Source organism: Cellulomonas marina (assembly GCF_900111925.1).
GTDB classification, from domain to species: Bacteria; Actinomycetota; Actinomycetes; order Actinomycetales; family Cellulomonadaceae; genus Cellulomonas; species Cellulomonas marina.
This window is the reverse complement of sequence record NZ_FOKA01000006.1, coordinates 57,672-114,290: the sequence shown is the minus strand read 5'-3', so window position 1 is coordinate 114,290 and position 56,619 is coordinate 57,672. Positions and strand designations below refer to the sequence as shown.

Sequence of the window (56,619 nt, the reverse complement as noted above, 5' to 3'; positions counted from 1 at the left end):
CCCAGTCACCCTCGGGGGCGTCGCGCAGGAGCAGCCCCGCGTCGTCGCTGTCACCCGTGAGGTCCTTCGCCTCGGTGGGCCAGACCAGGGAGCCGTCCTCCACCCGGACCTGCGGGTCGCGCACGGCGGTCCAGCCGGAGGCCAGGGTGTCGCCGTCGAACTCGTCCCCGAGCGCCGGGTCCCAGGGGCCGGGAGCGGGCGGCTCGACGACGTCGGTCACCGGGACCGCGGCCGGCAGGACGCTCACGTCGTCGACGTGTGCACCGGGCCCGTCGACGAGGACACCGGCGGCGCCGTGCGTCCGGGTGCCGCGCGGCAGGTCGAGGACGACCTCCGCGAGCGGGTCGCCGAGGCGGGCGTGGCTGAGCTCGGCGCGCGCCTGCCCGTCACGCACCTCGAGGACCAGCGCGTGCCAGGCGTCGGACTGGAAGCCGTGGGGCAGCGGAGCGCTCTGCGTAGCCGTCACGGCGGTGCGGCCGCGGACCGTGGCCGTCGTCTCGACGACGAGCGCGTCGTCCTCGAGCCGCGCCCGGATGTTCGCGGCCTGCAGGGTCGTCCCGCGACCGCCGACCGCCGCGGCCAGGGTGGTGCTGGCCGTCGAACCCGCGGCACGCCGGACGTCGGCCTCGACGCGGACGTCGGTCAGGCCGCCGCCGCGGGTCAGCAGGGTCGCGGCGCCGGTCGAGGCGGCGTACGGGCCGGCGGCGACGTCGGTCGCCGTCGCCCAGGCGCCCTCGGCGCGCAGCGCGGTGGTCCCGCGGCCGTCGGGCAGGCCCGCGTCGAAGCCGGTCACCGCGCGACCGCCGGTGACGGGGCCGGGCTGCGCGTCGTCGGAGCCGCCGAGGCCGCCCCGGACGACCGGCCAGCCGTCGACCCAGTCCAGCCGGTCGATGAGCATGGGCCGCTCGTTGATGCCGTCCGTGCCGTCGAGGTACGGGTCGGCGCGGTCGATGGCGTGGTAGACGATCCAGTCCTGGCCGGCGAGGTCGGTCGTGATCGCGTTGTGCCCCGTCCCGACGAAGGCGTTGCCGTTCGGGAACAGCACGGGCGTGCCGCCGGCGCGGCTCTGGTCGAGCGGGACGCCCTCGCGGTCGACGTAGGGGCCGGTCAGGTCCCGCGACCGGCCGACCTGCACGCTGTAGCCCGTCGTCGGGCCGGCGCAGCAGTTGGCGGTGGAGGCGAACAGGTACCACCAGCCGTCGCGCTGCACGACGTAGGCGCCCTCGAACTTGTTGTCGATGGCCACGCGGGTGGGCGTGCCGACCGCGCGGGTGCCGTCGTCGGACAGCTCGGTGACGAAGATGCCCCCGTAGTAGGAGCCGTAGAAGAGGTGCTCCTCGCCGTCCGGCGTCGCGACGTGGTGCGGGTCGAACGTCCAGAGGAAGTCGCCGGGTCCGCCCGCCCCGCGCCGCGGGCCGACCACCGGGCCGCCCGCGGCGGTCCAGGGGCCGGTCGGCGTGGGCGCGGTGGCGACCCCGATGGCGCCGTCGCCCCGCTCGCCGGTCACCGTGGTGTCGGTGACGACGTAGTAGAGGCGGTACTCGCCGTCGACGTACCGGATGTCCGGCGCCCAGAGCGCGGTGCCGCCGGCGGTGTCCGCCCAGGACGGCAGCGTCGTCTCGGTGAACGCGTCGCCGACGTACTCCCAGTCGACGAGGTCCTGCGAGCGCGACATCGGCAGCAGGTGCCGCGTCCCCTCCCCCTCGCGCAGCGGGTCGGTGGTGCCGTAGGCGTACCACCAGCCGTCCTGGCCGCGGATGACGGCGGGGTCGGCGTAGGTGTCGGCGAACGTGTCGCTGACCGGGTTGGTGTACGTCGTCGCGGTCGGCGCCAGCGGCCCGTCGCCGACGACCGTCGGACCGGGGGCCGCCGCGGCGGTCGGGGCCACCAGGGCGGCACCCAGCGCGACGGCGGCGGTGAGCAGGGCGGGGCGTGCGGGTCGTCTCATCGTCGAGCTCCCAGGCAGGTCGGGACGGCCCACCCGGCGCTGGGTAAACCTTGGACCACCTAGTCCTACCCGCTGATCGGCGGCCGTGTCCAGAGCAGGGGCCGCCCGGTCCTCGCCTCGCGGTCGACCGTCACCGGCTGGGCCACGACCACGCCGGCACGTCGAACGGCCCCTCCTGCCCCCGCACCCGCGTCGCGCCGAGCTCCTTCACCAGCTCCACCTCGGCCAGGTCCTCGGCGTCCGCGAGCACACGACGCAGCGCGGCGGAGTGCGTGACGACGACGACCTGCGTGCGCCGCGCGGCGGCCGCCACGAGCCCGCCGAGCCCGGGCAGCAGGTCGGGGTGCAGGCTCGTCTCCGGCTCGTTGAGCACGAGGAGCCGCGGCGGCCGCGGGCTCAGCAGCGCGGCGGCCCACAGGAGGTAGCGCAGCGTCCCGTCGGACAGCTCCGCGCCCCGCAGCGGCCGCAGCAGCCCGTGCTGGTGCAGCTCGAGGCCCAGGAGGCCGCCCCGTTCGACGACAGCGACCCGCGCGTCGCCGAACGCCGCGGTGACGGCCTCGTCGAGCAGGTCCCCCCACCCGGCGTCGACGATCGTCGCCACCGCCGCCGCGAGGTCGCCGCCGTCGGCGGCCAGCACCGGCGTCCGGGTGCCGACGCGCTCCTGGCGCGCCGGCGCGTCCGGGTCGGCGCGGAACCCGTCGTAGAAGCGCCAGGACCGCAGCGTGCGGCGCACGGCCGACAGCTCGGGCGCGCCCGCCGGGTCGACCACCTCGCTCAGCAGGCTGTCCCCGGTCGCCAGCTGCTCGGGCATCCGCCGCCACCCGCCCTCGTCGTCCCGCAGCCGCGCGGTCGGCCCGTGCCGCTCGGCGACGAGGGACCCCGCCCGCAGCACCTCGCCCGTCCACACCGCCTCGACCTTGATCTCCGGGTCTCGGGCGAAGACCCCGCCCTCCTGCGGCAGCCCGAGGTCGGCGGCGTAGCCGTGCCCGTCGGCGACCACCCCGAGCCGCAACGCCACGGGCCGCCGCCGCCGGGTCCCCTGCACCGGGGCGCGGCCCTGGCGCACCTCCAGCCCCGTCCCCTCCGGGCCGGCCCACAGCGTCGAGTCGAGACCGCCCTCGCGCGCCAGCGCCCCGACGGCGCCGCCGAGCGCGATCCCGGACAGCAGCCGCAGCGCCCGGTACAGGTTCGTCTTCCCCGACCCGTTCCCACCCGTCACCACGGTCAGCTGCCCCAGCGGCAGCACGAGCTCGCGCAACGACCGGTACCCCTCGACCGCCACCGTCGTGATCACCCGGCCAGCGTGCCGCACGGGTCCGACAGCGAGGCGGCACGTCCGGCAGGCACCGGCGGCGGCAGCACGACGGCGGGCACCCGTCCGGGTACCCGCCGTCGTCGCCGCCGCGTGCGGTGACCGTCGCCGCGACCTGCGCTCAGCGCAGGAGGTCGACCTCCAGGTCCGCCCAGACGAGGCGGTGGTCGGACGTCGGGAACGGGAAGGTGCCTGTCAGCTCCGAGCCCGGCTGCCCCGCGGCCGGCCAGAACACCCCGGCGTCGGCGACGCCGAGCGTGGTGGACGGCAGGACGTAGTCGACCCGCAGGTTGCCCGGCGCGGTGTCGGCGAAGTCCGCCGTGTCGAGCGCCGGGTCACCGGTGTGGGCGGCGTTCGCCCCGCCCTGCGCGGCCGCAGCCTCCGGCCCGCCGGCCGAGGTCGGCGCCGGGTCCTGCAGCAGGTCCAGGCTCAGGAGCTGGCCGATCGCCGTGTCGTAGGAGTCCCCGTCCGCCGGGTCGGCGTTGAGGTCCCCGACGATGACGAACCGCTCGCCGCGGGCGAGGCCGCCGTGGACGCCCTCGTCGTCGTACACGTAGTCCGCGCCCTGGACGTAGTCCGCCCAGAACCGGATCTCGTCGTGGTTGCGGCGGCCGTTGCGGTCCTCGGCGCCGTCGAACGACGGCGGCGTCGGGTGCGCGGCCAGGACGTGGACGGTGCGGCCGTCGACGACCACGGGCACGTCCCAGTGCGACTTGGAGGACAGCGGGAAGCTCTCCAGCTCCTCCGACGAGTACCAGTCGGCCGGGATGACGTTGCCGGGCATGTCCTGCCACCGGAAGCCCTGGAACGTCCGCACCGCGTCGGTGTCGATCGGGTACCGCGACAGGACGAGCATCCCGTACTGGCCCGGGAAGGCGCCGAAGCCCCAGGCGTCGTCGGGGCCGCCCACGGACCCGTCGTTGTTGAGGTCGAACCCGGACGGCACGCCGGTGTTCACCGGTGCCCAGAAGGCGTACGGGTACGTCACCGGCGCCCCGTCGCCCTGCGGCACCTCGAGGTAGTTCTCCCGGAACAGCCGGGCGCTGACCCCCTCGGCGTCGTGGTCGAACTCGTTGAGCAGCACGACGTCGGGGGCGGCGGTCTGGATGACCTCGGCGACGGCCTTCGCCTGCGCGTTGTCGCCCGTGGCGAGGTCCGCGGCCAGGCCGCCCTCGGTCGCCCGGTTGAGGGACAGGTTGTAGGTGGCCACCCGCAGGTCGTCCGTCACCGCGACGGCCGGGTCGTCGGTGAAGGCGTTGTCCATGCCGGCCTGCACGAAGGCCCGGATCTCGCCGACGAGGTCGCCAGGGGCGTTCGGGTCGTCGCCGATGCGGAACTCCGCCGGCAGGAACTGGTTCTCCTTGCGGAAGGTCCAGCCTGTGACCTCCAGGCCGAGGCGGTGGGCCTGCTCGATGACGCCGGTCGGCTCGCCGAGCGTGCCGTCCTCCTCGCGCGGGATCATGACGTTCTTCTGCAGCCCGACGACGTCGGCGTACTCCGCGACGTCGTGCAGGCCCTCGCGCGTGACCATGTCCGCGTAGGTGAGCGGGTCGCCGGCGGCGACCTTGTCGGCCGGTGCGCCCGCGGCGTCGATGAGCTGGGCCAGGCGGACCGTCGTCATCCCGTTCAGCTCCTGGAGGTTGCCCACCTCGAAGGACTGGATCTGCACGGGGTAGCCGCGGCTGTTCCAGCCCGCGGCGTCGATGCCGGCGACGACGGCCTCCTCCATCGAGAGGCCGATGGAGTCGAAGTACGTGCCGTGCTTGATCTCGGGGATCACGCCGACGGGGCGGCCGTCGCAGGAGACCGAGCGCCGCGCCAGGTCGATGACCTCGTCGAACGTCGGGATCTCGTACAGGCCGTCGAAGGCGGTGTTGCCCGGGCGGACCTCGGGCAGGCGCTCCACCGCGCGCAGGGTGCGGAGCTCGGCGAGCGTGAAGTCCTCGGTGAACCAGCCGGTGTAGGCCGTGCCGTCGACGGTCTTCGTCGTGCGGCGGTCCGCGAACTCCGGCCGCGTCGCGACGTCCGTCGTGCCGCTGATCTCGTTCTCGTGCCGCGAGACCAGGACGCCGTCCTTCGTCATGACGAGGTCCGGCTCGATGTAGTCGGCACAGGCGAGGATGGCCCGCTCGTACGCGGCCAGCGTGTGCTCGGGCCGCTCGCCCGAGGCGCCGCGGTGGGCGATGACCGTGGTCTCGGAGGGCGCCGCGGCGGGGACGCGCCGCAGGTCGACGACCGCGAGCTCCGTGGCGTCCGGCGTCCCCGGCACGCGCGCGGCGTTGCCCGGGTAGTTGTTGTCGTTGGCGATGAGCAGGCGCCCGTCGCGCAGGCGCACGACCGTCTCGAAGGACTGCACCGGCAGGGAGTACGGGTCGCCCGTGCCGTAGCCGTCGCCCGCCCCGATGCCGTCGGGGTTGGCGATCTTCAGCGCGTCGAGGACGAGCGTCTTGCGCAGGTAGCCGTCGGGCTCGACCTGCTTCAGGTCCACCTCGTAGACGCGCTTGGTGACGGACGCGGCGCCGTCGAAGTCGTCCCGCTCGACGACGAGCATCCGGTGGTTGCCGACCATGAACGCGTCGCCGATGACGTTGGGCTCGCGGTCCGCCTCGTAGTCCCAGGTCCGGCCGGTGTACTGCCCGGTGGCCGTGTCGACCTCGTGGACCGTGCGCCGGCGCTGCTGCGGGTCGTCGACGTAGGCGCCCTCGGTGATCGGGTAGAGGAACTTGCCGTTGGCCGAGACCGCGAGCGACTCGAAGCCCTTGGAGGCCTTGACGCGCGGGCTCTCGTCGGGCGCGAGGAAGGGGTTCTGCGGGGAGCGACCGCCCGGGAACGGCACGGGCGCCTGCAGCAGCTTGCCCGTGGCGTCGACGTGCAGGAGGAACGGCCCGAACTCCTCGCCGATCCAGAACGTGCCGTCGCGGAGCTGCACGAGGGACTCGACGTCGAAGTCGCCGCCCGTCAGCAGCCGCTCGGCCGTGCCCTCGTTGACGATGGGGAAGCCGGCGAGGCCGTCGGGGTCGCGCAGGCTGATGAAGCCGTCGAGCGCGAGCTCCCCCGAGCCGCCCTCGGCCGTCTCCCAGTCGGGCGCGAGCGTGTAGATCCGCAGGAGGAAGTCCGCCGAGTTGCCCTTCGTGCCGAACCCGTTGTCCGGCATGCCGTACAGGGTGCCGTCGCGCCCCTCGACGACCGCCGAGAAGCCGGGGACGACCTGCCCGGCGAACGGGCCCTGGCGGCCGTTGGCGGGCGTGGCCAGTGCACCCGACGGCGGGCCCTCGACGAGGGTGTCGGCGTCGAGCGTCGCGCGGGCGACGAGCGTCGGCTCCGTGAGCGGGCTGATGCGGGTGCGGCCGGTCTGCGCGTCGGCGGCGGAGCCGGCAGCGGAGTCAGCAGCGGTGTCGGCGGGGGCCGCGAGCGCGGCGGTCGGGGTGAGCAGGCAGGCGACGAGCCCTGTGACCAGGACCGTCCGAGTCCTCAGACGTCTCATGGCCCCAGCACAGTGCCGCCGGGCGACGGTGGCGGGACCGGCGGACGAGGGCCGGGTGACGGCTCGGTGAACCCTGGCCCCCGGGGCTCAGGACGGGACGTGCCCGTGCCGACGGTCCCGGCGCTCCCCCGCGACGAGCACGACCGACGGCCCGACGACGACGGCGACCGCCGCCACCAGCACCGACGCGCCGCGCACCTCGTCGGACGGCACGAGCGCGAGCACCGCCCCCACCAGCACGAGCACGCCCAGCACCACCGCCGCGGACCGCCAGCCCGTCGCGAGCCGCCGCCCGGCCGGCAGGTACCGCACGTGCGCGACGACGAGCACGACGAGCCACACCACCGACGCCACCACGGCCACCACGAGCATCCCGACGAGCACGCCGACGAGGTCCTGGAACCCGCCGGACCCCGCGCCGGCGGCGGCCAGCGCCCCGGCCGCCAGCCCCAGCAGCCCCGCCACCACCACCGCCGCGACCAGTCCGAGGGCGAGGAACCCCGGCAGCGGCAGGCGACGCCTCCCGGGGGTCGTGCCGTGCGTCGTCATGGCGGCCATCCTGCCCGTCACCCGGTCGCGCGGTCCCGTGTCCGCGTCCCGAGCCGCTCGCCCTGCTCCGCCTCCTGCCACCCGGGACCTCGGTCCCCGTCCCACGTCAACCCGCGACCGCGCCCGTACGCCTTCATCGCTTCTTCATCGAGCGCGGCTCGGGTCACCCGCCTCGGCTGGCGATGGTGAGGGGGTAGCCGCCGGGAGCCTCCGGCGGTCCGTCCGTCCGAGAGGAGACCGTCGTGGTCGCCCTGTCCCCCGCCGTCGCCGACCCGGGCGCCGCTCCCGCGCCGGCCGCCCGTGCTACCCGGACCGCCGCCCTGGTCGCGCTCCTCGTCGCCGTCGCGGGCGTCGCGCTCACCCTGCCCGCCTGGCCCGCGGGCGGCGACATGGGCGGCACGCACTACATGGAGCTGCTCGCGGCGAACCAGCCGTGGAACCTGCTGCTGTTCATGGCGGTGCCCGTCGTGCTCGCGGAGACCGTCGCCGTCACCGAGCTCGTCCTGCTGCTGCGCCGGGACGCGGCGCCGGCGTGGGTGGCCCGGCTGTCGCGGTGGGCCGGCATCGTCGGCGGCGTGTACTTCGTCGGGGTCACCGCGTACCTGCTGCGGCACGCCGTCGTGCCGCTGACGCTCACCGGCGGGTGGCGCGGCCCGGCCGACGTCGTCGCGGTCGGCGGGTACCTGCTGGGGATCGTGCCGCTGCTGGGCCTGGCGCTCGTCGAGCTGCGGGCCGTGGGCGCCGGGTGGACGCCGCGGCGACGGCTGGCCGTGCACGCCGGGCTCGTCGGGCTGTTCCTCGTCGTCGCCCACGTCGCGATGATCGCCGGGATGCTCGACCCGGCCGTGCTCGGGTGGGAGGCGGGCCACGTGATGCCCGACGGCAGCAGCATGCACGAGAGCACGCACGGGAGCGTGCACGGGAGCGTGCACGGCTGAGCCCACCCAGGACCGCGCGAGCCCGTCCCCACGAGGTGGGGACGGGCTCGTCGGGGGCGGAGACGGTGGGATTTGAACCCACGGAGGAGGTTGCCCCCCTCACGGCCTTAGCAGGGCCGCGCACTAGACCGGGCTATGCGACGTCTCCCAGACGCCGGTCAGGGTAACCGCATGTGCGGGCTGCGACCAAAGCGGGCACCTGCCCCTCAGTGCTCGAACGCCCACTCCCGGTCGGTGAGCATCCGTGCGACGGCCAGGCCGATGGCCAGCGCGGCGACGACGAGCACCGCCTGCACGCCGGACGCCAGCGCCTGCGTCGTGTCCCCCTCCGACAGCGCGAACACCGCCCGGTAGGCCGTCACCCCCGGGACCATGATGACCACGGCCGGCACGGACACGGTGATGCGCGGGACGCGCAGGCGCGGGGCGACGAGCGCCGCCAGCAGCCCGACGAGCAGCGCGGCCCCCGCGGCCGCCGCCTGCGGCAGCACCCCGGCGTCGACGAGCCCGAGCCGCAGGACGTTGGGCACCACCGCGACGGCCGCCGCCGCGGCGGCCATGGGGAGCGTCGAGTTGAACAGCAGCGCGAAACCCAGCACCCCGAGGAACGAGAACAGGCAGCGCAGCGCGACGAGCACGCCCGGCGCCAGCCGCGTGTCGGGCGCGAGGTCCGGCGACAGCCCGACGAGGGCCGACACGCCCCACACCGCCAGCGCGGCGGACATGAGCAGCGTCAGGGCGTAGGTCAGGCGGGCCACGCCGGCCGAGAAGTCCAGCTTCGCCAGGTCCAGCGCACCCGTCACCAGCGGGAAGCCGGGCACGAGGAACAGCACCGCGGACACGTACCCCGCCTCGTGGCGGGTGGCTGTCGCCCCGGAGCCGTGCAGCGCCGTGACGAAGGCCAGGTAGGTCAGGCACGCCAGCGCCGCCGCGACCATCGTCACGCCGAACTGGTTGAGCCCCCGGTGCAGCATCGCCCGCCGCGCGCCCTGCCCCAGCGCCGCCGCGACGAACACCGCCGCCATCTCGACGGGCCCGCCGCGGTTGAGGAACGAGAACGCCGCGCACGCCAGGCCGGCCCACAGGGCGTTGAGCAGCGCGCCCCACAGCGGGCCGCGCGCCTCGATCTCGTCGAGCGCGCGGGTGACGTCCTCCACCGTGGCCGGGCGCCGGCCGGCGTCGAGGTCGCCCGCCAGCCGCTCGAGCAGCGTGAGCCGGTGCGCGTCGATGCCGACCCGGCGCACCTCCGTCACCTCGGTGCGGAAGCTGCGACCGCGGTGCGAGGTCGTCGTGATCTCGGTGAGGGTGACGTGCGCCTGGTGCCGCTCCACCCCCAGGGCGTGCGCGACCCGGGCCATCGACGCCTTGACGCGGTAGGAGCCGGTGCCGGCACCGAGGCTCAGGCGGCCCATGCGCAGGGCGACGCCCGAGCGGCGGATGAGCTGCAGCTCGTCGTCGTCGGGCTGGGTGGGCACGGGGACGGGCACGGACGCCATCATGGCCGACGTCCGTGCCCGCCCACCTGCCGGGCCGGGTGCGAGCGGTGCGTGCGGGAGTGCCCGCGGACTAGGCCGTCGGGACGGGCGCCGCCTCCGCGTGCCAGATGCGGTCGAGGTAGTCGCGCATGGAGCGGTCGGAGGAGAAGAAGCCCGACCGTGCCACGTTGAGCACGGCCGACCGCGCCCAGGCGTCCGGGTCGGCGTACGCCCGCTCGACGACGAGCTGCGCGTCGAGGTAGGCCTGGAAGTCCGCCAGGACGAGGAAGCGGTCCTCGTACAGCAGGTTCGAGACGATGGGCTCGAACGTGCGGCGGTCGCCGTCGGAGAACGCGCCCGAGGCGATGAGGTCCAGCGCGTGCCGCAGGGTCGCGTTCGACTCGTAGAAGCTGGTCGGGCGGTAGCCCTTCTCGACGATTTCGGCGACCTCCGGCTCGGTGAGGCCGAAGAGGAAGAAGTTCTCGTCGCCGACGAGCTGGCGGAGCTCGACGTTCGCGCCGTCGTCCGTGCCGATGGTCAGCGCGCCGTTGAGCGCGAACTTCATGTTGCCCGTGCCCGACGCCTCCTTGCCGGCCAGCGAGATCTGCTCCGACAGGTCGGCCGCGGGGATGAGCCGCTCGGCCAGCGTGACGTTGTAGTTGGCCGGGAAGGCGATGCGCAGCCGGCCCTCGAGCACCGGGTCGGCGTTGATGGTCCGGCCGACGGCGTTGATGAGGCCGATGGTCTGCTTGGCCATCTTGTAGCCGGGCGCGGCCTTGGCCCCGAACGTCACCGTCCGCGGCGTGATGTCCGACGCCGCCAGGTCGCCGCGGCGCACCTGGTCGTACAGGGACACCACGTGCAGGAGCTTGAGCGTCTGGCGCTTGTACTCGTGCAGGCGCTTGACCATGACGTCCAGCATCGAGTCGGGGCTGACCTCGATGCCGTCGCGGACCTTGAGCAGGTCCACCAGGCGGGTCTTGTTCGCGGCCTTGACCTCGCGGAAGCGGCGGCGGAACTCCGCGTCCTCGGCCAGGGGCTCCAGCTCGCGCAGGCGGTCGAGGTCCGTGACCCAGCCGTCACCGATCGCCTCGGTGATGAGCGACGACAGCCGCGGGTTGGCCAGACGGACGAAGCGGCGGGGCGTCACGCCGTTGGTGACGTTGGTGAACTTCTCCGGCATGTACTCCGAGAAGTCCTGCAGCACCTTGTCCCGCAGGAGCTGGGAGTGCAGCTCGGCGACGCCGTTGACCTTCGTGCCGGCGACGGTGGCGAGGTAGGCCATCCGGACCGCCCGCTCGGGGTGCTCGGCGATGATCGACATCCGGCGCACGCGCAGCTCGTCGTCGGGGTAGGCGGTGTGCACCTCGGCGAGGAAGTCCTCGTTGATGCGGTAGATGATCTCGAGGTGGCGCGGCAGCAGCCGGCCCAGCAGCTCGACCGACCAGACCTCGAGCGCCTCGGGCAGCAGCGTGTGGCAGGTGTAGGCGAAGCAGCGCTGCGTGAGCGCCCACGCCTCGTCCCAGTCCCAGCCCTTCTCGTCGAGCAGGATCCGCATGAGCTCGGGGATCGCGATGACGGGGTGGGTGTCGTTGAGCTGGAAGACGATGCGCTCGTCGAGCCGGTGCAGGTCGAAGCCCTCGGGCAGGACGTTGTCGAGGAAGTCCTTGAGCGACGCGGCGGCGAAGAAGTACTGCTGCTGCAGGCGCAGCTCCTTGCCCTGCGGCGTGGAATCCTCGGGGTAGAGCACCTTCGAGATGTTCTCGGCGGCGGTCTGCGCGCGGACGGCGGCCGAGTAGTCACCGGCGTTGAAGATCGACAGGTCGAAGGACTCCGTCGCCGCCGCCGACCACAGGCGCAGCGTGTTGACGCGGCCGTTATGGTAGCCCGGGACCATGTAGTTGTAGGGCACGGCCTGGACCTGCCAGTCCGGGATCCACCGCGTGACCAGGCGGCCGTCGACCGTCGAGGCCTCCGTGCGGCCGCCGAAGCCGATCGTCACCGCGGCCTCGGGGTGCGGGAACTCCCACGGCGAGCCCTGCGCCAGCCACGCGTCGGGCTTCTCCACCTGCCAGCCGTCGACGAAGGTCTGCCGGAAGATGCCGTACTCGTAGCGGATGCCGTACCCGATGCAGGGGATGTTCATCGTCGCGAGGGAGTCGATGAAGCACGCGGCCAGCCGCCCGAGGCCGCCGTTGCCGAGCCCCGGCTCCTTCTCCATCGACCGCAGGCGCTGCAGGTCGATGCCGAGGGACGCCAGCCCCTCCTCGACGATCTCCTCGAGGTCGGTGGCCAGCAGCGCGTTGCCGAGCTGCCGGCCGAGGAGGAACTCCGCCGACAGGTACGCCACGGACTTGGCCTGCACGTCGCGCTGGTGGTCCAGCGTGCGCAGCCAGCGCGACATGAGGTGCGTGCGCACCGTCCGCGCGAGGGCGAGGTACTGGTCGTTCGTCGACGCCCGGGACATCGACATCCCCTGGCCGAACTGGAGCTCGCGCAGGAAGTCCTGCACGAAGCCCTCGACCGAGTGCTGCGGGGTGGTGATCTGGTCAGCGGTCTGGGTCACCCGGCCACGCTAGCGGGACGCGCCCCGTCCCGTCACGTGCTTGCACGACCTGCAAACGGTTTTCAGCCGTCGTCGCGGGGACGGCGCAGGGCGATCCACGCCGCGGCGACGATCCCCGCGAGGACCGCGGTCCCGGCGCCGATCCAGATGCCGGCACCGAGGCCGTCGTCGCTGCCGTCCTCGCCGGCCGCCGTGGGCGTCGCGTCGGGCGACGGGCCGGTGGTCGTCTCGCTGGTCGGCTCGCTGGTCGTCTCGCTGGTCGGCTCGCCCGTCGGGCCCGTGGTCGGCCCGCCGGTCGCGGCCGTCGTCGGGTCCGTCGCGTCCGCCGACGACGAGGGCGTCGGCGCGGCCGTGGTCGGCGCGGGGGCGGCGGCGTCGGACAGGCTGAAGTCGAACGTGCCCTCGATCGGGTGGCCGTCGCCCGACACGACGCGCCACAGCACCGTGTAGGCACCCGCGCCCAGCTCCTCGGGCAGCGGCACGGTCAGCTGCGGCCCGGCCACGACCGGGGCCAGGCCCGGCAGGTCGGTCCCGTCCGGGGCGGTGACCCGGACCTCCTGGGACAGGTCCAGCAGGTCGCCGGAGAACGTGAGGACGAGCTGCGTGGGCGCGGCGTCGAGGACGGCCCCGGCGGCCGGGTCGCTGCCGACGAGCGCGTCGTGCGCCGCGGCCGGACGGGCGGCGAGCGTGCCGCCGGCGAGCGCCAGGAGCAGCCCCAGGACGAGCGCGAGCGCGCCGGGACGGGCACCCGGACGAGCAGCAGGACGAGTGGCAGGGCGGGCACCAGGACGAGCAGCAGGACGGGAGACGACGAGCGCGCGGGTCACCCCGGCAGGCTACGCGTCGGTCCTGGGACGACCCGCGCGGGGGCCGACGTCCCGGCGACCGTCCGGGCGCCGGCCGTCCAGCCGGCGGGCCTCGTCCAGGGCGGCCGTCACCTCGTCGCCGCGCTCGAGGGCCAGCGCCTCCGCCGCGCCGATCAGCCCGGCCACCGCCGCCCGCGAGCGGCTGCGGTGCAGGGCCGCCGCCTCCTCCGCGGTGGCGTCGAGCAGGCCCGTCCACGCGCGGCGCACCTGCGGGCCGTCGCTGACCTGGTGGGGCGCCCGCCGGGCGGCGACGTGCAGCGGCAGCCCCTCGGCGAGCAGCTCGAGCCGGACGGCCAGCACGCCGAGGTCCTGCTCGTCGAGCGGCACCTGGCGCAGGTAGACGCGCACGTCCTTCACCAGCCGCCGCACGACGAGGTGCTCCCGCGGCCCGGCGCGACGACCCAGGCGGCGCAGCGTCTCGAGCGAACGCAGCACCCGCGTCCGCGTGCGGGCCTGCTCGCGGCGCACCCGGCCGGCTCCGCCGGGCAGCAGGCCGCGGGCGCCGCCGCGTCGGTGCACGACCGCGCTGGCCCAGACGGCGGACGGCGCGGCGGCGACGGCCGTCGCCACGGCGACCACCGTCATCAGCTCCTCCACGCGGCCCCTCCCTGCCGGTCCCCACGCCACGGGCGGGGGCTCCCACTCTGCCCTGCCGGGACCGCCCGCCGCCAGGCCGTCCGCCGCCAGGCCGTCCGGGTGGTCCGCCTCAGGTCTCAGGCGCCGACGGGCTGCGGCTCCCGGCCCGCGACGGCCCTGTCGGACCCGGCCGCCGACCCGTCTTCCGACCCGGCCTGCCGCCCGTCCTCCAGGCGCGGCACCGTGCCCAGCGCGGCGGCCAGGAGGCGCAGCGTCTCCTCGCGGTGCGGGGAGCGACGCGGGTCGGTGCCGCGCACCTCGCCCGTGACCGGCTGGACCATGACCTCGTCGGCGCCGATCCGGTCCGCCAGGCGCACGAGCTCGGCGGCCGCGGCCTCGGGCGTGCCGACCACCCAGGCGGCGGTGAGGTCGTCGAGCAGGCCTGACGCGGTCACGGGCAGCGGCGCGGCCTCCGCGTCCTCCACGAGCTCCTGCGGCTCGAGCGACAGGCCGCTGCGGAGCCGGAACATGCTGCGGGCCTGCGGCAGGACCAGGCGGCGGGCCTCGGCCTCCGTCGCGGCCACGGCGGCGTTGGCGACGAGGACCGTCCGCGGCGCGTCGAGCGCCTCCGACGGCCGGAACTCGCGCCGGTACAGCGCGACCGCCTCGTCGACGCCGCGCCCGGCGAAGTGGTGCGCGAAGACGTAGGGCAGGCCGAGGCTCGCGGCGAGCTGCGCCGAGTACATCGACGAGCCGAGCAGCCACAGCTGCGGCGCGCTCGTCGCCCGCGGGGTGGCGCGCAGGCCGTAGGTCCGCTCGCCCAGCCGGACCTCGACGCCGTCGGGGCCGAGGAGGGCCTGCAGGGTGGCGACGTCGTCGGGGAAGGTGTCCACGCCGTCGTCGCGCACGCCCCGGCGCAGCACGTGGCTGGTCACGGGGTCGGAGCCCGGCGCGCGGCCGAGCCCGAGGTCGATCCGGCCGGGGAACGCCGCCTCGAGGAGCGCGAGCTGCTCGGCGACGACCAGCGGCGCGTGGTTGGGCAGCATGACGCCGCCGGACCCGACCCGCAGGTGACGCGTGGCCGAGGCGATGAGGCCGATGAGCACCGGGGGGTTCGTCGCGGCGACGGCCGGCATGTTGTGGTGCTCGGCCACCCAGTACCGGGTGACCCCGAGCGCGTCGGCGGTGCGGGCCAGCGCGAGGCTGGCCGCGACGGCGTCGCCCGTGGACTGGTCCGAGCGGACGGGTACGAGGTCGAGGACGGAGAGAGCGGTCACCCCCGGCGCAACCGGCGGGACGCCGCGGGTGTTCCGTGCGTGGTGCCGTGCGTGATCGCTTGCGGGTGCCGGGCCGCGCACGACGACGGGTACCGTCGCCGGCGTGGACCTCCCCGACGGCCTGCCCGGGTGGCTCGGACCGGTGCTCGGCGTGCTGGCGGGGCTGGCCCTCGTGTGGGTGGCGCTGCTCGTCGTGCTGTGGCGCGAGCAGCGGCGGCACGGGGACGCGACGGGGTGGCGGGAGGCGGCGCGGCTCGTGCCCGACGTCGTGCGGCTGGTCCGGCGGCTGCTGGGCGACCCGGCGGTGCCGCGCTCGTCGCGGGTGTGGCTGGGGGTGCTGCTGGTCTACCTGGCCTCGCCGCTGGACCTCGTGCCGGACGTCGTGCCGGTGCTCGGCTACGCCGACGACGCCGTCGCCGTCGCGCTCGTCCTGCGGCACGTCGTGCGACGGGCGGGTGCGGGTGCGGTCGAGCGGCACTGGCCGGGCACGCCGGCGGGGCTGCGGACCGTGCTGGCGCTCGCCGGCGTCAGCCCTCGTCGGCCAGGCCCGCCAGCACCACGGTGACGTACCGGCGTCGCCGGGCGTCGCCGTCGGACCCGGCCGCGGGACCAGCCGCAGGACCCGCCACGGCCGGCGCCCCCAGGGCCGCCGCGTGCTCGGCCCCGCACAGCAGCCGCAGCAGGTCCTCCACCGTGACGTCGCGGCGCAGCCGCCGCTGCGCGCGGTCACGGACGAGCGCCCGCCGCAGCCCGCCCAGCACGGCCGCCCGCGCCGCCGCGCCCTCGGCGGTCACGGCGTCCGGCGCCCGCAGCGCGTCGGCGACCGCTCGGTCGGCGACGAGGGCGGCGACGACCGCGTGCGCGGCGTCGTCGAGCGAGGCGGCGCGCACCCGCTCGGCGAGGGCCGCCAGGGCCGGTCCGGCCAGCGTCTCGACGAGGTGCGCGCGCGTCGGGAAGTGCCGGTAGAGCGTCCCCGTGCCGACCCCGGCCGCCCGCGCGACGGCTCCCATCGTGAGGGCGGCGGGGTCCTCGTCGAGCAGCGTGCGCGCCGCGGCCAGCACCGCCGCACGGTTGCGCGCCGCGTCGCTGCGGCGTGCCGGTGGTGCCGCCGGGGCCGTCGCCATGGTCCGACCGTAGCCCTCGCACCGACGAGGCGGAGGGGCCGTCCGCTCGGACGACCCCTCCGGTTGCGTTCGTCGATGTCGCTGCCGGTCAGACCGCCGGCGGGGGCGTCCGGTTGTCGTACCGCTCGACGACCTCGTGGTGGCTGGTCCGCGTGCGCTGGCGCATGAGGACGAGCGAGAGGACGAGGGCCAGGACGCCCGCGCCCATGAGGATGTAGCCGATCACGTTGAGGTCCGCGACCGACCAGGTGTCCGGGGCGACCCCGAACGCCAGGATCGCGCCGACCACGATGAGGAAGATGCCCGTGCCGATGCCCACGTCGTGCCTCCTTGCTCCGACGGCGTGCCGCGTCCGCCCCCTGCGCCCGCCTGCGTCCGCCCGGTGCGGACAGACGTGATCGTGGCGCGGGCGACGAGGGCGCGCGCGCCGAGCGGGCCCCGCACGCCGAGGATCACCCGGACGGCCGATGCCGGGCCGGTGCGTCGTCAGGCCTGCTGCGACCGGGAGAACGTGGCCCACACGTGCTTCGTCTGCTCCGTGGTGTACCAGCCGACGTCCTGCGCGAGGCGCTGGGCGATCATGAGGCCGAACCCGCCGTCGCCCGCCGGACGCGTCCCGGCCACGACCGGCGGCGTCCCCAGCTCGCGGTCGGCGACGTGCAGCAGGTACGTGTCACCGCGCACGGACAGGCGCACGGTCGTCGGCGGCGTGCCGTGCTCGAGCGCGTTCGTCGCCAGCTCGGACGCCACGAGCGCCATGGCGCTGGCCACGGAGACCTCTCGGGTGGCCGCGCCCTGGCCGCCGTCCGCCGTCAGCGCCGCGACGAGCTCGCCGCGCAGGGCCTGGAGCTGACGCACCGACGCGAGGACCCAGAACCGCACCGGGTCGAAACCCGCCTCGGGAAGTGCCTCGGGGGCAGGCCCGCGTCGGCCGCGGCGCGGACGTCGTGCGCCCCGGCGCCGGCGCGCCCCGCAGGACCCACGGAGGCGTGCACGGAGGCGTGCACGGAGGCGTGCACGGACCCGGGGGACGCGGCGGCGGGTTCGGCCACGGGCTCTCTCTCCTGGCTGAAGGGGGCGGGCGGGGTGGGTGTGCGGCAGGTGTTCGGGCGGCGGGCCCGGGCTCCTCAGGCGGCAGGCGGGACCTCGTCGACCACGCGGAGGACGTCGGTGAGCTCGGCCGTCTCGAGGAGGAAGCGGAACGCCGGGGACGGCCCCGCCAGGGTCAGCGTGCCCTCGGGGCTGCGCGTCGCCACGCGGACGAGGAACTTCAGCCCGGAGGAATCGATGAAGTCGACGCCGGAGGCGTCCACGACGACCGGCTTCCCGGTCTCGGAGGTGTCGACGGCGGCCTGCTGGAGGTCGTCGACGAGCGCGGCGTCGACGTCCCCCGTGAGGGTCACGACGACGCGGGCGTCCTCCGGGTGGACGACGACGGCGCCGGACGGTGCCGCGGCGGCGTCGTCGAGGTGGTGCGACGGCGCGGACGCCGCCGACGGGGAGGACTCCATCCCCCCATTGTGCCCACTCGCGGGGCGTGCGCCCGCCCGGGCGCCGCGTCGGGACGGGGACCGCCCCGACACCACCCGTCCGCGGGACGCACGCGGGCCCGGTGCACGAGGTGTGCACCGGGCCCTTGTGGGGAGTCGACCCGGAGTCGACCCGGAGTCGACCCGGAGTCGACCCGGAGTCGACCAGGAGTCGACCAGGAGTCGATCAGGCGCGGAACGCGTCCTTGACGTTCTCGCCCGCCTGCTTGGTGTTCGCCGAGGCCTGGTCGCGGTGACCCTCGGCCTCGAGGCGCTCGTCGTCGGTGGCGCGTCCGGCGGCCTCCTTGACCTTGCCGACGCCCTCCTCGACCGCGTTCTTGATCTTGTCGTCGAGACCCATGACGTCCTCCACTGCTCGGGGATCCTTGCCCGGCCCACGCTAGGCGGGGGACGGCCCGTCCGCTCGTCGAGCGTGGTGGTGCTCGGCCATGACCCGCCCGGTCAGCACGGGTGGGGCCCGACCGTGGCCCACACGTGCTTCGTCGGGCCGTCCGCGTACCAGCCCAGGCTCTCGGAGAGCCGCTGGGTGATGAGCAGCCCGAACCCGCCGGCCCCGGCGGGCCGCACCCCGGCGACGACGGGCAGGGCGTCGACGCCCGGGTCGGCCACGTCGAGCAGGTAGCAGCGCGAGTCGCAGAGCAGGCGCACGTCCGCCGGCGCACCGCCGTGCTCGAGCGCGTTCGTCGTGAGCTCGGACGCCACCAGCACGACCTCCTGGCTGGTCACGTCCCGTACGCGACCGGCCCCCTCGCCCTCGAGCGTGTCGAGCAGACCGCCGCGCAGCCCCGCGAGTCCCGCGGTCGACGGCAGGCGCCAGGCGCCGAGCAGCGAGAACCCCGCCGTGGGCGCGCCGGTGGGCAGGCCCGCGTCGTCGTGCGCCCGGACGTCGGACGGTTCGGGCGGCATGGCGGGGACCACGGTGCTCCTCGGGCTCGGGAGGGTGCCCCACGACGGTAGGCCCGCGGCTCCGGACCGACCACCGCTGGCGGGGCGACGTGCACCACCCGCGTCAGCCGGTCGGACGCTGCCCGAGTGCCCCGCCGGCTTCCTGCGGGAGTCGACCCCGAGCTCTCGGGGTCGGGGCGGGGACGGATCTCCACATCGACCCCGAGCAGTTCCACGAGCTGTTCGCGGTCCACTTCGATTCGGTCGTGGCCCGGCGCACGGTCGCCACGCAGCGGCCCCTGGCGCTCGCCGCGTTCCGGCCCCCGCCACCCGGGCGGCGTGGAAGACCGTCCAGTCCTGGTCCCTGTCGGCCCTGCAGGACCTCGCGGTGCCGGGCGAGCTGTCGCGGTGAGCGGCCGACCGTGCCGGCGCGCACCTCGTCGAGGTGGACGCCTCGCGCGCCGTGACGGTCTCGCGGCCGGAGGTGGTGACGGACGTGATCCTGGGGGCGGCCGCGAAGACCGCGGGCTGACGTGGCGGGGCTCCCGGGCGGAGGGCGTGGGATTCGAACCCACGAGGACGGGGGTGTCCCGCCCCAACGGTTTTCAAGACCGTCTCTTTCGGCCGCTCAGACAGCCCTCCCGAGGACCTGGAGCCTAGCGGCGGCGGGGCGGTGCCGGTCCTGCAGCACCAGGGGATGCCGGCGCGGATGCCCGCGGGGACGGGTGGTCCGTCGGTGCGGCGTGCGGCTGCGCGGTCGGCGTGCCCGGGGAGACACGCCGACCGCGCCCCCGTCCCCGCCGCGGACGCCGCACCGGAGGACCACCTCCGTGGCGGGCCGGTGCGGATCGCGTGGCCGGCACCGGCGCGTCCCGGGCGACACGCCGGCGTCACGCCGTGATGACGGCGCGCTCCGCACCCAGCCGTCCCTCGATCGATCCCGGCAGGTGCCGACCGGTACCGGGCGCCGCCGACCGGGACGGCGGTGGCGTCGGTGCGGGCGACGCCGCTACGGCAGGCGCTGCGACCGCGGTCAGCGGGCCGACAGCCGCGCGGTGAGCTCGCGCACCCGCGCGGCGATGTCGTCGCGCACGAGCCGCATGCGCTCGACGCCGTCGATGCCGCGCTCCGACGGCTCGTCCGTCTCCCAGGTCTCCACGGGCGTGCCGTCCGCCGGCTCGACGACCGCCTCCCGCCCCAGCACGACGATGAGGTCCGCGTCGGCGACGAGCGCGTCGGTCACGGGCTGCGGCCTCTCCCGCGTGATGTCGACGCCGACCTCCCGCAGGACCTCGGCCGACAGCGCGTTCACCGCGTCCCCGGGCCGGGTGCCGGCGGAGGCCACCCGCACGGCGTCGCCGGCAGCCTGCCGCATGAGACCCGCGGCCATCTGGGACTTGCCGCCGTTCTTCACGCAGACGAACAGGACGGAGGGCACGTGCGGGGCGGTCGTGTCGAGCGGCTCGGTCACGCCGTCATCCTGGCTCACGAGGAGGTCCCGGCGGGAGACCCGTCCCCGGCCCGTCACGCCATCGCGACGAGAGCGCCGCCTGGGAGGCTGGCCCCATGACGCCCCCGCCGCCGTCCCCGGCCCAGCCCCGCGGCGCCGCCGCCCCGGACACCCCCGCCGACGTGCCCGCCGCCACCCGCCCCGGGCCGACGGGCTCGTCGCCTGTGGAGGCCGTCGACCGGGCGCTGCTCGTCCTGCAGGCGCTGGCACCGGCCGGGCCGCGCGGGCTGGCGCTGGCGGAGCTCGCCGGCACGCTGGGGCTGAGCAAGGCCACCGTCCACCGGGTGCTCGCGGCGCTGCGGTTCCGCGGGTTCGTCGTGCAGGACGCCCGCGGGGCCTACGTGCTGGGTCCCGCCGCGACGCGGCTCGCGGACGACTTCCTCGGGGAGGAGAACCTGCCCGTCCTGCTGCACCCGGCGCTCGTCGCCCTGTCCGCCGCGGCCGACGAGCTCGTCCACCTCGGCGTGCTGGACGGGAGCCACGTCGTCTACCTCGACAAGGTGGAGCCGGCACGGGCGCTGCGGGTGTGGTCGGCGGTGGGCCGCCGCGTCCCGGCGGTGACCACCGCGCTCGGGCGGGCCCTGCTCGCGTGGCGCGGGACGGGACGGCAGGCGCTGGAGGGATACGTGCAGGCCGTGGCGGGTGAGCAAGCCGCCGACGCCGCCCGCGCGTGGGACGCCGTCGAGCGCGCGCGGGAGCAGGGCTGGGCCACGGAGGTGGAGGAGAACGAGGCCGGCATCTCCTGCGTGGCCGTCCCGTTGCTGCGCTCGGGCGCCGCGGTCGCGGCGGTGAGCGTCACGGCGCCCGCCGAGCGGATGACGCCCGACCGCGTCGACGCGCTCCGCCGCACGGTGGCGGAGGTGCTCCCGCCCCTCCTCCCGGCGGGACTGGCGCTGCCCGAGGGTGTCGACCGCTGACCCTGCTATGGCACCATGGGTTCCGTACAGCGAACCGTGCGTTTCATTGATCGGAACGCACGCCGACCAGGACAGGACCCATGGCCGACCTCCTCGCCCAGCTCTCCGCCGCGCGGCTCGTGCCCGTCGTGGTGCTCGACGACGCCGCGGACGCGGCCCCCCTCGCGCAGGCCCTCGTCGACGGCGGGCTGCCCGTCGCCGAGGTGACGTTCCGCACCGCCGCCGCGGCGGACGCGATCCGCGCGATGGCCGACCGCGGCGACATGCTCGTCGGGGCCGGGACCGTCCTCACGGCGGAGCAGGTGGACACCGCCGTCGCCGCCGGCGCGTCCTACGTCGTCTCCCCCGGCACGAGCCGGGCGGTCGTCGAGCGATGCGCCGAGCACGGCGTGCTCGCGCTGCCCGGCGCGGTCACCGCCACGGAGATCCAGGCCGCCCTCGAGCTCGGCCTGACGACGGTGAAGTTCTTCCCCGCGGGGACCTCGGGAGGCGCGCCGGCCATCGCCGCGCTCGCCGCGCCCTTCGGGGGCGTGCGGTTCGTCCCCACCGGCGGGGTCGGGCCGAAGAACCTCCACGAGTACCTGGCCCTGCCCGCCGTCGCCGCCGTCGGCGGGTCGTGGATGGTGCCCAAGGACCGCATCGCAGCCGGCGACTTCGCCGCGGTCCGCGAGCTGACGGCCGAGGCCGTCGCGCTGGCCGGCAGCCCCGTCCCCGCCTGACGCCCGACGCCGCCCGAGCCCGACGCCCCCACCGACGAGAGCGAGGACCTCCCACCATGAGCACCCCGAGCGCCACCCCTGCCGGCCCCTCCGACACCGGGCTCGCCGTCCGCCCGGCCGCCGACTGCCGCTACGACGTCGTCTCCCTCGGCGAGGTCATGCTGCGGCTCGACCCCGGCGAGGGGCGCATCCGCACGGCCCGCTCCTTCCGCGCCTGGGAGGGCGGCGGGGAGTACAACGTCGCCCGCGGCCTGCGGCGGGCGTTCGGGATGCGCGGCGCCATCGTCACCGCGCTGGCCGACAACGAGATCGGCCGGCTCGTCGAGGACCTCATGCTCACCGGTGGGCTCGACACGCAGTTCGTGCGGTGGGTGCCCTACGACGGCATCGGCCGCGGCGTGCGCAACGGCCTGAACTTCACCGAGCGCGGCTTCGGCGTCCGCGGCGCCGTCGGCGTCTCCGACCGCGGGCACACGGCCGCGTCGCAGCTCGCGCCCGGCGACGTCGACTGGGACCACCTGTTCGGCGAGCTCGGCGTGCGCTGGCTGCACACCGGCGGCATCTTCGCGGCGCTCAGCGAGACGGCGGCCGAGACCGTCATCGAGGCCGTCACGGCCGCGAAGCGCCACGGCACGGTCGTCTCCTACGACCTCAACTACCGCCCGAGCCTGTGGAAGGCGATCGGCGGCAAGGCGAAGGCGCAGGAGGTCAACCGGGAGATCGCCCGGCACATCGACGTGATGATCGGCAACGAGGAGGACTTCACCGCCTCGCTCGGCTTCGAGGTCGAGGGCGTCGACGAGCACCTGTCCGACCTCGAGGCGTCGACCTTCGGCGCGATGATCGAGAAGGCCGTGGCGGACTTCCCGAACTTCCGCGTGGTGGCGACGACGATGCGCGGCGTGCACACGGCGACGATCAACGACTGGGGTGCCGTGGCCTGGTCCCGGCCGACCGGCCTCGTCGAGGCGACGCACCGCCCGCGCCTGGAGATCCTCGACCGCGTCGGCGGCGGCGACTCGTTCGCGTCGGGCCTGGTCTACGGCCTGCTCGAGGGCGAGAGCCTGCAGACCGCCGTGGAGTACGGCGCCGCGCACGGCGCCCTGGCGATGACGACCCCCGGCGACACGACGATGGTGACGAAGGCCGAGGTCCTCAAGCTGGCCGGCGGCGGCAGCGCCCGCGTCGACCGCTGAGGCGCCCGGTACGGTCGCCGGGTGCGTGCCGTCGTCGTCGCCCGTCCCGGTGGTCCCGAGCAGCTCGTCGTGCGGGAGGTCCCGGACCCCGTGCCGGGTCCGGGCGAGGTGCTGCTGGAGGTCCACGCCGCCGGCCTGAACAACGCCGACCTCCTGCAGCGGCGCGGGCTCTACCCGCCGCCCGCCGGTGCGTCGGACGTGCCCGGCCTCGAGGTCGCCGCCGTGGTCGCCGCCGTCGGCCCGCCGGACGACGCGGCCCCCGGTGACACCCCGACGCCCGCGCCGGGCGACCGCGTCGTCGCGCTCCTGCCCGGCGGGGGCTACGCCGAGCGGGCCGTCGTCGACGCCGGGCTGACGCTGCCGTGGCCGGAGCACCTGTCCGCGGCCGAGGCGGCGGTGCTGCCCGAGGCCCTGGCCACCGCCTGGTCGAACCTCGAGGTCGCGCACGCGCGCCCCGGGGAGCGGCTGCTCGTGCGCGGGGGGTCCGGCGGCGTCGGGACCCTGGCGGTGCAGCTCGGCCGGGCGCTCGGGCTCGAGGTGCTGGCCACCGCGGGCGGCCCGGACCGGGTCGCCCGCGTGCGGGACCTCGGCGTCCCCACGGTGCTCGACCACCGCGCCGACGAGCTCGTCGAGCAGGTCCTGACCGCGACGGGTGGCGCGGGCGTCGACGTCGTGCTCGACGTCGTGGGCGCCGCGGCCCTGGCCGACAACCTCGCCGTCCTGGCGCCCGACGGGCGGCTCGTCGTCATCGGGCTGCAGGGCGGCACCCGCGCGGAGCTGGACCTGGGCCTGCTGCTGTCCCGCAGGCTGAGCGTCGCCGGCACGAGCCTGCGCTCGCGCCCGCTGGCGCAACGGCGGGCGGTGGTCGCCGGGCTGCGCGCGCACGTGTGGCCGCACGTCGTCGACGACACGCTGCGTCCCTGCCTGCACGCCGCCCTCCCCCTCGACCGGGCCGACGAGGCGCACCGCACGCTGGAGGCCGGCGGCGTCTTCGGCTCGCTCGCGCTCGAGGTCTGAGCCGCGGGTGCGCGTCGCGCCGGGGGCACCCATCATCGAGGGCGTGACCCAGGCGACCCCCGAGCCCACCGACCCCCGCGTCCTCGTCCTGCCGGCCTCCGGCGGCCCGCAGGTCGGCTCCCCCGACGAGGGCGCGCCCACCGGCGAGAGCGACGGCCGCCGCCGCGAGGACCTCGGTTCGATGGTCGAGCAGCCCGCGAAGGTCATGCGCATCGGCACGATGGTCAAGCAGCTGCTCGACGAGGTGCGCTCCGCCCCGCTCGACGAGGCCGCCCGCGCGCGCCTGGCCGAGATCCACGGCCGGTCCCTCACGGAGCTGGAGGAGGGCCTGTCCCCGGAGCTCGTGGACGAGCTGCGGCGCATCACCCTGCCGTTCGTCGCCGACGACGCCCCGTCCGACGCGGAGCTGCGCATCGCGCAGGCGCAGCTCGTCGGCTGGCTCGAGGGCCTGTTCCACGGCCTGCAGACGGCGATCGTCGCCCAGCAGATGGCCGCCCAGCAGCAGATCACGGGCCTGCGCCGCGGCCTGCCGCCGGGCGGCCAGCGCGGCATGGTCGTCCCGGTCGCCGGCCAGGGCCAGCCCGGCCAGCCGGGCCAGCCCGGCGACGAGCGCCCCGGTCCCGGCCAGTACCTCTGACCGCTCGCAGGTAGGGGCGGGGAGGAGGTCGTCGGGACGGCGGCACCCCTGGCCCCTGTGGCCCGCTCGACGCTGTCCCGCTCGCTGCACGACCTCGGTCTCGCCGCCTGGTTCGGCGGCACGCTCGCCAACGCCGTCGCCCTCAACCCCGCCGCCGCGGCCGCGCCCACCGCCTCCGGCTCCGGTGCGGTCGCCAACACCGGCTGGGACCGGTGGACGCCCGTCAACGCCGTCGCCATCGGCGTGCACCTGCTCGGCAGCGTCGCGCAGGTGGGCTCCAACAGCGGCCGCATCGCCGCCCAGAGCGGTGTCGCCTCCATGGCCGCGGGCAAGACCGCGCTGACCGCCGCGGCCCTGGCCGCCACGGGCTACAGCCGCGTGCTCGGCCGCAAGGTCTCCGCGCAGACGGACGTGCCGGCGCAGGACGGCACGACGCCGACCGCGACCACGCCCGACTCCGTCGCCGCCGCGCAGCGCCAGCTCGACGTGCTGCAGTGGGTCATCCCGGCGCTGACGGGCGCGCTCGTCGTCGTCAGCGCCTTCGCCGGCGAGCAGGAGCGCGCGACCGAGGTCAAGAAGGGCGTGCTGGAGCGGCTCCTCGGCCGCTGACGCGGCCGCGACCGACCGCACCTGCACCTGCACCTGCACCTGCACCTGCACCACCGCCGCGCCCGGCGGACCGGCCACCACCGCCGGTCCGCCGGGCCGTCAGCGCGATCGCGACGGACACCAGCACCAGCCCGACGAGGTCGAGCGGTGCAGGACGTTGCGACAGCCCGACGAGCCCGACGACGGTGGCCGTGGCGGGCAGCAGGGCCAGCAGGACCGCGAAGGTCGCCGCGCTCACCCGGCGCAGCACCACCTGCTCCAGCCCGTACGGCACCACGGAGGAGCACACGGCGATGGCGACGACGAGCAGCGCCAGCCGCGGGTCGTCGAGCAGCGGACCGGCGTCACCGGCCAGCGCGGGAGCGAGCACGACCGCCCCGGCGGCCATCGCCACCGTCAGGCCCGTGAGCCCGCGCGGCGCCTGCCGCGCGACGCGCCGGCCCAGCACGATGTACGCGGCCCAGGCCGCCGCCGACCCGAGGGCCGCGAGCAGGCCGACCACGGGCACGGTCCCGTCGTCGCCGCCCTCCAGCGTCACGCCGGCGAGGAGCACCACGCCGGCGGCCGCGACGGCCACGGCGCCGCGCTCGCGCCACCCCCGCCCGGTCACGGCGGCGACCGCCACCGGCCCGAGGAACTCCACCGCCACGGCGGTGCCCAGCGGCAGGTGGTCGATGGCGACGTAGAACGAGACGTTCATGAGCGCCAGCGCGACGCCGAACAGCGCCGCGGTCCCGGCGGCCCGCCAGGGCTCGACGACGGGCGCGGCGTCCTCGCCCTCGGCCCCGGCACTGCCCCCGGCACTGCCCCCGGCCGCGCGTCGCCGGTCGGCTGCCCTCGTCGCCAGCGCGAACGGCAGCAGCACCAGCGCGGAGACCGCCACCCGCAGCCACGCCACCGTCGGCGCCGGCAGGACCGCGAACAGCCCCACCGCCACCGCGGCGCCGACGTACTGCGTGAGGCCGGAGACGACGAACAGCGCGGGCGCCGGGACGTGCGTCACCGCTCCAGCAGGCTGAGCAGCACCGGCACCAGGCCGTCGTCGTCGATCGTGCCCGTGACCTCGTCGGCGACGGCGCGCACCTCGTCGGCCGCCTGGCCCATCGCCACGCCGCGCGCCGCCCAGCGGATCATCGCGATGTCGTTGGCGCCGTCGCCGACGGCCACCGTGCCGAACGGCTCGACGTCGAGGTCCTGCCGGACGAACTCCAGCGCGCTCGCCTTCGAGACGCCGCCGGGCGTGAGGTCGAGCCAGGCGGACCAGCCGACGGCGTACTCGACCTCGTGCAGGCCGACGCGCTCGACGATCGCGCGGAACTCCTCGGGCTCGGCCTGCGGGGCGCGGATGACCACACGCGTGGCGGGCTCGGCCGACAGCTCCTCGAACGGCACGACCTCGACCTTCCCGGACAGCTCCCCCGCCGGGAACTCGCCCGAGACGCGGAAGCCGTGGCCCAGGTCCTCGACGGCGAACAGCGCGTCGGGGATCTCCAGCGCGATGGCCCGCAGCGCCGGCCCGGGGTCGAAGGTGACCGCCTGGACCACCTCGAACCCGTCGTCGGACAGCGGCGACACGCGGGCCGTCACGGCGCCGTTCGAGCAGACGACCCAGCCCTCGTCGAGCCCGAGCTGCCGCGCCACCGGCACGGCCGAGTGGGGGCCGCGCCCGGTCGCGAGCACCACGTGGATGCCGGCGTCCCGCAGCGCCCCGACCGCCGCCGTGACCGCCGGCGAGATGACCCCGTCGTAGGACATGACCGTCCCGTCGACGTCCAGCGCCACCAGCCGTGTCCGCCTCATGCCGTCACCCCCACCGGTCGCAGGACGTCGAGCCCGCCCAGGTACGGGCGCAGCCCCTCGGGCACCCGGACGGACCCGTCCTCGAGCTGATGGTTCTCCAGCAGCGCGACGAGCCAGCGGGTGGTCGCGAGCGTCCCGTTGAGCGTCGCGGCCGGGCGCAGCTGCCCGTCGGCGGTCCGCTCCCGCACGCCGAGCCGGCGCGCCTGGAACGTCGTGCAGTTGGAGGTGGACGTGAGCTCCAGGTAGCGCCCCTGGCTCGGCAGCCACGCCTCGCAGTCGAACTTGCGGGCGGCGCTCGACCCCAGGTCCCCGGCCGCCACGTCGATGACGCGGTACGGCAGCTCGACGAGGTCGAGCATCTCCCGCTCCCACGCCAGGATCCGGCGGTGCTCGGCGGCGGCGTCCTCCACCGTCGTCCAGGTGAACGCCTCCACCTTGTGGAACTGGTGCACGCGGATGATGCCGCGGGTGTCCTTGCCGTAGGAGCCGGCCTCGCGCCGGTAGCAGGCCGACCACCCGGCGTACCGCAGGGGCCCGCTCGTCAGGTCGAGCACCTCCCTGGCGTGGAACCCCGCCAGGGCCACCTCGCTCGTCCCGACGAGGTACAGGTCGTCGGCCTCGAGCCGGTAGATCTCGTCGGCGTGCGCGCCGAGGAAGCCCGTGCCGGCCATCACCTCGGGCTTGACCAGCGTCGGCGTGATCGTCGGCGTGAAGCCAGCGGCGAGGGCGCGGTCCACCGCGGCGTTGAGCAGCGCCAGCTCCAGCCGCGCCCCGACGCCGGTGAGGAAGTAGAACCGCGCGCCGGACACCTTGGCGCCGCGCTCGGTGTCGATCGCGCGCAGCCCCTCGCCCAGCTCGAGATGGTCGCGGACGCGGAAGCCCTCGCCGTACTCGGCCGCGAAGTCCCGCGGGCTGCCGACGTGCTCGAGCACGACGTAGTCGTCCTCGCCGCCCGCGGGCACGCCCTCCTCGACGACGTTGCCGATCCGCCGGGCCAGCTCCGTCGCGGCCGTCTCCGCCGCGTCCGCCTCGGCCTGCAGACCCTTGACCTGCTCCGCGAGCGCCTTCGCCCGCGCCAGGAGCTCCTGCTTGGCCTCGCCCTGCGCGGCCGCCACCTGCTTGCCGAGCGCCTTCTGCTCCGCCCGGACCGTCTCGAAGCCCGTCAGCGCGGACCGGCGCCGCGCGTCGGCCTCCAGCACCTGGTCGACGAGCCCGGGGTCGTCGCCGCGTGCGGTCTGGCTCGCGCGGACGGCGTCGGGGTCCTCGCGGAGGAGTCGCAGGTCGATCACGGTCCGAGCCTAGCCACCGCCGCCCCGGGCAGCCGGACCACCTGCGCCGGCACGACGGGCACGGACGGCGACGCCCGCCAGCGCCACGCCGACGACCGCCGCCAGGGACGGCTTCGGCGCGCGGCGCAGCGCGGCGGCCGCCAGGCCCGGCGGCTGCTCGCGCTGGGGGTCGGAACCCGGAGGCGCCGGGCGCGGGTCCGCGGCCGTCGCCCGTGCCGTGTGCCGTGCCGTGTCCCGTGCCTTGTCCCGTGCCGTGTCCCGTGCCGTGTCCTGTGCCGTGTGCCGTGCCGCGCGTCGCGCCGCCCGTCCTGCCGCCCCGTGGCCGGTCCCTCGCCCCGGCCCGGCGAACGCGTCGAGCATCGCGGGGACGAAGAGCGCCAGGTCCTGCGGGCCGCGGCTGGTGGTGAGGCTGCCGTCCCGCACGACCGGACGGTCCAGCCAGGTGCCACCGGCGTTGACCACGTCGTCGCGGATGCCGGGCCACGACGTGAGCGTCCGGCCCTGGAGCAGCCCGGCGGACGCCAGGACCCAGGGCCCGTGGCACAGCGTGACCAGCGGTCGCCCGGTCGCGGCGAACCCGCGGACGAACGCCCGCGCCTGCGCCGACTGGCGCAGCAGGTCGGGGTTGATGAAGCCACCGGGCACGAGCAGGCCGTCGTAGCCGGCCGGGTCCGCACGCCCGACGGTCCTGTCCACGCGGACGCGGTGGCGGGCTGGTGCAGGTTCATCCCGCGGATCCGGCCGCGCCGCAGCGACACCACCTCGACCCGCGCACCGGCGCGCTGCAACGCCCGCACCGGCACGACGAGCTCGGCCTTCTCGAACCCGTCGGTGGCCAGGACGGCGATGCGGCGCCCCCTCAGCGGTCGTCCCCGGCGCATGTGGTGCTCCCTCGTCCGTCGGACCGGCCACGGGGCCGGCGGTCCCCCGAGTCTCGTCGGCGACGACGGGTACGGCACCCGGACCCGTCGGGCCGCGCCGGTGCCCGCTGCGTAGATTGCGGCCATGACATGGGGTGAGGGCCTGGCCGTGGTCGCGGTGCTGCTCGCGGGGGCGGCGCTCGTGCTCGCGCTCATGATCAACGCGCGCAGCCGGCGCGTGTCGGCCTCGCTCGAGCGGCTGGCGACGGCGCCGCCGCTGCCCGCCGCTCCCGCCCCGGCGGTCGGCGGCGGGCCCGCCCTGCCCGAGCGGCAGGGACCCCTCGTCGCGTTCGTCGCCAACCCCACCAAGCCCGACGTCCCCGGCCTGCGGCGGGCCGTGCGGCGCGCCTGTGCCGAGCAGTACCTGCCCGAGCCGCTCTGGTACGACACCACGGCGGAGGACCCCGGCGTGGGCCAGACGCGTCAGGCCGTGCAGGACGGGGCGCGCCTCGTCGTCGCCGTGGGCGGTGACGGCACGGTCCGGGCCGTGGCGGAGGGGCTGCTCGGCACGGGCGTGCCGATGGGGCTCATGCCGCTGGGCACCGGGAACCTGCTGGCACGCAACCTCGACATCCCGCTGAACGACCCCATGGGCGCGTTCGACATCGCGCTGGACGGCGTCGACCGCGCCATCGACGTCGGCCAGCTGCGGGTGGAGCGCTGGGAGTCGCAGGTGCGCGACGACATCGCGGAGGCGGCCGACGACCGGCCCGCCGACACCGACGAGCCGCGCGACCACATCTTCCTCGTCATCGCCGGCCTGGGGTTCGACGCCGCGATGGTGGCCGACACCGACGAGCAGCTCAAGGCGCGGGTCGGGTGGATCGCCTACTTCGTCGGCGGGGTCCGCCACCTCCACGGGCGCCGGATCCGGGCCGAGGTCGGCCTCGACGACGGCGACCCGCAGGCGGTCCGGCTCCGCTCGCTGCTGGTCGGCAACTGCGGCCGGCTGCCCGGCGGCATCATGCTGCTCCCCGACGCCGAGCTCGACGACGGCGTCCTCGACGTGGCGTCGATCGACACGCGCGGCGGCCTCGTCGGGTGGGCGCAGCTCCTCGGCGAGGTGGTCCTGCAGGGCGTCGGCCTGCGCAACGAGCTCCCGAACAAGATCGGCCGGATCGACCACGCGCGCGCCCGCACCGTGCAGGTGGACGTCCCGGAGGGCGAGGCCGTGCAGGTCGACGGCGAGGTGATCGGCAGGGTGAGCCGGCTGGAGGCGCGGGTCGAGCCCGGCGCGCTCGTCGTGCGGGTGACGCCGGAGAGCGCGCTGGGGCGCAAGACGGGGGCGGCGGTCGGCGCCTCGGCCTGACGATCGCGGCCGCCACCGCCTCCGGCTCGAGCGCAACAGTTCTTTCGCAACACCTCTTGCGCAAGCGTTCTTGCGCTTCTAGGCTCGACCCATGCCGTCCGCGACCCCGTCCGACGCCCGCCCCCTCGCCCCCGCCGTCCAGCGGGTCAGCGACCCGGCGCGGATCCGTGCGCTCGCCCACCCCGTCCGCCTCGACCTGCTCAGCCTGCTGGGCGAGGAGGGCGAGCTGACGGCCACGCAGTGCGCCGACCGCCTCGACGAGACGGTGGCGAACTGCTCGTTCCACCTGCGCACGCTCGCCAAGGCCGGGTTCATCGAGCCCGCCACCGCCCGCGGACGCGAGAAGCCGTGGCGGGTCACGGCCACCGAGCGCACCCTCGACCCCGACCCCGACGACCCCGCCTCCGAGCGGGCCGTCGCCGAGGTCGCCGGCCTGCAGATGCTGCGCGAGGTGGAGCGCGTCAAGGCGTTCCTCGAGGCGCCGCACGTTCGCAACGCCGACTGGGACGACACCGTCACGGTCACGTCCGCCACCTTCTGGGCCACGGCCGAGGAGATGCGCGACCTCGTCCGTCAGGTGCACGACCTGACCTCACGCTTCGCGGGGCGGCGCGCCGACCCCTCCCTGCGGCCCGACGGCGCCCGGATCGGACGCCTCTTCGCGACCGTCAACCCCGACGAGATCCCCCCTGCTGCGGAGAACCGACCATGAGCACGCTCGCCCCCGCCCTCGCCCCCACCCGTGTCCCGGCCCCCGCCGCGACCTCCGCCACCGGCCCCGCGACGCCCGCCCCCGCGCTCCGCGTGCTGCTGCGGCTCGGCCGCGTGCGCGGGGAGCTCCTCGTCGAGGTCGCGGCGCCGCGCTCCCGCCCCGCCCTGCGCGACGAGGGCCGCCGCCGCGACCGGGCCGCGTACGCCGCGGCCCTCGCCGACCTCGAGCGGCACCGGACGGCCGCCATCGCCGCCCGCCGCGGGGCCGGCGGCCTCTGAGGTCTCAGCGGCGCACGTGCTCCCGCACGAGCGCGGCGAGCTCCTCCGCGTGGTCGTGCACCACGGCGTGCGACGCCCCCGCCACCTCGGCCACCGCACCGCGGGGGGCGGCGTCCGCGAGGTCCTGCACCCAGCCCCGCGGCGCGACCCGGTCGTGGGTCCCGCGCACGACGAGCACCGGCACCGCCACCCGCCCGATCCGGTCCTCGGTGGGGTGCCGGAGCATCGCGCGCAGCTGGCGTACCGCCCAGGGCACGCCGCACCGCGCGTAGCCACGGACGACGAGCGCCTGCGTGCCGGGCGACTCGAACACCGCGGACCGCAGCAGGCGGCCGACCTGCTGGTGCGCGGTGCGCCCGTCGGGGGACACCGTCGGGCCGACGAGGACGGCGTGCGTCGCGGCGTCCGGCCGGCGGGCCAGGGCCTCGACGACGACCTGCGTGCCGAGCGAGTGCCCGAGGAGCACCGGCCGGACGGGCCGCGCCCGGTCGAGCCAGTGCAGGAGCAGCTCGGCGTGGTCGACGACCTCGACGGGCTCGCGGTCCGGCCGCGGGAGACCCGCGAAGCCGGGCAGGTCGACGCGGTGCACCGTGCCGAGCCCGGTCAGCCGTCGGGTCAGCCGCTCGAAGTACAGCCCGTCGACGCCCAGCCCGTGGACGAGCACGACGTCGTGGCGGCCCTCGTCGGCCCCGGAGCCCCACGCCGCCCCCGACGCCGCCTCCGACGCCCGTCCACCCGCGCGGGAGCGCACCCGCAGGACGGTGCCACCGACGCGCACCCGCTCGACGTGCTCGTCCCGCGACGTCGCCCCCGGGCCGCGGCCCCTCACCGCGGCGCGCGCCGCGCGCGGCGACGCGTCCCGGGCCGGACCTGGCACCACGGGCAGCGGAACAGGTTGCGGGCCTGCATGGTCTCGATGACGACCGGCGTCCCGCAGACGAGGCAGGGCTGCCCCTGGCGGTGGTAGACGTGGTGGCGCTGCGACCTGTCGCGCCGGGCGGCGGCGCGGCCCTCGGCGTCGAGGTCCTCCCGCGTGATCATCATCCCGGTGCGGATGCCGTCGCGCAGGAGCGTGTCCCAGTCCTCCCAGAGCGCACGGGCCGTCTTCGCGGGGACCTCCTTGCCGGGGGTCCAGGGGTCCAGCCGCGCGCGGAACAGCAGCTCGGCGCGGTAGATGTTTCCCACGCCGGCGACGACGGCCTGGTCCATCAGCAGCTGCCCCACGGGCACCGACCGCCTCGTGATCCGGTGCACGGCCTCGTCGGCGGGGCTGCGCGTGGCCGGTGCGCCGCCCAGGCGCTGCCGCAGCTCGTCGCCCACCACGGGGTCCGGCCCGAGCCGGGCGACGACGGCCGCCGCCCCCTCCGGGTCGAGCACCTCGCACGCCGTCGGGCCGCGCAGGTCCGCGACCGTGTGCTCGGTGAGCAGGCGCACGCGCACCTGCCCGACGGGGTCCGGCGGGAACGTCGGGCCGTCGAACGGCTCCTCGCCCTCGGCGTCCCCCCGGTCCTCCACCTCGCGCTCCCCCAGCCGCACGTGCCGGGACCCGCCCCGGCCCGCGCCGCCCGACGAGGCGGAGGCCGGCACGGGCCGGTCGGCGAACGCGGCCGGGTCCTCGAGCGCGTCGGCGCGCAGCCGCGACACCCGCCCGGCGAGGTCCCAGCGCCCGTAGAGCCCGAGGTGCACGTGCAGCACGGCATCGCCCTCGAAGGACAGGAACAGGTGCTTGCCGACGGCGTCCGCCCGCTCGGCGACGCGCCCGTCGAGCCGCTCGGCACCCGCGGCGAACCGGCCCTGGGGGGACGAGACGGCGACGGGCCGCCCGACGAGGTCCTGCGCCAGCTGGAGAGCGGCTCGGTGGACGGTGTGACCCTCGGGCATCGCGTCAGGCTACGGGCGCGCCCCACGGGTCGCAGTGCCGGCCCAGGACCGGCTCAGCCCGCGTCGCCGCAGGCCGCCGACGAGGACCGCCAGCGCGAACGCGGCCAGCGCGAGCAGCACGATCGTCCCGCCGGACGGGGTGCCGGCGGCGGCCGAGACCGTCACGCCGCCGACGCTCGCCACCAGCCCGACGGCGGACCCGGCGACGACGACCGGTCCGAAGCTGCGGCACACGCGCTGCGCCGCGGCGACGGGCAGCACCATGAGCGCGCTGATGAGCAGCAGGCCGACCGTCCGCATCGACAGCACGACGGTGACGGCCGTGAGCACGGCGAGCGCCGACGTGAGCGCGCGCGTCGGCAGGCCGGCGGCGCGCGCGTGCTCCTCGTCGACGGCCACGGCGAACAGCCAGGGCCGCAGCACGGTCACGACGACGAGCAGCACCGCGGCGAGCACCGCGAACACCCGCACGTCCCCCGGGCTCGTCGTCGTGATGGCGCCGAAGAGGTAGCCCTCCAGGTTCGTCGTCGTCCCGGCGGGAGCGAGGCTCATGAGCACGACGCCGCCGGCGATGCCGCCGTAGAACACGACGGCCAGCGCGACGTCGCCGCCCGTGCGCCCGCGGGTTCGCACGGCCTCCACGAGCAGCGCGGCCCCGACGGCGGCGACGAGGGCCGTCCACCTCGGCGCCGTCCCGGTCAGCACGCCGGCCGCGACGCCCGCGAGCGCCACGTGCCCGAGCCCGTCCCCGACGAGGGACAGCCCGCGCTGGACGAGGAACGTCCCGACGAGCGGTGCCGCCACCCCGACGAGCGCCGCGGCCAGCAGCGCCCGCCGCATGAAGTCGTAGTCGAGGACCGTCAGCAGGTCGCTCACGCCGCCACCGTCCCCACGCGCCCGTCGGCCACGGCCAGGGACCGGGTGATGGCGCCCGCCAGCGCGGCCGGCTCGTGCGTGACGACGAGGACCGCCACACCGGCCCGGCGCATGCGGTCCAGGACCTCGGCGAGCACCCTCTGGTGCCGGGCGTCCACGCCGGCGGTCGGCTCGTCGAGCAGCAGGAGCTCCGGCTCGGCCACCAGCGCCCGCGCCACGAGCGCGCGGCGCTGCTGACCGCCGGAGAGCTGGGCCATGGGGGTGCGCGCCCTGTCGGCCAGGCCGACGAGGTCGAGGGCGGCGGCCACGGCCTCGCGGTCGGCGCGTCGGGCCGACGGGCGCAGGCGGCGCAGGGGGTCGGTCAGCGGCAGCCGCCCGACGGCGACGACCTCCCCGACGGTCGCAGGCACGACGGAGGCGAGGCTGTCGCGCTGCGGCACGTAGCCGACGCGCGGCGTGGACACCTCGAGCGAGCCGCCCAGCACCTGCGCGGCACCGAGCACCGCGCGCAGCAGCGTCGTCTTGCCGGACCCGTTCGCGCCGGTCACGGCCACGCACTCGCAGCGGTGCACCGCGATGTCGACGTCGCGCAGCAGGGGGCGTCCCGCGTACCCCACGGCGCAGGTGCAGGAGGTCGCGGGCGACCGGGTGGAGCTGCAGAACCTCACGGCGCGGGGGGCGGACAGCCACGCGACGGAGCTGTCGCCGCAGGGCGTGGCGGCCCTCGGCGAGGGGGACCTCGTCGTGCACCTGAGCGGGATGCAGACCGGCGTCGACGAGGCGCTGGCGGCCCAGGCGCCCGAGCACCTGGTCGACGCCGCGACGCTGGCCGACCAGGAGGGCGACCCGCACGTCTGGCTCGACCCGACCCGCATGGCGCGGCTGGCCGAGGACGTCGCGGACGGGCTCGTCGCCGTCGACGCGGCGGGCGAGGGCGCGTACCGGGCGGGCGCCGAGCGGCTCGTCGGGGAGCTCGAGGCCCTCGACGCCGAGTACCGCACCGGGCTGGCCGGGTGCGCGGGCGCCACCCTCGTGACCGCCCACGAGGCGTTCGGCTACCTGGCAGGCGCCTACGGGCTTGAGCAGGTGGGCATCGCCGGCATCGACCCGCACGTCGAGCCGTCCCCGGCCCGGCTGCGCGCCGTCGTGGACGTCGTGCAGGGCCGGGGCGTCCGCACGGTGTTCTTCGAGGCGACGACGAGCCCCGAGGTCGCCACCACGCTCGCGGACGACCTCGGCGTCACGACGGCGGTGCTGCACCCGATCGAGCGCGTCGCCGAGGGGCAGGACTACCCGGGCCTCATGCGCGAGAACCTGACGGCCCTCCGGGATGGCCTCGCCTGCGGCGACGCCGGCTGACCCGGTCCTGGCGGGGTTCAGGACAGGACGTCGACGACCCCCGCCAGGAGCCCGGTGACGAGCAGCGCACCGCCGCCCAGCGCGGCGGAGCTGACGGCGACCCAGACGGCGCGGCGCACCCGGCCGGCCACGCCGGTCGGCTCCGGCAGGGGGGTCGTGCGCACGCGCTCGACGAGGTCGTGGCCGCGCTCGGCGCCGTCGTGCAGCGCGTTGAGCGCCGCGGCCACGGCGGCGTGGGGGGCGTGGTGCGGGTGGGTCGCGGTCAGGGTCGACATCGGGGGCTCCTCGTGGGCGCGGGTGGCGTGCCGGGGTCGCCGGCTCCTTCACCATCGACCGGAACGCCCGCCCCGGTCCAGGGACGGAGGTCCCGTCCCCGCCCCTCGGTGAACTCCGGCCCTCAGGGCGCGACGACGACCCACAGGGCCAGCACCGCGACGGGCTGCAGCGCCAGCGAGGCCCCCACCGCGAGCGCCGCTCGTCGTCGGGTCCCGGTGAGCCCCGGGTCACCGAGCGCCGGGGCCAGCGGCAGCAGGAGGCGGAACGTGCTGTGCTGCGGCACGAACACGGCGACGAGGTAGGCCAGGTACGCGACCGCCCACACGGTGAGGTCCGCCCCCGGCGCGTTCCACCGCCGCGCGACGACGACGACCGTCGTCCCGAGCAGCAGCGTCACGAGCACCACTCCGGCACCCGGCCCGAGCACCGGGTCGAGCACCGCCGAGGCGAACCGGAACCAGGGCGTGAACGGCACGAAGCCGGCGTGGCCCGTGTACTCCTGCTGCCAGGCGGTCTCCGTCGCGAGGTAGGCGTCGGCACGGCCCGTGACGAGGCCGGCGACGACCGGCCACGCGAGACCGGCCAGCGTCACGGCCGTGGCCGCGCCGAGGGCGGCCACGTGCTCGCGCCGGTGCTGCACCAGGCCTCGTCGGGCCCGCACGAGGTGCAGCAGCACCAGCGCGAAGGCCAGCGCCAGCGCACCCGGCCGCGTGAACGCGGCCACGACGCCGAGCACCGCGAACAGCGCGTACCGCTGCCGCGTCATCGCGACGAGCGCGCCGAACACCAGGACGAGGAACGTGCTCTCGGCGTAGGTGACGGTGAACAGGAAGGACATCGGGCTGATCGCCAGCAGCACGGCCCCGAGCGTGGCGGCGCGGCGACCCGCGTGCGGCAGGAGCAGCACGTGCAGGACGATCACGGCCGCCGCGCCGGCCAGGAGCGCGACGGCGGTGCCGGCGGCGCCGAACCCGAGGCCCGTGACGGCCATGACCCCGCGGGCCAGGAGCGGGTAGACGGGCATGAAGGCCCAGGGGTTCTTGGCGACCTCGCCGTCGGCGTCGAGGGGCAGGTCGGTGGGGTAGCCGTCCTCGGCGATCCGCCGGTAGTACTCCCCGTCCCACCCCTGCAGGAGGTCGGTGAAGCCCGTCCCGGGCAGCGTCGCCGCGAGGCCGGCGCCCAGGCCTCCGGGCCCGTCGTCGACGACGCCCGTCCGGTGCACGACGAGCAGCAGCAGCGCCGACAGGACCCGCGCGCCCGCGTAGACCGCGAGGAGCACCAGGACCGTGCGAGCGGTCAGCCGCGGCCGCGAGGCCGGGCGCGGGGCGAGCGGCTCCAGGAGCGCGATGGCGGAGCCCGGTGCCTGCCCCCGCACGTCCGTCACGCGGGGACGGTAGGCAGAGGCCGGCCGGTCGCGCCCGTCGAGGCGCCGCCGCTGCCAGCACCGTCACAGTGCGAGGGCCGTGGCCGGGCCTACCGGTCCTGCGCGTGGAGGCGGACCGCGAGGAGCGCGACGTCGTCGTCCGGGTGCGCCGGGAGCATGCGGGCCAGCACCTCGTCGCACAGCGTGTCGAGGTCGCCGTCCCCCGCGGCGAGCTCCTCCACGGTGCGGCGCAGGTGTTCCAGCCGCGCGGCCAGGTCCTCGTCCCGGCGCTCGACGAGCCCGTCCGTGTACAGAAGAGGGTGGCACCCGGCTCCAGCGTGCACAGGTGCTCGGTCCGTGCGGCATCCGGCCGGACGCCGAGCAGGACGTCGTTGCGTCCCGTGGTCAGCAGGTCGGCGGTGCCGTCGGGCCGGACGACGACGGGGGGCAGGTGCCCGGCGCTCGACCAGCGCACCCGCGCGAGGTGCCGCTCGTCCGGGGCCTGCTCGATCCGGGCGACGACCGCGGTCGCGATGGTGGCGACCTGCAGCGCGCGCATCGCGTGGTCGACGTCCGCGAGGACACCCGCGGGCCCGGCGCCGCTGGTCACCGCGATGCCGCGCAGCAGGGACCGCAGCTGCCCCATCGCCGCGGTCGCGTTGACGTCGTGCCCGGTGACGTCGCCGATGACGACGACCGTGGCGCCGTCCCGCTGCACGAAGGCGTCGTGCCAGTCACCGCCGATCTTCGCGGTGCGCGACGCCGGGGCGTACCGCGCGACGACCTGCCCGTGCTCGGGCTGCACCGGGTCGGACAGGAGCGACCGCTGCAGGGCCTCGGCGAGATGCCGGGTCGCGTCGGCGAGCTCGCGCTCCACCTCGAGGCGACGGACGCGTGCGAGGGCCTGCGCGTACTGCGTGGCCAGCGCGTCGAGCAGCTGGTGCTCGGTCCCGTCGAAGGTGTGGGGCTCGGGCCATGACAGCGTGAGCGAACCGAGCACCTCGTCGCCGGTCCGCAGCGGGAGCGCGACCCAGGTCGGGCCGAGGGGCTCACCGGCGGCGGCGCCCGGCGCGGCGTCGAGGTGCTCGTCGGCCACGAGGCGCTCGCCCCGCGCGGCGCGCGCGGCCGGCAGCGCCGCGTCCCGTGGGACGACCCGCTCGACGGCCGTGCCGGCGACCGTGCCGGCGACCGTGCCGGCGACCGTGCCGGCGACCGGGCCGGCGACCGGGCCCGGGGTGCGCAGCCGCACGTAGTCGGTGATGTCGTCCGACTGGTGCAGGACGAGCACGACCTCGCCGTCATCGTCGAGGCACTCGGTCCTCCACGCGTCCTCCAGGTCGCCCACCGTCCGTCGGCACCGGTCCGCACCGCCGTGCCATTGTGGGCCCACCCGGCGCGTTCTGCCCTCAGCGGAGCGGGGGCCCGGCCGGCCGCGGCCTGGCTAGCGTCCGAGGCATGAGCGCCGTCGTCACCGTCCTCCCGCTCCCCCGCCGCGCCGGTCCCCGTCCGCACGCCCGCACCCGCGTCGCCGCCGGTGACCGGACGACCGTCGCCCCTCGGCCCGCCCCGGACGGCCTGGCCTGGCGGCGGGCCATCGGGCAGCGGCTGCGGGACGCGCGCCGCGACGCCGGGCTCCGCCTGGTCGACGTGGCGGACCGCGCCGGGGTGTCGCCGCAGTACCTCTCGGAGGTGGACGGGCACCAGCGGTCAGGCCCCGGCGCCACCCGTGCGCACCGCCCGCAGCCAGGCTCGGGCGGCGACGAACTCCGCGTCGGTGGTGCCCGCGTGCATCGTCGGGGCGACGGCGTCCGCGCGCGGGTAGGAGCCGAGGAACCGCACGTACGGGCAGCGCCGGTGCAGCCCCATCAGCGCCTCCCCCACGCGCTCCTCGGCGATGTGCCCCTCGGCGTCGATGGAGAAGGAGTAGCGCCCCAGGGCGTCGCCGATCGGCCGGGACTCGATGCGTGACAGGTTCACCCCGCGCACGGCGAACTGCTCGAGCATGGCCAGCAGCGCCCCGGCCTCGTTGTCGGGCAGGTGCACGACGAGGGTCGTCTTGTCCGCCCCGGTCGGCGGCGGCACGTCCCCGGGGGCGCCGACGACGACGAACCGCGTCATCGCCGACGGGTTGTCCGCCACGTCCTCGGCCAGCGGGACGAGGCCGTACGTGCCCACCGCGGCCGGCGGCACGAGCGCGGCGTCGAACGGCACCGGCCCGTCCCCGGCCGCGAGCATCGCCGCGGGAGCGGTGTTGGAGGTCGCGGGCACGTGCATCGCCCCGGGGAGGTGTTCCGCCAGCCACCGCCGGCACTGCACCCATGCGTGCGGGTGCGCGCTGACCCGCCGCACGTCGGCCAGGTCCGTGCCGGCCGGTGCCACGAGCGTGAACTGGACCGGCACGAGCATCTCCCGCAGCAGGACCAGCGGCTCGCCCGTGGCCAGCGCGTCGAGCGTCGCGGTGACGCCACCCTCGGCCGTGGACTCGATGGCGACGACCGCGAGGTCGGCCTCCCCGGACCGCACGGCGGCGATGGCCGAGCCCACATCGGTCTGCGGCAGGTAGACGGCCTCGTCGGGTCCCGCCACCTGGCGCAGCGCCGCCTCGGTGAACGTGCCGGCCGGGCCCAGGTACGCGTAGCGCGGGGCGTCGGGGGCGGGCATGGCTCCTCCGGGTCGGTGCAGGACGGTCGGGCTCGTGGAGACGGCGTGGACGCGGTGTGCGGGTCCCGGCGGGAGGCACCGCGCCCCGGGGGGACCCTACGCGGCCTGCCCGTAGCCTGGCCGCGTGCTCCCGCGGTCCCTCCCCCGCCCGTCCGTCGCGCTCGCGGCGCTCGCCGGCCTCCTCGTGCTGCTGGTGGCCGGGGCGACGCCCGCGCGCGCCGCCGACGAGCCGCCGGTCCTGCTCGTCGGGGTCGCGGGGGTCCGCTGGGACGACGTGACGGCGACGGGCACGCCGGCGCTGCACGCCCTGGCGCAGGACGCGCGCCTGGCCGACGTCGCGGCGCGCAGCGTCTCGTCGAGCGCGTGCCCGGCGGACGGGTGGCTCGGCGTCTCCGCCGGCGCGCGGGCCGCCGACGCCCCGCCGCTGGAGCGGACGGGGCTCGCACACGTGACGGAGGAGGACCTCGCCGCCGAGGACGAGCGGGGCCTCGTGCGGGACCGCTGCCGGGTCCTCGTCGACATCGGTCCCGACGGCCTGGCGCCCGGCTGGTCGGACTACGCCGCGGCGGTCGTCGACCAGGCCTACGACGCCCGCATCGGGCTGCTGGGGGACACGCTGCGGGAGGCGGGCGTGAGCCCCGCGGGCATCGGCCCGGGGGCGGCCGTGGCGCTGGCGGACGGCGCGGGGCTGCAGGTCGGCACGTGGGAGAGCCGGCGCGCGCCCGCCGGCGGGCTGTCGGAGCAGGTCTCCTCGGCGCTGGCGGCCGCCCCGCTCGTCGTCGTCGACGCCGGCGGGGTGCGGGACCGCGAGGGCACCGCCTTCGCCCCGCGGGCCGAGCAGGTCGCGCTCGTCGACAGCACCCTCGCCGCGGTCCTGGCCGGCGCCGAGGGCACGGGGGCGCAGGTGCTCGTCGTGTCCCTCGCAGACTCGGGGCGCGCGGAGCTGCAGCTCGCCGCCGCGACCGGCCCGGCCGGCACGCGCTGGGCGGGCCCCGGCCTGCTCACCACCGGCTCGACGCAGCAGCGCGGCCTCGTGCAGGCGGTGGACGTGGCGCCCACGGTCCTGTCGGCCCTGGGCCTGCCGGCCGACCCCGCCATGTCCGGCTCGACGATGCGCGCGACCGGCGGCCCCGCCACGGCCGGCGCGCGCATCGCGCTGCTCGAGGACGTGGCGGCGGAGGCGGACCAGGTCCGCGAGGTCAGCGGTGGCTTCTCGACCGTGCTGGTGCTGCTGCAGGTGGCGCTGTTCGTCGCCGCGGCGCTCGTGCTCACCCGCCCGCGGGACCGGCAGCACGGCGCGCTGCGCGGGCCGGTGCGGGTCCTGCGCGTGGTCGGACCGTTCCTGGCCGCCTGGCCGGTCGCGTCCTTCCTCACCGGGCTCGTGCCGTGGTGGCGGGCCGGGGCGCCGGTGCTCGGCTTCTGGGCGGCGCTGCTCGGGTGGGCGCTGGTCATCACGGCCGTGGCGCTGCTCGGCCCCTGGCGGCGGTACGTGCTGGGGCCGGCGGCGGTGGTCGCGGCCGTGACCGTCGGGGTGCTCGTCGCGGACGCGCTGACGGGCTCGTGGCTGACGATCGACTCCCCCATGGGGGCCCACCGCATCCTCGCCGCGCGCTTCTACGGCATGAGCAACCAGGGCTTCGCGCTCCTGCTCGCCGGCGGGGTCATGCTGGCCGTCGTCCTGGGCGACGTGCTCGTCCGGGCCGGGCGCCGGCGGGCCGCGCTCGCCGGGGTCGTCGCGCTGGGCCTGCTGCTCGTCGTCGTGGACGGGGCGCCCGGGCTGGGCAGCGACTTCGGCGGGCCGCCGTCCCTGCTCATCTCGTTCGCCTACCTGGCGCTGGTCGTCAGCGGGCGGCCCGTGCGCTGGCGCGTCGTCGCCGCGGTGGTGGCCGTCGGGGCGGTCGTCGTCGGCGGGTTCGCCCTGCTGGACTGGGCACGTCCGGCCGACGAGCGCACCCACCTGGGGCGGTTCGTCGCGACCGTGCTGGACGGCGGGCTGCTGCCCGTCCTGCAGCGCAAGCTCGACGCGAACCTCGGCATCCTCACCACCTGGCGCTACCTCGTGCCCGCGGTCGCCGGCATCGCGCTGCTGTGGGTGCTCGCCCGCACGGCCCGGCGCCAGGCCGCGGAGCTGGCGCGGGAGGCGGCGGACCTCGAGCAGGCCGTGCCGCTCGTGCGCGCGGGCCTCGTCGCCGCGGGGCTGGGCCTGGCCGTCGGCTTCCTCGTCAACGACTCGGGGATCATCATCCCCGCGACCGGCGTCGCCCTGGCGGTGCCGGCCCTCGTGGGGGCCACGGCGGAGCTGCACCTGCCACGAGCGCTGCGGCTCAGTCCTCCGGACCGCGTCCCGTGGCCGGACGCCGGGGCGCCGCGCCGCGCGGCAGCCCCCCCACGGCCGCCCGCAACCGCCGGGCGTTGACCGCCAGCTGCACGTCGCGGTACTGCGCCGCGCGGTGCAGCTGGCCCTTGAGGTCCGTGCCCGACGGGCGGTGCTTGAGCTCGCAGGGGATCTCCTGGATGCGGAAGCCCCGGCGCAGCAGGTCGATCGTCATGCCGACCTCCACGCCCCAGCCGCGCGCCAGGGGCGTCGCGGCCTCGAACGCCTCGCGCGTGAGGCAGCGCATCCCCGACAGCGGCTGCGTCGGCGTCCACCCGGTCAGCGACGCCACCGCCCGACGTGCCGCCTTGACGACGAACCCGCGCCCGCCGGCACCCGGCTGGGGCGGCAGCAGCGCGATCGTGAGGTCCGCCTCCCCCGCGAGCACGGGCCCGACCAGCGGCGCGGTGTTGACGGCCGTGTCGGCCAGGTCGCCGTCGATGAAGAGCAGGTCGCGCGCCGGCCGGTCGGGCATGTCCCGCATGGCGACGACGGCCGCCCCCGTCTCCATGGCCGCGGCCTTGCCGCGGTTGTGCGAGTGCCGCACGACGACCGCCCCCGCCTCCCGGGCGACGTGCTGCGTGCTGTCCACGGACCCGTCGTCGACGACGAGCACGAGGTCCACGTGCGGGATGGCACGGGCGGCCCGCACCGTGGCGGCGATGCGCCGCGACTCGTCCTTGGCGGGGATGATCACCGCCACCCGGCGGAAGGCGCGCTCCACGCGGCTCACCCTAGCGGCGGCCCCTGTCAGCGCAGCGTGACCTGACGGGCGACGAGGCCCGCGCGCGCCCGCCGGGCGTTCGCGTCGAGCGGCCCGGTCTCCGCCAGCGCCGCCTCGAACCGGGGCAGGAACGCCGCGAAGGGCGCCTCGAGCTCCTCCGCCTCCGTCCCGCGCGCGAGCTCCCACACCGGCACGACGAGGCCCGCGGCCCGGAAGTACCCGATGAACTTCGACCCCTCGAAGCCCGACTCGCGCCGGCCGTGCAGGCGGGCGAGCGCGTCGAGGACGACCTGCTCGTCGAGCGGCTGCACCCAGCGCAGGAACTCCTTGGCCCCCATGCGGACCCAGTACGCCGACGGCGCGGCGGCGAGCTTGACCGTGTCGACGATGCCCTTGTCCGCCTCCTCGAGCGCCCCGACGAGCTCGGGCGTGCGCTCGGCGGAGGGGTCGAGCCAGTAGTCGAACGTGTCGGTGACGGTGACCTCGAACGGGACGTCGAGGTCGAGCACGTCCTGCAGCCGCGGCCCCGGCCCGACGAGCGAGCCGCCCTCGACCGCGGTCCCCGGCTCGACCTCGAGCGCCTCGAGCAGGGCCGCCGCGGCGTCGCGGCTGGCGTCGCCGGAGCCGGCGCCCAGCGTCTGCAGGGCGAGCAGCACGGCGCCGTCGGCGCGGTGCAGCGAGCGCCAGCCCTCGGGCAGCACGGTGGTGACGAGCACGTCGCGCGACCCGTGCTCGGCGGTGGTCCGCGCGGTCCCCGTGCCGGCCGGGACGAGCTCCTTGAGGGCGACCCAGTCGGTCTCGAACGGCAGACCCTCGAACGGGCGCAGGACGAAGTCGGTGTGTGCAGGCACGCGCCCGAGGCTAGCCGGTCAGGAGCGGGTCACCGGCCTGTCACCGGCCGGTCACCCCGTGCGGGCTCGCCCGCACGCACGGCGCCCGCACAGCCCGCCCGTGGAGGATGCTCGGGTCCGGACGGCAGGATCGGCGTCGCCGGGCACGCCCCCGCCGGCCACGGCGGGGGCGCACGCCCGGACCACGTGGCAGCAGCAGGTCGAGCAGCAGGTCGAGCAGGAGGACGGACGATGGACGGGCCGGGGCCCGCACGACCGCGCGAGGCGGTGCTGGTCGTCAACGTGCGCTCGCGCCGCGGCGCCGCCCTGCACGGCCGGGTGCGGCGGATGCTCGAGGAGCGCGGGGTCGTGGTCACCGCTGAGCACCTCGTCGACGACCCCGCCGCGCAGATGCCGGTGCTGCTGCCGCAGGTGCTGGCCGCGCGGCCGCCGCTGCTCGTCGTCGGCAGCGGGGACGGGACGGTCGCCGGGGTGGTCGACCACCTCGCGCACACGTCGACCGTGCTGGGCTACCTGCCCCTGGGCACGACGAACAACTTCGGCCGCAGCCTGGGCCTGCCGCTGCGGCTGGCCGACGCCGTGGACGTGGTGGCCCGCGGTCGCGTCGCGTCGGTCGACCTCGGGCAGGTCAACGGCGACTGGTTCGCCAACCTCGTCAGCATGGGGGTGTCGGCGGCGGTCGCCGGCCGGACCCCGCACGCCCTCAAGCGCCGCATCGGCCGGGCCGCCTACGCCGTGACGGCCGCGCGCGCGCTGACCACCCACCGCGCGTTCGAGGCCGAGATCCGCACGGAGGACCGGGTCTGGACCGTGCGCACCCACCAGCTCAACATCGCCAACGGCCGCGTCCACGCGGGCACGCCCATCGCGCGCGACGCCGGCGTCGACGACCGCCTCCTCGTCGCCTACGCCCTGGGCGGGTCGCGCCGGTTCTCGGTGGCCACCGCGGCCGCCCGGCAGGCGCTCACCCCCTGGCAGCCGCTGGAGCGCAAGGGCTACCTGACGGGCACCCGATTCGAGATCACGACGGACCGCCCCCTGGCCCTCGACGTCGACGGCGAGGTCACGGGTAGCACGCCGGCCAGCGTGACGGTCACGGGCGACGCCATGCGCGTCATGGTCCCGCAGACCTTCGTGCCGCGGGACCCGACGACCCCCCGCTGACCCCGCACCGGGAAGGGGCTCGAGACCAGGTGGTGATCGGGCGGGTGCGCCGCCGTGCACCCGTGGGCCAGGATCGGGGCATGGACCCGCGCGCCGGCACCCCCGCCCAACCGTCCGACCTCATCGACGTCGACGCCCTCGTCGGCGCGTACTACGACACCGAGCCCGACCTCGACGACCCCGGGCAGCGGGTCGTGTTCGGCACCTCCGGGCACCGCGGGTCGGCCTTCGACGGCGCCTTCAACGAGGCGCACATCGCGGCCACGACGCAGGCGATCGTCGAGTACCGGCGCGCGCAGGGCACCGACGGCCCGCTCTTCATCGGGCGCGACACGCACGGGCTCTCGGAGCCGGCCTTCCGCACGGCGCTGGAGGTCCTGGCGGCGCACGAGGTCGAGGTGCACGTCGACGCGCGCGACTCCTGGACGCCGACCCCGGCCGTCTCGCACGCGATCCTGCGGCACAACGGGGCCGGCACCTCCGCCGGCGTCCGCACGCAGGGACCGGGCCTGGCCGACGGCATCGTCGTGACCCCGTCCCACAACCCCCCGCGGGACGGCGGCTTCAAGTACAACCCGCCGGACGGCGGCCCCGCGGGCTCCGAGGCCACGGGCTGGATCGCCGACCGTGCCAACGCGATCCTGCGCGAGGGCTGGAAGGGCGTCCGCCGGGTCCCGGTGGAGCAGGCGCTGGCCGCATCGACGACGCGCAAGCACGACTACCTCACCGCCTACGTCGACGACCTGGCGAACGTGCTGGACCTCGAGGCCGTCCGCTCCGCGGGGGTCCGCATCGGGGCGGACCCGCTCGGCGGCGCGTCCGTGGAGTACTGGGGCGCCATCGGCGAGCGCTACGGGCTGGACCTCACGGTGGTGAACCCGGAGGTCGACCCGCGGTGGTCGTTCATGACGCTCGACTGGGACGCCAAGATCCGCATGGACTGCTCGTCGCCGTACGCGATGGCCTCGCTCGTCGAGCGGATGACGGGCGGCGGCGGGGCGGCGCCCTACGACATCGCCACCGGCAACGACGCGGACTCCGACCGTCACGGCATCGTCACCGCCGACGGCCTCATGAACCCCAACCACTACCTCGCCGTGGCGATCTCCTACCTGTTCGGCGGCGCACGCCCGGGCTGGGGCGAGGGGACGGCGGTCGGCAAGACGCTCGTGTCGTCGGGGCTGATCGACCGGGTCGTCGCCTCGCTCGGGCGGCGGCTGGTGGAGGTGCCGGTCGGGTTCAAGTGGTTCGTGCCGGGCCTCGTCGACGGGTCCGTCGGCTTCGGCGGCGAGGAGTCGGCGGGCGCCTCCTTCCTGCGCACGGACGGCACCGTCTGGACGACGGACAAGGACGGCATCCTCCTGGCGCTGCTGGCCTCGGAGATCACGGCGAGGACCGGCCGGACGCCGTCGCAGCTGCACGCGGACCTCGTCGAGCAGCACGGGCGGTCCTGGTACGCCCGGGTCGACGCGGCGGCCACGCGCGAGGAGAAGAAGACCCTGGCCGCCCTCTCGCCCGAGCAGGTCACGGCCACCACGCTCGCCGGCCAGGACATCACCGCACGCCTGACGAGGGCGCCGGGCAACGACGCGGCGATCGGCGGCCTCAAGGTCACGACCGCGGACGCGTGGTTCGCGGCCCGCCCGTCCGGAACGGAGGACGTCTACAAGATCTACGCCGAGAGCTTCGTCAGCGAGGAGCACCTGGGCGAGGTGCAGGCCGCCGCGAAGCAGGTCGTCTCGGACGCGCTGCAGGGCTGAGCGCCCGCGGCGGGCGTCGCCGCCACGTCGGACCTGCAGGTCACCCCCGCAGGAGACCGACCCCCTGCGTGACGACGCCCGCCGCCAGCACCACCGCGCCGACGGGCACGAGCACGAACACGCGGCGCGGCGTGGTGCGGCCCCGCCCGGCCGCGCCCAGGAAGAACCCACTCCGTGGCGGCCTCCCGCCCCAGCAGCAGGCGCAGCAGCGACACCCCGCCGGCCTCCACCGCCACCACCGTCAGCAGGACGACGCCCGCCGTCACCCGCGCGTCGTCGGACAGCTCCAGCACCGCGACCACCCCCCTCGCGCCCCGTCCGGCCGCCCCACCGGCGACGAATCAGAACGCTGTTACAGAACAGCGTTCCACAACGCGGCGGCGCTGGCTAGGCTCCTGCCGTGCCCCGGCCCCGGACCCACGACGACACCCTGCGCGCCCGCCTGCTGGCCGAGGCAACCCGCGTGGTGTCCGAGCGCGGCGCCGTCGCGCTCACCGTCCGGGACGTCGCAGCCCGGGCCGGCACCTCCGCCTCGGCGGTGTACGCCCTCTTCGGCAGCCGGGAGGAGCTGCTGCGCGCCGCTTCCCGCGCGACGCAGGCCGCGTTCACCGACCGGCTGGCGCAGGTGCCGGTGACGGGTGACGCCATGGCCGACCTCCTCGCCCTGGGGACGGCGTACCGGGACCACGCGCTGGCGTCCCCGCACGGCTACCGCGTGGTCGTCGAGGCCCCCCTCCCGTCCGGTGCGCGGCCCGAGCCGACGACGACCGCGGCGTTCTCGCTCCTGCGCGCCGCGGTCGCCCGGGTGCTGCCCGCGGTGCCCGACGACGCCGCGGCGCGGCTGGCGCTCGACCTGTGGTCGCTCGTGCACGGCGCCGTCGCGCTGGAGCTGGCTGGGCTGCTCCCCGGCGACGACGAGGAGCGGGCGGCCCGCTACGTCGCCCTGCTGCGCACGGCCGGCCCGGCCCTCGTCGGGGCCGCGGTCGGCCGGGCGCCCGGCGCCGGCTAGACGCGCGAGGGGACGCGGCGGCGACGGAAGGCGGGCTCGACCTCGGCGTCCTCCTCGGCGGTGGCGACGCGGAAGGGCGGGTCCTCCGGGGCCGGCAGGCCCGTGCGCTCCTGGCCGCGGGTGCGCCAGAGGCTGGCGGCGACGGCACCGCCGATGAGGAGGGCGATGACGGTGAGGGAGACGGCCGTCGGGATCTTGTAGACGTCCACCTGGAGGGCCATCTTCACGCCGACCCAGACCAGCACGAGGGCCAGGCCGAGCTTGAGGTACACGAAGCGGTGCATGAGGTCGGCGAGCAGGAAGTACATCGCCCGCAGGCCGAGCAGCGCGAACGCGTTGGCGGTGAAGACCAGGAACGGCTCGGAGGTGACGGCGAAGATCGCGGGGATCGAGTCGACGGCGAAGATCACGTCCGTGACCTCGACGAGGACGAGCACGAGCAGCAGGGGCGTGGCGAGCAGCGCCCCGTGCCGGCGGACGAGGAACCGCTGGCCGTGGAAGGTGTCGGTCATCGGCACCGCGCGTCGGAACCAGCGGACGACCCGCGACCGCGACGGGTCGATGTGCGCGTCCCGGGTCCGGATCATCTGGACGCCGGTCCAGAGCAGGAACGCGGCGAACACGTAGAGGATCGCGGAGAACGCGTCGATCGCGGCGGCGCCGGCGGCGATGAAGGCCCCGCGGAGCACCAGCGCCCCGAGGACGCCGAGGAACAGCACCCGGTGCTGCAGCTCCCGCGGCACGGCGAAGTACGTGAAGATGATCGCCCAGACGAAGACGTTGTCGACGGCGAGCGACTTCTCGATGAGGTAGCCGGCGAAGTACTGCTGCCCGAGCTCCGAGCCGTACACCTGCCAGATGCCGACGCCGAAGCCGACGCCGATCGCGACCCAGACGGCGGACCAGGCCGCCGCCTCCCGGACACCGATGACGTGCGCACGCCGGTGCGCGAACAGGTCGACGGCCAGCATCGCGAGGATGAGGCCGATGACGGCGGACCACAGCCACAGGGGGACGTCCACGGGGCACCTCTCGGTCGGTCGACCGAAGGTCTCCCCCGACCGCGGGCGGTCCTGCTGCGGACTGCGCCCGTCCGGTCCACCGCGCCGGGCCCCGATCGCGGGACCGTCGTGACGACGAGGTGTCGAGGGGTACTCCCCTTCACGAACACGCACAGGATGCGGTCGTCGCGGCCCGTCGTCAACCCCTCCGCGGTCGGTCTGGGGGACGGGCCGGTCGCCGCCAGGCCCGGGGCTGGGAGGATGTCCCCCGTGCTGCAGCCCTACCGTGACGTCCTGGCCCGCCCCGGTGCCCCCGCCTTCGTCACGGCGGGGACCCTGGCGCGGCTGCCGATGTCGACGGTGGGCATCGGCATCGTCCTGGCCGTCTCGCAGCTGACGGGCTCCTACGCGCTGGCGGGCCGGGTCTCGGGCGTGTTCGTCGCCCTGCAGGCCCTCTGCGCGCCGCAGCTCGCGCGGCTGGTCGACCGCCACGGGCAGGGCCGGGTCATGCGGCCGGCGATGCTGCTGTCGGCGCTCGGGCTCGTCGGCGTCGGCGTCGGCGCGGTCGCCGGCTGGGCCGAGGCCTGGCTCTACCTCGCCGCGGCCGTGGGCGGTGCCGCGATCGGCTCCTTCTCCTCGCTGTCGCGCGCGCGGTGGAGCACCCTCCTGCGGCGCGATCCGACCCGCCTGCACTCCGCGTACGCGCTGGAGTCCGTGCTCGACGAGGTCGTCTTCGTCGTCGGGCCCGTGCTCGCGACCTTCCTGGCCACCGCGGTCCACCCCACGGCCGGCCTCGTCGTCGGGACGGTGTCGCTGCTCGTCGGGGGGTGGGCCTTCCTGCAGCAGCGGTCCACCGAGCCGGCGCCCGCCCCGCGCGGGCACGACGAGGCGCGCCGTCGGACGGTGCTGCGCACCCCGGCGGTGGCCGTCGTGACGGCGGTCTTCGTCGCCATGGGCGCGATCTTCGGGGCGGTGGACGTCGCCGCGGTGGCCTTCGCGGAGGAGGCGGGCACCCCCTGGGCGGCGGGCGTGGTGCTCGCGCTGTTCGCGGTCGGGTCGCTGCTGGCCGGGCTCGTGTACGGCACGCGGCACTGGACGCGGCCGGTGGGGCAGAGGTTCGCCACCGGCATGGTGGCCCTCGGGCTGGCGGTGTGCCTCTTCGCGCTGGTCGGGTCGCTGCCGGTGCTGGGCGTGGTGCTGTTCGTCGCCGGCCTGGCGATCGCCCCCACGCTCATCAACGGCAACACCCTGGTCCAGGCCGCCGTCCCGCCGGAGCAGCTCACCGAGGGGCTGTCGTGGATCGGCACCGCCCTGGGCGCCGGCGTGGCACTCGGGTCGGCGCTGGCCGGTGCGCGGATCGACGCGGCCGGTGCGCACGCGGGCTTCCACGTCGTCGTCGCCGCCGGGGTGCTGTCCGTGCTCGCGGCGGTGGCGGCCGGGCCGGTGCTGCGTCGCGCGGCGCTCGTCGGCTGAACCGACGGCCCCGCGCCTCGGCCGGCACCCCCGCGCAGGTGCGCGCGGAGCACCCCGGGACGACGATGGCGCCACGCCCGCGCGGCGGTCCGCCGTGCGCAGCACGCCCACCGGACCGGAGGTCCACCGTGCCCCGTCGCCGCACCACCGTCGCGGACCAGCTCGTCGCCCAGCTCCTCGCCGCGGGCGCGCGGCACGTCTACGGGATCGTCGGCGACAGCCTCAACCCCGTGGTCGACGCGATCCGCCGGGCGCGGGAGGACGGCGCCGACATCGCGTGGGTGCACGTGCGGCACGAGGAGGCGGCCGCCTTCGCCGCCGCGGCCGAGGCGGAGATCACGGGCACCCTCGCCGTGTGCGCCGGCTCCTGCGGGCCCGGCAACCTGCACCTCATCAACGGCCTGTACGACGCCAACCGGTCCGGGGTGCCGGTCCTGGCCATCGCCTCGCACATCCCCAGCGCGCAGATCGGCACGGGCTTCTTCCAGGAGACGCACCCCGACCGGCTCTTCACGGAGTGCTCGGTCTACTCCGAGATGATCTCCTCGGCCGCGCAGGCGCCGCGCGTCATCCGCTCGGCGATCCACCACGCCTACGGCGCCCCGGGCGTCGCGGTGCTGACGCTGCCCGGGGACGTCGCCGACCTCGAAGCGCCGCCCGCTGCGCCGGACGTGCTCACCCGGCCCGCGGCGCCGCGCGTCGTCCCGGACGCCGCCGCGGTGGCCGGGTTGGCGGCCGCGATCGACGCCGCCGACAAGGTGACGATCTTCGCGGGCGCCGGTGTGCGCGGGGCCCGCGAGGACGTCGTGGCCCTGGCGGCGCGCCTGAACGCCCCGGTCGGGCACAGCCTGCGGGGCAAGGAGTTCGTCCAGGTCGACAACCCGTACGACGTGGGGATGTCGGGGCTGCTCGGGTACGGCGCGTGCCAGGAGGCCATGGAGGGCGCCGACCTGCTGCTCCTGCTCGGCTGCGACTTCCCCTACGACCAGTTCCTGCCCGCGGGGGTCCGCACGGCGCAGGTGGACGTCGAGGCCACGCACCTCGGCCGCCGCACCCGCAACGACCTCGCGGTCGTCGGGGACGTCGGGGAGACCGTGCGCGCGCTCCTCGGCCTGGTGCGGCCCAAGCACAGCCACCGGTTCCTCGACCGGATGCGCGCGAGGCACGCCAAGCTCATGGGCGGCGTCGGCGCGTACACGAAGGACGTGGAGCACCTCGAGCCGATCCACCCCGAGTACGCGGCCGTGCTGCTCGACGAGGAGGCGCCCGACGACGCCGTCTTCACCGTCGACACGGGCATGTGCAACGTCTGGGCGGCGCGGTACCTGACGCCCACGCACCACCGCCGGATGATCGGGTCCTTCTGGCACGGGTCGATGGCCAACGCCCTGCCGCACGCCATCGGAGCGGCGCTGGCCGGGCGGGCACCGCTGGGGAAGGGCGACGCCGGGACCGACGGGCTCACCGTCCGCGGCGCGGCGGCCTCGGGCCGCAAGGTCGTCGCCGTGGCGGGCGACGGCGGGCTGTCGATGCTGCTCGGCGAGCTCATCACGCTGCAGCAGCTGCAGCTCGACGTGACCGTGGTGCTGTTCGACAACGCGACGCTGGGCATGGTGCGGCTCGAGATGCTGGTCGACGGGTTCCCGTCCTACGGGACGGACTCCGTCGCGGTCGACTACGCCGCGGTCGCCCGAGCGGTCGGGCTGCACGCGGTCCGCGTCGAGCACCCCGGCGACGTGCGGGCCGCCCTGCGCGAGGCGATCGCGCACGAGGGGCCGTCGCTCGTCGACCTCGTCACCGACCCGCGGGCGCTCTCCCTGCCCCCGAAGCTCACCCGCCAGCAGGTCACCGGCTTCACGGCCGCCATGAGCAAGGAGGTCCTCGGCGGCGGGGTCGGGGAGGTCATGGCCATGGCCCGCTCGAACCTGCGCAACGTCCCGCTGCCCTGACAGCGGCCCGATCAGCGCGTTCCGGGGGCTCCCGCCGCCGGGGCGTGCCGCTCGAGGAAGGCGTAGACCTCGCGCGAGTCGACGCCGGGAAAGTCGCCGGCCGGCAGCGGGGAGAAGATCTGCTGGTGGACGCGGGCGCTCGGCCACGAGGCGTCGGCCCACCGGGCCGCGGCGACGGGGGACGGCCGTCGGCAGCACGCCTCGTCCGGGCAGGTGGACGTGCGCCGCACGGTCGTGTCGCGGCCGCGGAACCACTTGGCGGACGCGAACGGCACGCCGATGGCCAGGCCCGTGTGGCCCCCCGTACCCGAGCCCGTCTGCGTCGAGCACCAGAAGGTGCCCGCCGGCGTGTCGGTGTACTGGTAGGACTCCGACGACCGGTCGCGACGGGCCAGGGCCTGCCGCACCCCCCACTGCCGGCAGACGATCTGCCCCTCGATCGCACCCGTGACGTCGGTCGGCAGGGGCAGGCCGTCGTTGGCGTAGGCCCGGTGCAGGGCGCCGTCGCCGCCCACCCGGACGAAGTGCACCCGGATGTCGAGGTGGTGCGTCGCCAGGCTCGTGAAGCGCTGCGCGGCCGCCTCGTGCGTGACGCCGAAGGCGTCCCGCAGGTCCTCGATGGCGAGGTCCTTCGCCTTCTTGGCAGCCCCCAGCGCCTCCACCGCGGAGGACTCCGGGAGCAGGCACGCGGAGGCGAAGTAGGTGATCTCGACGCGCTGGCGGAGGAAGTCGTCGTAGGAGGTCGGTCGCTCGTGGCCCAGGACGCGGTGCGCGATGGCCTGCAGCGCGAGCGAGCGCAGGCCGTGCCCACCCGGGGAGGATGCCGGCGGCAGGTAGATCCGCCCGTTCGCCAGGTCCGTCACCGTGCGGGTGCTCGACGGCAGGTCGTCGACGTGGACGATGCGGAAGCCGAGGTCCTCCGCCATGCGGGACACCGCCCGGTGCGTCAGCGCGCCGGAGCTGTACCCGGCCCGCCGGACCATCGTCTCGGCGAGGCGCTCGATGTCGGGGAGGTAGTTGTCCCGGGCCTGCCGCTCGAGCCGGATCTGGGTGTTGGCCCGGCGCGCCTCCTCCGGCGTCGCCACGGCCTCCAGGTCGCGCCGCGCCAGCTCCGCGTGCAGGCCGACGAGCTGCTCGAGCACCGGCAGCGGCAGCGTCCGGCCGGGCCGGACCGCCGGCAGGGACAGGCGCTCGAAGCCGGGGGACCGCTGCGCGCGGTCGAGGGCGATCTCCAGTGCCGCGCGCCGGGAGGGCGGCTCGGCGTCGAGGAGGTCGGGCAGGCCCACCTCGAGGGCCTCGGCGAGGCGTCGCAGCAGGGGCAGCCGCGGCTCGCGCCGCCCGTTCTCGACGAGGGAGAGCAGGCTGCCCGTGACCCCGACCCGGCTGCCCAGCGCGTCGAGGGTGAGCCCGCGGGCGGTCCGCAGGTGCCGCAGCCGACGCCCGAGGGTCAGGGCGTCCGCCCCCGGCGCGTCGGCGTCCGCCGCCACCCGCCCGCCGCGATCTGACCCGCTGTCAAGAATCGCCATCCTCAACACCTCGTCCCCGTCGTCGCGGCGTCCTGCGTGACGAAGCATAGAGGCCGACGTCGGGCCGTCCGGGCCCGCAGGAGGAGGTCACCGACATGACGATGCTCGTCGGACGTGCCCCGGCACCGCTCACCACCCTCGAGGACCTGGCCGCCGTCGCCGCGACGGGCGACGTGCGCGCCTGGGTCGACGCCGTCGCCCGCCTCACGGAGCCGGACGCGGTCGTGTGGTGCGACGGCTCCGAGCGGGAGCGGCAGCGGCTCGTCGCCGGCATGGTCGCCACGGGGACCCTGCTGCCGCTCGACCCGGAGCTCCGCCCGGGCAGCTACCTGGCCCGCTCCGACCCCGACGACGTGGCGCGCGTGGAGTCCCGGACCTTCATCTGCCCCTCGGACGCCGCCGACGCGGGGCCGACGAACAACTGGCGCGACCCGGCCGAGATGCGCCGCGAGCTCCGCGCCGTCTTCGCGGGCTGCATGCGCGGCCGGACGATGTACGTCGTCCCGTTCTCGATGGGCCCGGTCGGCGGACCCCTGTCGGCCCTCGGCGTGCAGCTCACCGACTCGCCCTACGCCGTGGTGAGCATGGGCGTCATGGCGCGGGTCGGGTCCGACGTCCTCGCCCTCGTGGAGGCCGGCGCGCCCTTCGTCCCGGCGGTGCACTCCGTCGGCGCGCCGCTCGTCGACGCGGACGGGACGCGCCGGGCCGACGTGCCGTGGCCGTGCAACCGCCTGAAGTACGTCGTCCACTTCCCGGAGGAGCGGGAGATCTGGTCGTTCGGCTCGGGGTACGGCGGCAACGCGCTCCTGGGCAAGAAGTGCTTCGCGCTGCGCATCGCCTCCGTGATCGGGCGCGACGAGGGCTGGCTCGCCGAGCACATGCTCCTCGTCCGGCTGATCTCGCCCGAGGGGCGGCGCTACCACGTCGCGGCGGCGTTCCCGTCCGCCTGCGGCAAGACGAACCTGGCGATGCTGAGCCCGTCGCTGCCCGGCTGGCGCGTGGAGACGCTCGGCGACGACATCGCGTGGCTGCGTCCGGGCGCCGACGGCACGCTGCGGGCCATCAACCCCGAGACCGGGTTCTTCGGCGTCGCCCCGGGCACGGGCGCGGCGACGAACCCGGCGGCGGTCGAGACCGTCGCCCGGGACACGATCTTCACCAACGTCGCGCTCACCCCCGACGGCGACGTGTGGTGGGAGGGCCTGACGCCCGAGCCGCCCGCGCACCTGACCGACTGGACCGGGCGCCCGTGGACCCCCGCCGACGGCGCGGCCGGACGCCCGGCGGCGCACCCCAACTCGCGCTTCACCGTCCGTGCCGACCGGTGCCCCACCATCGCGGACGACTGGGACGACCCCGCGGGCGTGCCGCTCGACGCGATCGTGTTCGGCGGGCGCCGGGCCGCGGACGTGCCGCTGGTCCTGCAGGCGGAGGACTGGGAGCACGCGGTGTTCCTCGGGGCGACGATCTCCTCGGAGCGCACCGCGGCCGCGGAGGGCACCCTCGGCGAGGTGCGGCGCGACCCGTTCGCGATGATGCCCTTCTGCGGGTACGACATGGCGCGGCACTGGGAGCACTGGCTGCGGGTGGGCCAAGGGATCGCCGAGGACCGCCGGCCCCTGGTCTTCGGCGTCAACTGGTTCCGCCGCGACGCCGACGGCCGGTTCCTGTGGCCGGGGTTCGGCGAGAACATCCGGGTGCTGGCCTGGGTCGCGGAGCAGGTCGACCGGGCGCGCGGGCGGCGGGACGACGTCGCGGCGGTCCGCAGCCCGCTCGGGCTCCTGCCGGCGCCCGGCGCCCTGGACATCGACGGTCTCGACCTGACTCCCGGCGACCTCGACGCGCTGCTCACCGTCGACCGCGACGCGTGGACGGCCGAGGCCGACCGCATCGAGGCCTTCTTCGACGGCTTCGGGGACCGGGTGCCGGCCGCGCTGCGCCGACGGCTGACCCACCTGCGGACCGAGCTGGGCGGCTGACGGGCGAGGCGCCGTCGTCGTCGCGTCAGGCTGCTGGGCGGTCACGGTCGTGCAGCAGGTGCACCGCGCCGACGACGGCGTCGACCAGCCCCGTGAGCGGCTCGAGGAGCTCGACGTGCTCCGACGCGACGGCGAGGTGGTGGACGGCCGCCCCGCCGCGCGAGGCGGGCACGTCGAGCCACGCGTCCCACACGACGTGCTGCGAGCCGTCCGGACGGTCGAGGACGCGCCGCCGCCGCAGCACGGGCCCCAGGGACCCCGTCCCGCGGACGAGCGTCCGGTCGCCGGCGCCCGCCGCGGTCCGGGCGGCGCCACCCACGGCAGCCGCCACCGCATCGAGCCCGCGCCCACCGCCCGGCAGCGGCAGCACGGACGCCGTCAGCGAGGCGGTGACCACGGCCAGGGGGTGGTCCCCGGACCGGTCGGCGCGGCGGTCGTCGCGCGACGCCCCGGTGGGCTGCGGCACGGGCAGGGCGTACAGCGCCAGCAGCCACGCCCCCGCGTCGGCCGCCCGCCGCGCCGACGCCGTCAGGTCCCGCGTCAGCTCGCGCCGCAGGTGCGCGCGCCCGTCGGCGACCCCGAGACGCCGCCGGACCACCGCGCGCACCGCCCGCTCCCGGCCGGCGAGGTCCCGGAGGGGCACCGAGGTCCAGTGGTCCGGCAGCACGACGACGACCCCGCTGCCGACCGCCGTCACGACGCGCTCCGGGCCACGCGCCGCCCGGGACCGATCAGCTCCCGCCGCAGCTCGCCGACCTCCCCGACGAGGCTCGTCGCGTCGTACGCCCGCATCCCGGTCCAGGCGAGCGTCCCCGCGGCTGCCGTCTCCCGCGGGACGTCGTCGAGCGGGACCGCCCCGAGCACGGGCCGCCCGGCGACCGTGCTCGCCAGGCCGCGGAGGGCCTGCCACTCGTCGGCGTTGGCGAACAA

Annotated in this window: 52 protein-coding genes, 2 tRNA genes and 3 pseudogenes (2 of these 57 running past the window's edge); 20 read left to right on the top strand and 37 right to left on the bottom strand. The window is 76.3% G+C overall.

Annotated features, from left to right (window positions below; genetic code table 11):
• The 4 genes from BM048_RS08350 to BM048_RS08335 form a co-directional block, all read right to left on the bottom strand.
• A protein-coding gene (locus BM048_RS08350) for a glycoside hydrolase family 43 protein (RefSeq protein WP_090032301.1) crosses the window boundary here: on the bottom strand, positions 1–1,948 show its 5' portion. 419 nt of this gene lie to the left of the window's left edge; only the first 1,948 of its 2,367 coding nucleotides appear in the window; the start codon lies at positions 1,946–1,948; its stop codon lies off the left edge, out of view.
• Between the two features lie 130 nt (positions 1,949–2,078).
• Positions 2,079–3,242, bottom strand: a complete 1,164-nt coding sequence (locus tag BM048_RS08345; RefSeq protein ID WP_090032300.1) for an AAA family ATPase — start codon at positions 3,240–3,242, stop codon at positions 2,079–2,081.
• A gap of 139 nt (positions 3,243–3,381) precedes the next feature.
• Positions 3,382–6,744 carry an esterase-like activity of phytase family protein gene (locus BM048_RS08340; protein WP_090032299.1) on the bottom strand — a complete coding sequence of 1,121 codons (3,363 nt, stop codon included), beginning with the start codon at positions 6,742–6,744 and terminating at the stop codon, positions 3,382–3,384.
• 87 nt (positions 6,745–6,831) lie between these two features.
• The gene (locus tag BM048_RS08335; protein ID WP_090032296.1) at positions 6,832–7,293 is read right to left on the bottom strand and encodes a hypothetical protein; all 462 of its coding nucleotides are present in this window, start codon (positions 7,291–7,293) and stop codon (positions 6,832–6,834) included.
• A 242-nt stretch (positions 7,294–7,535) separates the two neighbouring features.
• On the opposite strand from BM048_RS08335, the gene BM048_RS08330 reads away from it, so the two are divergent.
• Complete coding sequence (locus BM048_RS08330; protein WP_090032294.1) at positions 7,536–8,231, top strand: DUF6803 family protein; 696 nt, start codon at positions 7,536–7,538, stop codon at positions 8,229–8,231.
• Between the two features lie 57 nt (positions 8,232–8,288).
• Here the strand turns inward: BM048_RS08330 and BM048_RS08325 are convergent.
• The 6 genes from BM048_RS08325 to BM048_RS08300 form a co-directional block, all read right to left on the bottom strand.
• A tRNA-Ser gene (locus BM048_RS08325) sits at positions 8,289–8,379 on the bottom strand.
• Between the two features lie 58 nt (positions 8,380–8,437).
• Complete coding sequence (locus BM048_RS08320; protein WP_090032477.1) at positions 8,438–9,706, bottom strand: threonine/serine exporter family protein; 1,269 nt, start codon at positions 9,704–9,706, stop codon at positions 8,438–8,440.
• Positions 9,707–9,797: 91 nt separating this feature from the next.
• Positions 9,798–12,272 carry a glycogen/starch/alpha-glucan phosphorylase gene (locus BM048_RS08315; protein WP_090032292.1) on the bottom strand — a complete coding sequence of 825 codons (2,475 nt, stop codon included), beginning with the start codon at positions 12,270–12,272 and terminating at the stop codon, positions 9,798–9,800.
• A 62-nt stretch (positions 12,273–12,334) separates the two neighbouring features.
• Positions 12,335–13,099 (bottom strand): copper resistance CopC family protein, encoded by a 765-nt coding sequence (locus BM048_RS08310; RefSeq protein ID WP_090032290.1) that lies wholly within the window; start codon positions 13,097–13,099, stop codon positions 12,335–12,337.
• A 9-nt stretch (positions 13,100–13,108) separates the two neighbouring features.
• The gene (locus BM048_RS18145; RefSeq protein WP_175499391.1) at positions 13,109–13,723 is read right to left on the bottom strand and encodes a hypothetical protein; all 615 of its coding nucleotides are present in this window, start codon (positions 13,721–13,723) and stop codon (positions 13,109–13,111) included.
• A gap of 128 nt (positions 13,724–13,851) precedes the next feature.
• Positions 13,852–14,991, bottom strand: a complete 1,140-nt coding sequence (locus BM048_RS08300; RefSeq protein ID WP_090032286.1) for an LLM class flavin-dependent oxidoreductase — start codon at positions 14,989–14,991, stop codon at positions 13,852–13,854.
• Between the two features lie 103 nt (positions 14,992–15,094).
• Between BM048_RS08300 and BM048_RS08295 the strand changes: the two genes are divergently transcribed.
• Positions 15,095–15,556 (top strand): YkvA family protein, encoded by a 462-nt coding sequence (locus BM048_RS08295; RefSeq protein ID WP_239078717.1) that lies wholly within the window; start codon positions 15,095–15,097, stop codon positions 15,554–15,556.
• Here the strand turns inward: BM048_RS08295 and BM048_RS18460 are convergent.
• The 8 genes from BM048_RS18460 to BM048_RS08250 form a co-directional block, all read right to left on the bottom strand.
• Positions 15,519–16,115, bottom strand: coding sequence for a helix-turn-helix domain-containing protein (locus tag BM048_RS18460; RefSeq protein WP_090032284.1), 597 nt, complete (start codon positions 16,113–16,115; stop codon positions 15,519–15,521). The two genes, BM048_RS08295 and BM048_RS18460, sit on opposite strands and share 38 nt — an antisense overlap.
• Positions 16,116–16,203: 88 nt before the next feature.
• Complete coding sequence (locus tag BM048_RS08285; protein WP_090032282.1) at positions 16,204–16,434, bottom strand: DUF6458 family protein; 231 nt, start codon at positions 16,432–16,434, stop codon at positions 16,204–16,206.
• 167 nt (positions 16,435–16,601) lie between these two features.
• Positions 16,602–16,997, bottom strand: a complete 396-nt coding sequence (locus BM048_RS08280; protein ID WP_090032280.1) for an ATP-binding protein — start codon at positions 16,995–16,997, stop codon at positions 16,602–16,604.
• Between the two features lie 245 nt (positions 16,998–17,242).
• Positions 17,243–17,626 carry an STAS domain-containing protein gene (locus BM048_RS08275; protein ID WP_090032278.1) on the bottom strand — a complete coding sequence of 128 codons (384 nt, stop codon included), beginning with the start codon at positions 17,624–17,626 and terminating at the stop codon, positions 17,243–17,245.
• Between the two features lie 205 nt (positions 17,627–17,831).
• Positions 17,832–18,005, bottom strand: a complete 174-nt coding sequence (locus tag BM048_RS08270; protein ID WP_090032473.1) for a CsbD family protein — start codon at positions 18,003–18,005, stop codon at positions 17,832–17,834.
• A 101-nt stretch (positions 18,006–18,106) separates the two neighbouring features.
• Positions 18,107–18,571, bottom strand: coding sequence for an ATP-binding protein (locus BM048_RS08265; protein WP_139224369.1), 465 nt, complete (start codon positions 18,569–18,571; stop codon positions 18,107–18,109).
• 529 nt (positions 18,572–19,100) lie between these two features.
• Positions 19,101–19,192: transfer RNA gene (locus tag BM048_RS08260), tRNA-Ser, on the bottom strand.
• Between the two features lie 391 nt (positions 19,193–19,583).
• Positions 19,584–20,021, bottom strand: a complete 438-nt coding sequence (locus BM048_RS08250) for an arsenate-mycothiol transferase ArsC (RefSeq protein ID WP_275407331.1) — start codon at positions 20,019–20,021, stop codon at positions 19,584–19,586.
• 95 nt (positions 20,022–20,116) lie between these two features.
• Here BM048_RS08250 and BM048_RS08245 point away from each other — a divergent pair, with 95 nt between their 5' ends.
• From BM048_RS08245 to BM048_RS08220, 6 genes are all read left to right on the top strand, one after another.
• A complete protein-coding gene (locus BM048_RS08245) occupies positions 20,117–20,977 on the top strand; it encodes an IclR family transcriptional regulator (RefSeq protein WP_090032271.1) in 861 nt (286 codons plus the stop codon).
• An 80-nt stretch (positions 20,978–21,057) separates the two neighbouring features.
• Entirely contained in the window at positions 21,058–21,696 is a 639-nt protein-coding gene (eda, locus tag BM048_RS08240) for a bifunctional 4-hydroxy-2-oxoglutarate aldolase/2-dehydro-3-deoxy-phosphogluconate aldolase (RefSeq protein WP_090032269.1), read from the top strand.
• 56 nt (positions 21,697–21,752) lie between these two features.
• Positions 21,753–22,892, top strand: coding sequence for a sugar kinase (locus tag BM048_RS08235; protein WP_090032267.1), 1,140 nt, complete (start codon positions 21,753–21,755; stop codon positions 22,890–22,892).
• Positions 22,893–22,913: 21 nt separating this feature from the next.
• Positions 22,914–23,909: an NAD(P)H-quinone oxidoreductase gene (locus tag BM048_RS08230; RefSeq protein ID WP_090032265.1), complete on the top strand. Its 996-nt coding sequence runs from the start codon at positions 22,914–22,916 to the stop codon at positions 23,907–23,909.
• A gap of 43 nt (positions 23,910–23,952) precedes the next feature.
• Entirely contained in the window at positions 23,953–24,546 is a 594-nt protein-coding gene (locus BM048_RS08225) for a bacterial proteasome activator family protein (RefSeq protein ID WP_275407332.1), read from the top strand.
• A gap of 57 nt (positions 24,547–24,603) precedes the next feature.
• The gene (locus BM048_RS08220) at positions 24,604–25,155 is read left to right on the top strand and encodes a hypothetical protein (protein WP_090032263.1); all 552 of its coding nucleotides are present in this window, start codon (positions 24,604–24,606) and stop codon (positions 25,153–25,155) included.
• On the opposite strand, the gene BM048_RS08215 is transcribed toward BM048_RS08220, so the two are convergent.
• The 5 genes and pseudogenes from BM048_RS08215 to BM048_RS19145 form a co-directional block, all read right to left on the bottom strand.
• Positions 25,118–26,158 (bottom strand): EamA family transporter, encoded by a 1,041-nt coding sequence (locus BM048_RS08215; protein ID WP_090032261.1) that lies wholly within the window; start codon positions 26,156–26,158, stop codon positions 25,118–25,120. The two genes, BM048_RS08220 and BM048_RS08215, sit on opposite strands and share 38 nt — an antisense overlap.
• On the bottom strand, positions 26,155–26,955 hold the full coding sequence (locus BM048_RS08210) for an HAD family hydrolase (protein WP_090032259.1): 801 nt from the start codon (positions 26,953–26,955) through the stop codon (positions 26,155–26,157). Before BM048_RS08210 ends, BM048_RS08215 begins: the two co-directional genes overlap by 4 nt.
• Complete coding sequence (gene serS, locus BM048_RS08205) at positions 26,952–28,244, bottom strand: serine--tRNA ligase (RefSeq protein ID WP_090032257.1); 1,293 nt, start codon at positions 28,242–28,244, stop codon at positions 26,952–26,954. The genes BM048_RS08210 and serS overlap by 4 nt, the downstream gene beginning before the upstream one ends.
• A 9-nt stretch (positions 28,245–28,253) precedes the next feature.
• Positions 28,254–28,940 carry a DJ-1/PfpI family protein gene (locus tag BM048_RS18455; RefSeq protein ID WP_203708767.1) on the bottom strand — a complete coding sequence of 229 codons (687 nt, stop codon included), beginning with the start codon at positions 28,938–28,940 and terminating at the stop codon, positions 28,254–28,256.
• Positions 28,941–28,978: 38 nt separating this feature from the next.
• Positions 28,979–29,125, bottom strand: a pseudogene (locus tag BM048_RS19145) (DJ-1/PfpI family protein); the annotation flags it as partial.
• A 124-nt stretch (positions 29,126–29,249) separates the two neighbouring features.
• Here BM048_RS19145 and BM048_RS08195 point away from each other — a divergent pair.
• The 3 genes from BM048_RS08195 to BM048_RS08185 all read left to right on the top strand — a co-directional run bounded on the left by BM048_RS08195 (position 29,250) and on the right by BM048_RS08185 (position 31,463).
• Entirely contained in the window at positions 29,250–30,473 is a 1,224-nt protein-coding gene (locus BM048_RS08195; RefSeq protein WP_090032255.1) for a diacylglycerol/lipid kinase family protein, read from the top strand.
• Positions 30,474–30,564: 91 nt separating this feature from the next.
• Entirely contained in the window at positions 30,565–31,185 is a 621-nt protein-coding gene (locus BM048_RS08190) for an ArsR/SmtB family transcription factor (protein WP_090032253.1), read from the top strand.
• Positions 31,182–31,463: a hypothetical protein gene (locus tag BM048_RS08185; protein ID WP_090032251.1), complete on the top strand. Its 282-nt coding sequence runs from the start codon at positions 31,182–31,184 to the stop codon at positions 31,461–31,463. The genes BM048_RS08190 and BM048_RS08185 overlap by 4 nt, the downstream gene beginning before the upstream one ends.
• A gap of 4 nt (positions 31,464–31,467) precedes the next feature.
• Here BM048_RS08185 and BM048_RS08180 read toward each other — a convergent pair whose 3' ends face one another.
• From BM048_RS08180 to BM048_RS18725, 4 genes are all read right to left on the bottom strand, one after another.
• Positions 31,468–32,214 carry an alpha/beta fold hydrolase gene (locus BM048_RS08180; protein ID WP_175499389.1) on the bottom strand — a complete coding sequence of 249 codons (747 nt, stop codon included), beginning with the start codon at positions 32,212–32,214 and terminating at the stop codon, positions 31,468–31,470.
• A gap of 74 nt (positions 32,215–32,288) precedes the next feature.
• Positions 32,289–33,344, bottom strand: coding sequence for an Fpg/Nei family DNA glycosylase (locus BM048_RS08175; RefSeq protein ID WP_090032249.1), 1,056 nt, complete (start codon positions 33,342–33,344; stop codon positions 32,289–32,291).
• 9 nt (positions 33,345–33,353) lie between these two features.
• Entirely contained in the window at positions 33,354–34,220 is an 867-nt protein-coding gene (locus tag BM048_RS08170) for a metal ABC transporter permease (protein ID WP_308439496.1), read from the bottom strand.
• Positions 34,217–34,768 carry a metal ABC transporter ATP-binding protein gene (locus tag BM048_RS18725; protein ID WP_239078718.1) on the bottom strand — a complete coding sequence of 184 codons (552 nt, stop codon included), beginning with the start codon at positions 34,766–34,768 and terminating at the stop codon, positions 34,217–34,219. The genes BM048_RS08170 and BM048_RS18725 overlap by 4 nt, the downstream gene beginning before the upstream one ends.
• 28 nt (positions 34,769–34,796) lie before the next feature.
• Here BM048_RS18725 and BM048_RS18720 point away from each other — a divergent pair, with 28 nt between their 5' ends.
• A complete protein-coding gene (locus BM048_RS18720; RefSeq protein ID WP_239078719.1) occupies positions 34,797–35,579 on the top strand; it encodes a metal ABC transporter substrate-binding protein in 783 nt (260 codons plus the stop codon).
• Positions 35,580–35,596: 17 nt separating this feature from the next.
• Here the strand turns inward: BM048_RS18720 and BM048_RS08160 are convergent, their stop codons facing one another.
• The 3 genes and pseudogenes from BM048_RS08160 to BM048_RS19140 all read right to left on the bottom strand — a co-directional run bounded on the left by BM048_RS08160 (position 35,597) and on the right by BM048_RS19140 (position 38,314).
• A complete protein-coding gene (locus tag BM048_RS08160; RefSeq protein WP_090032245.1) occupies positions 35,597–35,854 on the bottom strand; it encodes a hypothetical protein in 258 nt (85 codons plus the stop codon).
• A 122-nt stretch (positions 35,855–35,976) separates the two neighbouring features.
• The gene (locus BM048_RS08155; RefSeq protein WP_090032243.1) at positions 35,977–37,239 is read right to left on the bottom strand and encodes a hypothetical protein; all 1,263 of its coding nucleotides are present in this window, start codon (positions 37,237–37,239) and stop codon (positions 35,977–35,979) included.
• An 89-nt stretch (positions 37,240–37,328) separates the two neighbouring features.
• Positions 37,329–38,314, bottom strand: a pseudogene (locus BM048_RS19140) (PP2C family protein-serine/threonine phosphatase).
• 359 nt (positions 38,315–38,673) lie between these two features.
• Between BM048_RS19140 and BM048_RS18935 the strand changes: the two are divergent.
• Positions 38,674–38,862: pseudogene (locus BM048_RS18935) on the top strand (hypothetical protein); the annotation flags it as partial.
• A gap of 63 nt (positions 38,863–38,925) precedes the next feature.
• On the opposite strand, the gene pheA reads toward BM048_RS18935, so the two are convergent.
• Positions 38,926–39,879 carry a prephenate dehydratase gene (gene pheA, locus BM048_RS08130; protein ID WP_090032237.1) on the bottom strand — a complete coding sequence of 318 codons (954 nt, stop codon included), beginning with the start codon at positions 39,877–39,879 and terminating at the stop codon, positions 38,926–38,928.
• Positions 39,880–40,003: 124 nt separating this feature from the next.
• Between pheA and BM048_RS08125 the strand changes: the two genes are divergently transcribed.
• Complete coding sequence (locus tag BM048_RS08125; RefSeq protein ID WP_090032235.1) at positions 40,004–42,295, top strand: hypothetical protein; 2,292 nt, start codon at positions 40,004–40,006, stop codon at positions 42,293–42,295.
• Here the strand turns inward: BM048_RS08125 and BM048_RS08120 are convergent.
• Both BM048_RS08120 and BM048_RS08115 read right to left on the bottom strand, forming a co-directional pair.
• Positions 42,204–42,986, bottom strand: a complete 783-nt coding sequence (locus tag BM048_RS08120; protein WP_373308404.1) for a glycosyltransferase family 2 protein — start codon at positions 42,984–42,986, stop codon at positions 42,204–42,206. The two genes, BM048_RS08125 and BM048_RS08120, sit on opposite strands and share 92 nt — an antisense overlap.
• A gap of 17 nt (positions 42,987–43,003) precedes the next feature.
• Entirely contained in the window at positions 43,004–43,828 is an 825-nt protein-coding gene (locus BM048_RS08115; protein WP_090032233.1) for a DUF5926 family protein, read from the bottom strand.
• Between the two features lie 231 nt (positions 43,829–44,059).
• Between BM048_RS08115 and BM048_RS08110 the strand changes: the two genes are divergently transcribed.
• The 3 genes from BM048_RS08110 (at position 44,060) to BM048_RS08095 (ending at position 47,761) form a co-directional block, all read left to right on the top strand.
• Positions 44,060–44,992: a diacylglycerol/lipid kinase family protein gene (locus BM048_RS08110; protein ID WP_090032231.1), complete on the top strand. Its 933-nt coding sequence runs from the start codon at positions 44,060–44,062 to the stop codon at positions 44,990–44,992.
• A gap of 80 nt (positions 44,993–45,072) precedes the next feature.
• Positions 45,073–46,752 carry a phosphoglucomutase (alpha-D-glucose-1,6-bisphosphate-dependent) gene (pgm, locus tag BM048_RS08105; protein ID WP_090032229.1) on the top strand — a complete coding sequence of 560 codons (1,680 nt, stop codon included), beginning with the start codon at positions 45,073–45,075 and terminating at the stop codon, positions 46,750–46,752.
• 400 nt (positions 46,753–47,152) lie between these two features.
• Positions 47,153–47,761, top strand: a complete 609-nt coding sequence (locus tag BM048_RS08095; protein ID WP_090032227.1) for a TetR/AcrR family transcriptional regulator — start codon at positions 47,153–47,155, stop codon at positions 47,759–47,761.
• On the opposite strand, the gene BM048_RS08090 is transcribed toward BM048_RS08095, so the two are convergent.
• Positions 47,758–48,783: a TerC family protein gene (locus BM048_RS08090; RefSeq protein WP_090032225.1), complete on the bottom strand. Its 1,026-nt coding sequence runs from the start codon at positions 48,781–48,783 to the stop codon at positions 47,758–47,760. The two genes, BM048_RS08095 and BM048_RS08090, sit on opposite strands and share 4 nt — an antisense overlap.
• Before the next feature lie 240 nt (positions 48,784–49,023).
• Between BM048_RS08090 and BM048_RS08085 the strand changes: the two genes are divergently transcribed.
• Positions 49,024–50,235 (top strand): MFS transporter, encoded by a 1,212-nt coding sequence (locus tag BM048_RS08085; RefSeq protein ID WP_090032223.1) that lies wholly within the window; start codon positions 49,024–49,026, stop codon positions 50,233–50,235.
• 128 nt (positions 50,236–50,363) lie between these two features.
• Positions 50,364–52,184 (top strand): pyruvate dehydrogenase, encoded by a 1,821-nt coding sequence (locus BM048_RS08080; RefSeq protein WP_239078722.1) that lies wholly within the window; start codon positions 50,364–50,366, stop codon positions 52,182–52,184.
• Between the two features lie 11 nt (positions 52,185–52,195).
• Here BM048_RS08080 and BM048_RS08075 read toward each other — a convergent pair whose 3' ends face one another.
• A complete protein-coding gene (locus tag BM048_RS08075) occupies positions 52,196–53,710 on the bottom strand; it encodes a helix-turn-helix domain-containing protein (RefSeq protein ID WP_090032219.1) in 1,515 nt (504 codons plus the stop codon).
• 95 nt (positions 53,711–53,805) lie between these two features.
• Between BM048_RS08075 and BM048_RS08070 the strand changes: the two genes are divergently transcribed.
• Positions 53,806–55,689: a phosphoenolpyruvate carboxykinase (GTP) gene (locus tag BM048_RS08070; protein WP_239078723.1), complete on the top strand. Its 1,884-nt coding sequence runs from the start codon at positions 53,806–53,808 to the stop codon at positions 55,687–55,689.
• Positions 55,690–55,714: 25 nt separating this feature from the next.
• On the opposite strand, the gene BM048_RS08065 is transcribed toward BM048_RS08070, so the two are convergent.
• Positions 55,715–56,386 carry a hypothetical protein gene (locus BM048_RS08065; RefSeq protein WP_090032216.1) on the bottom strand — a complete coding sequence of 224 codons (672 nt, stop codon included), beginning with the start codon at positions 56,384–56,386 and terminating at the stop codon, positions 55,715–55,717.
• On the bottom strand, positions 56,383–56,619 hold the end of the coding sequence (locus BM048_RS08060) for a hypothetical protein (protein WP_090032214.1). 1,113 nt of this gene lie beyond the right edge of the window; the window shows 237 of its 1,350 coding nt (coding positions 1,114–1,350); its start codon lies off the right edge, out of view; it ends in the stop codon at positions 56,383–56,385. The genes BM048_RS08065 and BM048_RS08060 overlap by 4 nt, the downstream gene beginning before the upstream one ends.

Excerpts from the sequence above, each read along its gene's own strand:
- pheA (WP_090032237.1), bottom strand. The coding sequence starts at position 39,879 with ATGCCCGCCCCCGACGCCCCGCGCTACGCGTACCTGGGCCCGGCCGGC.
- BM048_RS08195 (WP_090032255.1), top strand. The coding sequence starts at position 29,250 with ATGACATGGGGTGAGGGCCTGGCCGTGGTCGCGGTGCTGCTCGCGGGG.
- BM048_RS08160 (WP_090032245.1), bottom strand. The coding sequence starts at position 35,854 with ATGTCGACCCTGACCGCGACCCACCCGCACCACGCCCCCCACGCCGCC.
- BM048_RS08210 (WP_090032259.1), bottom strand. The coding sequence starts at position 26,955 with ATGAGGCGGACACGGCTGGTGGCGCTGGACGTCGACGGGACGGTCATG.
- BM048_RS08275 (WP_090032278.1), bottom strand. The coding sequence starts at position 17,626 with ATGGAGTCCTCCCCGTCGGCGGCGTCCGCGCCGTCGCACCACCTCGAC.
- BM048_RS08235 (WP_090032267.1), top strand. The coding sequence starts at position 21,753 with ATGAGCACCCCGAGCGCCACCCCTGCCGGCCCCTCCGACACCGGGCTC.
- BM048_RS08075 (WP_090032219.1), bottom strand. The coding sequence starts at position 53,710 with ATGGCGATTCTTGACAGCGGGTCAGATCGCGGCGGGCGGGTGGCGGCG.
- BM048_RS08335 (WP_090032296.1), bottom strand. The coding sequence starts at position 7,293 with ATGACGACGCACGGCACGACCCCCGGGAGGCGTCGCCTGCCGCTGCCG.
- BM048_RS08340 (WP_090032299.1), bottom strand. The coding sequence starts at position 6,744 with ATGAGACGTCTGAGGACTCGGACGGTCCTGGTCACAGGGCTCGTCGCC.
- BM048_RS08110 (WP_090032231.1), top strand. The coding sequence starts at position 44,060 with ATGGACGGGCCGGGGCCCGCACGACCGCGCGAGGCGGTGCTGGTCGTC.
- BM048_RS08190 (WP_090032253.1), top strand. The coding sequence starts at position 30,565 with ATGCCGTCCGCGACCCCGTCCGACGCCCGCCCCCTCGCCCCCGCCGTC.
- eda (WP_090032269.1), top strand. The coding sequence starts at position 21,058 with ATGGCCGACCTCCTCGCCCAGCTCTCCGCCGCGCGGCTCGTGCCCGTC.
- BM048_RS08175 (WP_090032249.1), bottom strand. The coding sequence starts at position 33,344 with ATGCCCGAGGGTCACACCGTCCACCGAGCCGCTCTCCAGCTGGCGCAG.
- BM048_RS18460 (WP_090032284.1), bottom strand. The coding sequence starts at position 16,115 with ATGGCGACGGCCCCGGCGGCACCACCGGCACGCCGCAGCGACGCGGCG.
- BM048_RS08085 (WP_090032223.1), top strand. The coding sequence starts at position 49,024 with ATGTCCCCCGTGCTGCAGCCCTACCGTGACGTCCTGGCCCGCCCCGGT.
- BM048_RS18145 (WP_175499391.1), bottom strand. The coding sequence starts at position 13,723 with ATGACGGTGGTCGCCGTGGCGACGGCCGTCGCCGCCGCGCCGTCCGCC.
- BM048_RS08185 (WP_090032251.1), top strand. The coding sequence starts at position 31,182 with ATGAGCACGCTCGCCCCCGCCCTCGCCCCCACCCGTGTCCCGGCCCCC.
- BM048_RS18720 (WP_239078719.1), top strand. The coding sequence starts at position 34,797 with ATGTCGACGTCGCGCAGCAGGGGGCGTCCCGCGTACCCCACGGCGCAG.
- pgm (WP_090032229.1), top strand. The coding sequence starts at position 45,073 with ATGGACCCGCGCGCCGGCACCCCCGCCCAACCGTCCGACCTCATCGAC.
- BM048_RS08245 (WP_090032271.1), top strand. The coding sequence starts at position 20,117 with ATGACGCCCCCGCCGCCGTCCCCGGCCCAGCCCCGCGGCGCCGCCGCC.
- BM048_RS08070 (WP_239078723.1), top strand. The coding sequence starts at position 53,806 with ATGACGATGCTCGTCGGACGTGCCCCGGCACCGCTCACCACCCTCGAG.
- BM048_RS08265 (WP_139224369.1), bottom strand. The coding sequence starts at position 18,571 with ATGCCGCCCGAACCGTCCGACGTCCGGGCGCACGACGACGCGGGCCTG.
- BM048_RS08270 (WP_090032473.1), bottom strand. The coding sequence starts at position 18,005 with ATGGGTCTCGACGACAAGATCAAGAACGCGGTCGAGGAGGGCGTCGGC.